Source organism: Paenibacillus sp. J31P13 (assembly GCF_056269295.1).
On sequence record NZ_JBWDNR010000004.1, the window covers coordinates 173014 to 230047 of the forward strand.

Sequence of the window (57034 nt, forward strand, 5' to 3'; positions counted from 1 at the left end):
AATGCATCCAAAATTTCAGCAGCAAGGCTGAGGTCACTATCTTCCAACGTAGCATTACAAACTGGAATAAAACCACCAACCTTGTAACCGTCCACTTCAATCTGAGAAAATGAAATGTTAAGCTCATTCAATGACGCGCAAGCTTCCGTCCAGATTGCCTCTGGAATCGAACCGGAAATCGTTTGACGCGCTGTTCCTTTCAAAGGCCGCAATTGAATTCTTTTAATCAGCTTGCTGAAGCGGTGAAGGTTGTCGCGAATTAGTTCTAGCATAACATCCGGGATTGTCAGTTCCGAGCCTGATACTGATCTTGTTTGAGCGGCGCGGCCCAATTCGCGAACCTGACCGAGGAAATCCTTTACCTCATTACGTGCCACCAGCGCGGAGCGCTGTTCAAAACTCATGCTTCTGAAAAATCCGTTCATTCTAACTTCGCCTCCTAATTGTTGTTGACTTCTTGTGTCCGTTGCTGGCAATGGTGTAGGTACGGATGTAGGAACATTTGTCGGGCTATTGCTATTCAATTGTTCCAATTCCTCTTCAAGCGCTGTAATCTCGCCTTCAATTATTTCTATCTTTCCTTCCAGCTCTGCCTTTTCAGCGTCGAGGGCTCCAATGCTTTCCTCAACAACGGCTATCTCTTCATCCGTGTTAGCCTCTTCAATCGCAGTTTCCAGCTCAGTTGACCTCGTTTGAAAACTTCTTTCCTGATCCACAAGTTCAGCAAGCGCCGACTTCCTTTGTTGAATCTTTTTCCCTAGCATGATTTGTCTTAATGCCATTATTTTTTCAACCTCGCTTTCAATTGGTGTTTTCGTTGTTGGAGCTGCCTCTCACGATGCTGTTTAATTTCATCATGTCGTGCTTGTACGCCAGTAGCCTCATAGGCCGGGAATGTGCAAATCGATACCTCATATAGATCAATCTTACGAATAATCCATTTCACACTGCCATCGTCACGCCATTCCGTACTCTCTTCTAGGATATTAAAGCCAAAGCTGCACTGATCAACATCACCCCGCTTCACGCGTTCGTAGATATTAACCGCATCAGAGTCGTTAGGATTAATTTCCACCCTGCCCCATAAACCATGGCTATCAACCTTCAGTTCCAGTGTGCCTGACTTGTTACGACCAAGGACGAGCGTAGATTCGTGATTGATTAGCCCGCGTATATCATTGCTCATGGTCTCTCCGAAAGCCTCAGGGGCGATCTCTTCAAAGGCTCCCGGCCAAAGCTCTGTTTGTTTGTTAAATACGGCAAAATAGCCTTCAATATACATATCCTGACCTTCTTGCTCTGACCTTGTCTTTAATGCAAGGTTGAGGCTTCGCGTCTGTTTGTTCTTTCTACTCAGTTTCATCACCTCCCCCATTTAGTTTCTTTTGATCGCCTATCATGCCAGCTGGGATATAATTTTCAAGGATGACACGCTCTGATAGTCCTTTTAATGGTGACAAGCCGATCCAGTCCCGCACCTCATTACCTATCATGATGCCTCGTACGTACATATTAGCTGCAACATCAGAAAGCTCCTTAAGGTCATAGGCGTATAGGCTGCGAGGATTCATCTTCCAATATAAATCAGGAGCGTAAAGCGTCTTCCTCGTCAGCTCTTGCTCACATACCTTTGCATATGACATTAAGGTTGTTGTGACAAAATTGTTAAACTCATCTTTATTGAAATCGCCAACACCAACAAAAAAAGGCGGCACTCCGATGAGGCTCGCCACAGTTCTTTTATCCAGTTGAACAGCTTCATTTATTGCAAGATCATTAAGGGATAAAGGTTTGATTTGATCAACCTTTATAAACTCAGCCGGTACAATCCAAGGCTTTCCTCCACTAGTTTCCGAAATGTACTTATTCAGAATAATGTCCCTACCTTCGGGACTGGACATTTCATCAGTCATAGCATCAACAGATACGATGACTGATGGCTTCCACTTATCTGACATAAAGCTGTTTTTTGTTTTTGAAGCTTGCTTTAGATTACTGATAATATCCTTTAGTACAACACGATATCCTGTCCCGACCCAAGGTCGATCTGGATCTGGATTAATTGTGAAATGAAGTACCTCATCATGATTGTACATCTTGCCTTGATATAGAATTTGATAAGCATCAACGGTATCGACAAAACTCACAAACGATGGCTTTAAAGGAATTAATTCCTCAATTATTCCATCCTTCACTTTTGGGTACACTACACTATTTCCGCCACCGTCTAATAACAACGTGTATATAATATTGTAGACCCAAGCCTTACGCGTCATGAGGCTATATGGATTCACATCTAATTTACGCGAAAGAGCATTGCGTATCCGAACATCACCCTCATCTGTGTTTTGCATAAGATGGATGGTCATGCTGCTAATTAAGTCTGCGATCTTATGAACGGCCATCTTGACCTCTGGATTGTCTGACAGCCTTGTATAGCCTGGAACGCAAAGTGTTTCATTCGCAGCATCAGAAAGTAAAAATCCTATGGATGATGATCTTGTTTCTGGTTCTGCACGGGTATAGCTCTTGCCTCTGCTTTTCTTCCTACTCACGACTATTCCCCCCTTTAAGCCAATCGTTTGCATTCGTCTTCGTTTCCATGTTTTCCAGCATGCGGACAGCACCAAAAACAGATGCGTCAAAAATGTCGATCCGCTGCTCGTCTGTCACTTTCTCGTATTGAATCATATCATCCGTCTTCTCAATTGCCCTTACATTCTGCAAACAATACTCATAGGCTTCTGAATGCAAGTAATAAAATTTACCTTCCTTCGCCTTACTTTCAATGCGTCTAAACCCTTGATTCTTTTTATAAAAATACTGAGGCTGGTCAATAATTTTAAATCCGGCTCGTTTCATGCCGATAACATATTCCGTTCCAAATTTACGGTCATGACCTACCTGTTTAATCTTAAAGCCCATATTCCGCATCTTGATATACCAATTAATAATGTCGGCATAGTTAACAACTGGACTATTGCACATGGTTAACCATCCGTCATCCTTCCAGCCAAACAAAGGAATACCGTCATCCTCTGCTTTACTAGCAGCCGCCACAATTGGAAACCATGCGTGTGTAATAACTATATCAACGCCCTGATACTCGCCATATAATGCTGCCGCTGTAAGATCATGTAGTTTGGATAAGTCAGTGCCTCCATACCAATCAATAGGCAATCTAGCTAATTCTTCAATCGTCCAATTATATTTACGATCTGATGCTTTAAACTCATCCAAATTGAAATAAGCGAGCAATGCTGCGGTATAAACATTCAGAGATTTTGCTAAGAAGTCTTTACGCTGCTGTGGATCATTGTGAGCCTCCTCGGCTTCTTTCATGATATCTAATGGTCGGATACTTACCCCGTAATTAGGATTAGCCTTTTCATGTTCATTGGCAGAGGTATAGGCAACTTCGCCTTTTTCGTCCTGATCGGCTTTACAAATGAACACAAAATAATGTTCCGCTTTTACTGTTTTATTCAAAATCTTTTTACAATACTGAAACCGCTGATAACAAAAGCTAGACATGTTGTCACCAGCAGTGGTTATGCCTATCATTAGCTTATTTGCATAGGCTTTCATGGCTTCTTTGATAATGTTGTATTGTTTCGGCTTGGTATAGGCGTGAACCTCGTCGCAAATGGCATAGTTACAGTTCAATGAATCCTGAGCATCAGGGTTAGCAGCCAGCGCTTCAATATTAATTGAACCTTCGCCAAACTGACCTGAGATACTATGATTTTGGTTGTTGTCCAAGATTCGAAAGTTCTTCTCTTCTCCCATTTGACGCAAATTGTAGAGGATGAAGTTGAAACTCTGTAATGCCTGACGTAAGGCTGCCCCAACAATGTAAACTGTTGAACTAGAACGGATACTTAGCAATGCCAGTGCCCATGCGAGTGCTGCAGAAAATGGTGTTTTTCCATTCTTTCTTGGCACATAGAGAAAAGCTTCTTGAAACCTACGCAATATACTCCCCTTTAAATAAAAGCCAAGAAGGTTATAAATAATAAATTTCTGCCATGGCTCCAATAAAAAAGGAGAACCCCTGAGCGGCATTCCGTCTAGGCGTTCCCCTTTTTCATGTACAAAGGTGGATTCGATAATATCAATTACATACTCAGCATCGCTCGGATTGAAATCATATTCTCCCGATGTAAGATCATTTAGAAATCTGTTGGCTCCTTCAATCAGCTCTACACAGGCAATTTTACGACCTTCTACAATGCTAACAGCATACTCCATGACTACTTCATAATTTTTATGCTTCATCGTTTGCTGAGCATTGCGGCAATTTTTGATTTCTCTGTTTTTTCAGCAGTAACGGTTTCTAAAGATTTTGGATTTAGACATAACCGATCCGAGTAAGCAAGAATGTCCTTTCGCAATGTTTCTAGTGTAGCAACGATAGGCGACTTCTTTGCTCCACCCTGTGCTGTTTCTGATTCCACCTGATAGCCGCTATCCGCAAATACCTCAGTCAAGCGATTATACTGAGAGACTAGCTCTGAGTAAATTTCAATCAACCGATCATACTGCTTTTTATAAATACGAAGTGCTTTCATATCCCTCACTGTTGCTCTTACAATTGAATCTTTGTCTATGTGTTTTGCCTCATTTGGCACAACACCACCTCCCCCAAAAAAATGTTTGTGAGATCCGCACTAGTGGAAAAGGCTCCCCCCTACGGTCCCTTGAGCTTTTAAATTCTAAAAAAATTTAAGGGGGGGATGTTCTGTCTCTCAACCTTTTTCCTTTTTCGGTTAATTTTCCATTTATTCTGTCATGCATTTCATCGTGACATGAATTGCAAAGAGACACCAGGTTCCAACTCGCTAACGCAAGTTCCGGGTGTCTCTCAAGTGGATTAATATGGTGTACCGTCTTTGCTGGCGCGGACTTTCCGTATCTCTTACATTCTTTGCATCCGTACTCATCTCGCCGTAAGATCTTCTCACGCTTGTGCTTCCAACGAGTTGATTTATAGAACGGTAGCGTCATTTGCGTCACCTCATATCTAATGTATAAATATTCATATGTTTTACCTTACTGGAAATTGTACTAAGAACCCTTATTCCACGTACTCCGAAACACTGTTTTTCTTATATTATTTCCTACAACATTTCCCGAAAACCTGCATAAAATGCATAGCACTCCAGTTCCTCATATCTTAATAGAGAGCATAACTCGTTTCTCTGCTGTTTTCCTTGATCTGATAAGGGTTTGTTACGTTTTCTGAAAACCAGTTACATACTCGTTAAATATGAATAACTCATAAGCCAAAGCGTCTCATTGCATTGTTCATCATAGCCTGATCCATTCCGATATACCTCATCGTTATAGCCTTGTCCGAATGATTTAGCATTGTTTGAACAAGGGTGATGTCCTTTGTTTTCTGATACATATGATAGCCGAAAGTTTTCCTTAAGGTGTGTGTCCCAATATCTATCAAACCAAATTCTCTCGCTGCAGCACGCATGATCTTGTAAGCCATGTCACGTTTTATAGGCTTATTCTTCCCACCCTGCCTGGATTGGAAAAGATATTCATCATCACTCATTTTTGCTGTATACTTTTTAATCTCTCGTTTGAGTGAAGGATTGATTTCTATAATTCTCTTTTTACCTGTTTTCATTTCCACAATAACAAGTAAATCATTCTTCACATCTCGCACTTCAACTACTCGCACCTTTAAAATGTCTTGAATACGAAGTCCGGTATTGATTCCAAAAACAAACATCATATAATTTCGATAGCTTTGATTCATTAAATATTGTTTGATCTGATCGATTGTTTCCTGATCGTAGATCGGTTGAACAAAGTTCATACCACCACCTCACTCATATTCCCAATCGTTTGGGATTTTAGGCAAAATAAAAAGCACCCGAAGGTGCTCAGAAGATCCTCTGATTCATACAGTTAAGACCATGGACCGATCAAGCTGGCTAGTACTATCCCAATTCCTGCACCTAATAAAAAACCATTTTGCCCTTTTCTATATTTCTTTTTAGCTATTAAACCAATAACTAGACCAGGCAGAATCACCCAAAATAATACAGGCTCAAATATGTTTTCCCAAATTCCTGTAAATGGTCCATTCATTCTGTATACACCCCCCTCAACAATTTTTCGACAAATACTTCCATTATCCTGCTGAATATGCTAATATCAGGTCATATCCGAAAGCATCGGTCGAAGAGTCGCGGGAAAGAATCCTTGCGGCTTTTTTTGTATTCAAATAACCAAATACTTAAGTAATCTGTTTATCAGTAATCTCCTTTGGACATCTAACTCTACTGCACACTTGAACCGTATCCTGCCATCTCCCCCATATGCATCCGCGACATTTAAGCGGCTGGACGATCGGCGGCGATTTCTTCTTAGCTCCCATTCAATCACGCTCCTTTTAGAAAATAAAAAAAGCTGCCCACATGGACAGCAAATAATCTTATCCGTTCTTCAACTGATCGGAATGATCCGATAAACTGAACAAGGGACAATCGTCTCCTTGTATAGGGCATTTAACCCCACCTCATCATCACACGCTTGGCGACTAGCGCCTAAGGTTTTAACAACCCACCGCGTGACCGAGTCCTACAATTGATAAAGGTACAGTAGGATCACCCGAGCGTTTCCGCTCTTCTTATGATCTAACTGTACCTTTATGCTGGGTTAACGTGCTGACGCATTACTTCGTGAAAAAGACTTAATACAGACAGTTTTACAAATCGCCCCACAATTTAAGTGTATTTGCTACTGAAGCAATACCCTCATTAATTTTTCTATCAATGGACCTCTCAGTAATTAAAAAGAATTTAACTATAACGGCTTTACGCGGGAATCCTCTAATGAACCTATAATGAATGATCGAGCGAATTTCATCATCTGAAATTAAGTTCACGGCTCTTTCAACGTTATTTAATAAACCTTTATATTTATTTATTTCAATATTTATTTCGTCTTGATTTGCTTCATATGCATCGAGGTCTCTCAACGTCTTAACATAATCTTTCAGGATTATTCTTACCTTCAACAAATCGATATCTGTAGCCTCAGGAAATAACCTCAATTGACCTTCATACCGATTCCAGTCTGCCATTGCCAACATTCCCCTCATCCTCTCTGTTATAATAGAAGATGAGATTTGCTTAAATCCTTCGGAGTCCGTTCCCCAACAGCTACCGAAGGATTTTTTTTATTTTCCTGTAGATTGCTTCGATACCCAATTAAAACCTATCCCTCCTCTAGTCAATGGGCTTTCTATAAGATAAGAGTTGCCCTTCTTCACATAATCTCCTGGTACTACTAACAACAATCCATAAACTGTGTCGATAACTGATTCTTGCGCTATCGGTGACTTTGGACAAACCATAAGCTTAATGCGTTCTATTCTTTTTCCCGACTCAATAACAGGCGTTAGGGCATTATTTATCATTTGCAACGCTTTAGGACTTAGATGAGCCTGAGCCGACATAGACAATCACCTCTAAATATTCATTGAAACGCATCGCATCTCGTTACAATTTCTTTAATCATATGACCATTACCCTTTTGAATTTGTCCGTCCTCTATCCGGCGAACGGTGTATCGCCAGCTTGAAGCGATTAATTCCTTATTGGTAATAGTTCCTTCCACAAGCTTACGACCATCACGGATATAACCGCCTAAAAGTGTGTTTTCTACTAACTTCGGTACTCTGACGATATCCCCAACAGCTGCAGCGTCACGCATGTAACAAATATCTGCGCTCCGTTTGATGACCTCTTTTTTAAGCAAACCCTTCTGCTTGTTTGGCATTTTTGAAGCGTAGTAAGCATAATCCGATAATCGTATTGATCGTAAGGCTGAATCGAACTTCCCTCCATTGTCGGTAAATTCAAATGCAAGGATCTCGATGAGTGCTAATCGATTCTTCCATTTGAATTTATTGGCGTTCGGCACTTCTTCATGTTCTGAATCTTCCTCCAAAATCAGAGTCGGCCGCGCCAGGCTTTCAGTTTGTTGATAAAAGAAAAAGATAAACATGATTAAAGCTGAGCTATCATTTTATTAATCATTGCCGATGCTGCACCTTTGCACTTTGCTTGTTCTTCATCAGGCATGGTTGCCAGAGAAGCAAACAACTCTTGAAAACTCTTACCAAGTGCTTCAAAACGTATCTTAAATTCAGCATTTGTTTGCTTACTTACTTTAGATCTCAATTCCGCAAGCTCTTTCTCTATAGCTTCGGGAACTTTTTCAATTTCAACAGGTGTCGAAACCACTTCTATAGGCTTCTTTTTAAGTTCTTCCTCTAGCTTTTTAATGGCTTTAAGCTTGTCCGCTAGTTCACTTTCAGATTTGGATAGTGCTTCCTGCAATCGAACTGCTTCATCATTATTACCAGCTGCGTTAGCTTCTTCTATCTGCTTTTTGTAGTTTTCTGCAAGTTCAAAATGATTAGCGTTCTGACGTTCCATTTCAGCTAGACTTCTCGAAAGTTTTTCGCGTTCTAAGCGTTCTTGGTCTGCTAAAGCTCTGCTTTCTTTAAGTTTTTTCTCTAGTTCTTTCTTATCCTTAATCATTTTTTGTAATTCGCGCGAAGACACATCCTCGACTTTATTCTCTTCAACAAATTTTTCTCTTTCCTCTGCAGGAATTGAAATTAATAATTGCGCATGAGTTAGCGGCAAATTACCAAGCGCTTTGGAATTTGTATTGCCATATTCCTTATAGACGTTCATGAGATTATTAGCTTTAGATTGGCTATAATCAACATGATCATTAAGCCAATTCGTCCATTCTCCATGCTGCAAAAGCCCTTTAGCTTCCGTTAATCGTCTTCCAACATCGATGCTAGATTGTAAAACGAATTCATATGCCTGAGCTTCAATCGTCTTGATTTCAACAGCAATATCGTGAACCGTTCTAATAGCTAACTGCGTCATACTGCTACCTCCTGCCGAGCGTTCGGCTGTTCGTTTTGGGATTTCATACTAAGTTTTGACCGTTTCTTTTTAAGCCTCGCATTAGTAAACGATTTAACAAACGCTTCAACTTCCTGCGATGCTTGGCAATTTTTAAACCCTCTACATTGGACGATTTTACCCTCTTGGATCTCCATGGTGTAATAAGGTTTTTCAGGTTCATCGGATCTCCGCAGAACTAACAAGTCTTTCTTGCCTTCGGCATAGCTTGATGAGTATGAGCCTACACAGTGACTCAAAGCTTTGCCCTCTTGAAACAACTCTTCACTGGACGTTGCTGCTCTTATAAAGAGACCTTCTTTTTCATAGTGGTATTTCGCAAGTTCTTTCATTCGCTTGGCTATCATTTTATTTAGATTCTGATTCCGCTTAATCTTTATCTTTGCCAACGTTTTCTGATGAGCAGCATGAAGATTATTTGGAAATAAAATATTTTCTTGCTCTAAATCCATGCCCAGTTCTTGGCACTCTTTAATATAATCTCTCCAGTCATACAACACGTTACTAGCGTTTCCATAGTACTTATCCTTACCTTCTCTATCAAGTTGCTTAAGGAAATATCGAATGATAGTTTCGAAAGAAGCGTAAGATGTAAGCTTATTAATGTCACTCAGTCGATACTGTTCTGAAAAATCATTTACTAAATGGGCTTGTAGAAAATTAAGATTAATCCCGCGTTTCTTATAAAAATGATAACTGTAAAGTGATCTTACTCCGCCTCTGAATGGCTGCTTGACCCACTCTTTAGCTTCTGCCTTGCTTAATCGCAATACTTTCTCGATTGTTCTTCCTCGCCAATTAATAACCCCTAAGGTTTGTCCTCCTACAAGCTTAGTCGTTACTATAGCTTGCATCCCTAACTTTGTGAGGTACTCAACACTCGGGTAATTCGCATAAAGCTCGAAAAATTTAAGCATGTCCGGACTCTCATCGCCAAAATAGGATTCCCATGTGCTGTAACGGAAAGGCGTGTTGCTAACCGCATCTTTTATATTGTCACTTGAGACCGAACAGACCTTATATTTCATGTCTGTATAGAAAACAGATAGAATGTTCTTTCTTTTAATCCAATGACCACCAAACGTTAATTTATACATTTCTGCATTGCCCATTTCAAAAAGATACATATAGCTACAGTTGTAATAAGTTTTAACGTTTTTAAAGTCCTTATCGTAATCTCGTCCAACCAGTATGCCTCTAGCAATAATGGCATTCGGGTTGATTATTGATTTTTCATAGTGAATGAAAAATGCTTCATCTTGCATTCGTGACCGACCACGTCCGCTGGCTTTAACTAGGCACATTGACAGGCAATATTTGCAACTTTCAGAGGTCCCTTCTTTCAATTGCCCATTAGTAACAAATTGCTTATTACAATGCGTGCAGTAGGCTGACTGGATGCCTGATATTCGATAAGTGAACAAGTATCTACTTCTCTTTAAAGCTACATTTTCTGCATAATCGACGATTTCACGACTTATTTTCAACGGGAAATGCGCCTTGAATTCTTCGAAACCTGGATCATTATTTTGAGGCATCATGAACACCTCTCTCACAAATAATCGTCAAGGCTAACACTGAAATTGCTGCTTGACGCTGGCTCTTGAGCTAGGACTACGGGTAGCGTGATTTCTGCTTTCCCGCCTATACCGAAATACTTCAATACGCTTGAAAAAGCTTCTTGCGGGGTTAACATCGCCATTCCGTTTGATTGTTTTTTTCTCGCTTCGGACGCCATTGTTGTTAAACTTTTTTGAATCGTTTTGCCTTCTGCGAGAATGTTGCCAGCAGCTTCTGGATGACTGGCCAAATGTGCGAGAAGGAAAAGGCCGATATAATTCACATAATCATTGCTCTTATTTCCGTCGATCTCTGCCTGCAGCTTTGCTTTTGCCTGTACTAACATTGCTTTACCTCCTAGAATTGAATTAGTCCATGCATTCAAACTTTTTAATCACACAGCCCTCGTCGATAATAGAACCACGCTTTACTCGTACTGACTTTTCTCCCCATTGATAACCTATAAGCTTTCTTAGTTGATCACCAGTGAGAGTGTTAATAAGCAACAAAGCAATTTCCTTGGGTTTACGCTTGAAGAATTCAGCAATTTGATGCACCGTATAGCCTTCTTTCCAAAGGCGTAAGAACTCATCAATCTCTTGCTGATCCCAAATATGATTAAGTTCCTCGCAAACAATTACTCTGTTTCTTCTAGCTGCTTCCTGTCTCATTATTTAGGCACTAACTCCTTTCTGAGCATTTTTGAAATAAATTCAGTGTATTCCTGCTCAGTCGGTGGCGGTTTACTGCTGGACTTATGCATGAGATCGCATAGTTCACGCATTTCACCATCTGTCATTTGGGTCTGCTTCGTACCTTCTGGCACAATGTCGATCATTGTCTTTCCTGAGCGACCGGATTGCCCTCGAACAGTTTTGGCTATAACAGGCTTATCAACTGTCCAAGGCTCATCTATACCTGTTGTTTTATAACGCTGTAAAATAGCAGATACATAAGGTATAGTCCTTTTCCCAGCAATCACAGCTGCTTTCATAGCTTCGCAAACCCATCTTTCACCATAGCCATCTATCAAATCACCTAATCTTTCCGCTATGGTTGCACTTATCGTTCCAAATCCTTCTGATTCGAATAGCCGGAACGGATTCGGTACATCAGCAGTAGCAGTAGTATTATTTAATTCTTCTTGTACTGTACTGTTAGGTATGGTTAGGTTAGGTATGGTTAGGTTAGGTACGGTACGGTTAGGTACGGTAGCCCCATGACCATTTATGCCGTCACTTTCTGCACCTTGTGACGGGTGCGTGACAGGCGTGTGACCATTCTTTTCGTCTACACGTTTTGCGCGTGACTTCCTCTTCCGTTCTTTGTTTTGTTCACGCCTGTCCATTAGACGTCCTGCGTAATCGAACCAATCATGGATGACGGTAAGTTCCTCAGTTTGATCGATAAACTCTGCTGTGAATAAAGCGTCTAGAAGCTTATCTGCTTTTTCAGCAGGCCAATCAACTGCATCTGCAATATCTTCCGGATCAAAAGATGTGATGTCTCCATCCTGTGCAAAATCCATAGCCCACCACCAAAACATATGTAAGTGACCGATGGCAGCTGGTAGAGTTACACCAAGCTTACGAGCCAGCTTCTTTGTTTTAGGATGCCTTGCTAACTCCTGATGGCTTTCTATCCACGCCAATGCTGATCCCTCCTCTCTCATCTGCTGGAAGCTCTTGTATGTGTTTAAGCCGGAATGACTTTGGTAGTGCCAGTTAAGCGATGTACAATATGCAACTGACCTGGCTCGGATTTAAATACAAGCCAATTAACTGGAACAAGCTTTACGTATGCAATTGCTTGCTTTTGTCGCCGTGTAGGCCGTTTACCATTTTTCATGACCACTTCACTCCTTTCATTGTGGTTTTCCGAAAACAATCAATGATTTCGGAAACCTCGGATTCAAACATTGGGATTGACCTTCCATCAGAATTGCGTTTTAGGCGAATAAATGCACGATCGGCTCCCCATACTTCAATTACTTCACCTTTGTCGCCATTCAAAGTACGTACAATATCGCCCTTACCGACGTTCATCAGTAAACCCTCCCTAGTGATGCCTACTTACCCTGCATCGTCGGAAGCCCCAAGCAAACGCTTAGGATGCCCGACGATAAAGGCAATCGCCTATATCGTTCTAGTCTTACAATCTCTTAGACTGTTTCTCTTGGTTGTGCTATAATAGACACAACGAGATTCCTTAGCTGGGTTCTCAACGATGTCCGTCCTAGCCGACGGGCATTTTCTTTTTCATAAGCCTCAAATCGAATTAACATTTCCAAATATGCTTCCATGTCCGACACTTTGTTTTGATCCACCTTATCGGGATTGCTCCGTATGAACCTCAAATTATGCTTAGCTGCTTGTCCAACTGCGCGAGCTTCCGCCACCAATCGTTCTCTCGACATAAATAAATCCTCCCTTTTAAGCTGCTCCTGAAATTTGCATCACTGTTTGTAAAATTGAGACTGGATCAACACCATATAAGAAAGCTATCCCTGCCTCAGCTTGGTTTGTAAGTCTTGTCCAATCCCTAAACGTATGTATGTCCCATGTCTTCTGATCTTTTTCAAGCTTGCTTATACATGACTGTGTGCGATTTAAGAGTCTAGCCAGCTTTACTTGGCTAATTCCCGCTTGCTCTCGGCAAATCTTCATAAATGTTCCTGCTGTCATTCATTATTCACCCCCATATATTCCGATATAGAATATATTCCAAATTAGAATTTCAGGGTGGCGTTGCTGCCTTACAATACAGTTATACCGATCAACTGTGCTGATCACTTACCATTGCCAACGTTCCCCCACCTTGCCCGACATCAGTATTCAGGATGTCGGGTACTTTTTAAGTCATTTGTCATTTTTCTACCACCTTGTGGATTTGACCAGTATGTATGAAGGCCATTAACTCCACAGCTCTGTTTACTAAATGAGGGTGTTCTTTCGGATCACATGGCACACGTTGATCTTTGTGGTGCGGATCATACATGTAATGAGCAACGATTTTTAATGGTGGTCTTTCTTTCTTGTTTTGGTTACCCAATTAGAATTTTCCTTTCTATAAGTTATTTTCGAAGCTAATTAATTGCCATATTGGCAAATAAATGAGATGAAAAAAGGCTCTCCAAATCCACTTCAAGTTTCTTTGCAATTAACGGAATTTGATCCGGCTTGAATTTACACCTACCTGTTTCGGCATAAAAGTAGCCCGTCGCAGTCTTATAACCTAAAAATATTGCCATTTCTTCAAGCGAAATCTTTTTTTCTTTTCTGAGCTTCTTGATTTTGCTTAGATCGAGTTTCACTTTTTCACCACCTCCATTTTGCCGAATTGGTAAACCTTATATTTAAATAGTACTTTACCAATTTGGATAAGTCAACAATTTTATTACCGATTTGGAAAATTAATTTTTCCACAATGGAAAAGATGATATATTGTTTATATTACCGTTTCGTTAAAAAGGAAGGTTTAATATGTCATTGGGTAAACGTCTCCGTGAATGTAGAGAAAAACTACATAAAACACAATTGGAAGTTGCTTCTGATTTAGAAATTGGAAATGTTCAACTTTCAAGATACGAAGCTGATTCCAGAAAACCCGATCCCGACCTTTTAAGTAGGTTTGCTGAATATTACAAAACTACTACTGATTTTTTACTTGAAAGAACTAATAATTCCGATCCAAATTTAATTTCACAAGCAGTTAACACTACGGATCAAATCAACAAAAAACAGAGCGTTGATTATGAAACAAATGTAGGACGAGCTTTCTTCGGAGGTGCAGAAAAATATACCGAGGAAGAATTAGATATAGCTAGAGCAGCTGCCGAGGCTGCTATAAAGGCTTACAGAAAGACTCAAGAAAAAAAAGAAAAATAAAAAAATAGCCCATTTTACTTAGGGCTATTATTTTTACCCATAAAACAGAACATACGTTTGCATCGGAGGGGTTTTCTTGCACATATTTAATTTGAATTTATATAAACCATCTGATTTAGAAATTTGGATAAGCGATAAATACAAAACAAACGGTATTCATTCAGCTGGAGACTTAACAATCGAGAACGTGGCTGCAATATTCGAAATTGAAGTACGATTTTATGATGGTCCAACATTTGCACAGTGGGAGGAAGGCGGGTACTCCTTTATGTTTTTTAACAAGTATCTCTCTGAGGAAGAACGTAGAACGATGTTTTTTCATGAGTTGTGCCATCCCCTGCGACACGTCGGGATACAAGACCAAAGTAAGATGCCACAACTCTTTCAAAGGCTTCAGGAAGCCCAAGCAAGTCAATTTCAGTTGTTCGCTGCTATGCCTGTATATATGTTGGCTACTCATACACCTACCAATGACTGGTCAACTTATCTTAGGGTCTTATCAGAAGCGTTTGTTTTGCCAACCAATTTTATTGAAAAAAGAGTTAAACAAATCATGGGTAGGATTGAAAAGGAACGAAGTGATAGAAATTTCAAAGCAAGAACAGCCCCTTCCCCTACTAAGTATGCTTACAAGGATGAAACGAATCGAATCCTTAATCAATTACAAAGACAAGTCTTTGCTAAGAAAGGGGTAAGATCGGTATGAGTCGGATTTCAGTAATTTATGAACATGACGAATTTGACGGTACTTTGCTTCCAGTGTGGATGGCATACCCTGCATCTTTTCTCGATTGGACAGGAACGATCCTTGTTGATATTGAAGCTCCTTTTGAACAATTAAAATATTATGACCTTGATAACGAAAGTATTAACTTGTCTATTCCTCCTCATGTTTATGTATTGAGATCAGATTATCCAGGAAGCTTTGGCATTCATCTCCCCACTTTGGAGAGTTACATTAATTCGAGTATTCCGGACGGTTTAGGATTTGATAAAAATTTAATAAAACAATTCATGTTGCGAATTTCAGACATTGAGGATACATTGCAATGCGAAGTGAAATCTGTCCTGCATTGGATTTGAAGGGATGAATATAAATGAACATAGCTGCTTATATACGTGTAAGTACCGAGGAACAAGCAGAAAAAGGAAACTCTCTTTTAGAGCAGCGCGAAAGACTAATTGCTTATTGTATAGCAATGGGATGGCCAGAACCATTATTTTATGAGGATGATGGGTTCAGTGCAAAAGATTTACGGCGACCAGCATTAACAAAATTGCTGCATGATGTAAAGTCTAGAAAATTTAATCGGCTTATAACTACAAAACTTGATCGGCTCAGTCGTAAACTATTAGATGTACTAACAACAATCGAATTTCTTGATCGTTATGATTGTCCATTCGTGTCATCTACCGAGAGCTTCGATACATCTACATCTGCAGGTCGGTTAACGCTTCAATTGCTTGGATCATTCGCAGAGTTTGAACGCGAGCGAATTAAGGAACGCGTCAAAGACAATATGCTATCCCTAGCTAAGCAAGTTGGCAAGGTCATAACACGCCCCTGCTACGGCTATGACGTCATTGACGGAGTATTAGTACCAAACATTGAAGAATCAATAAACGTTCGTCTAATGGCAAACTGGGCACTCGCTGGCGAGGGTGGAAGGTCAATCGTTAAACGCTTAAACGCTATGGGTGTAAAAACTAAAGAAAATAATGATTGGCATGATCGTACATTGCGAAATTTGCTCCGACGCGAAACGTTGATAGGTAGGTCAGTATATAATAAGACCTATAAAAAAGGAACTAAGGTAATCATGCGACCAGAGAATGAATGGATACGTATATTCGAGAATCATGAACCAATATTGGATGAGGAGATTTTTTTTAAGATTTCCGAACTGTTTGAAGGACGTAAAACCATAGGCAGGTTTATTAACGAAGATAGATATTTGCTCTCTGGACTTGTTGAATGCGCTCATTGCAAATCTAAAATGAACGGTAAGATAAACAAAAGCTTTTCTAAGAGATTAAATCAAGAAAATATTCGATATCAATATTTATGTGATGGTTATTTAAAAAAAGGCATTTGCTATCATCATTATGTACCTAGAGACGAAATTGAGAATAGTGTGATTGCTTCCATAGATACCCTAGCTACATCATCCTCGCCTAGAAATCTTAAAATAGTCGTAGCAAAAAAAGAAAATCATTCCACTCTCGAACGTGAATCGGTTATCTCGCGGCTCAACAAGCTTGATAAGCGTATGCAGAAACAATTGGAGGCATATGAGGATGATTTAATCTCAGGACATGATTTGAAGCTCGCTAGGGCTCGTATCGACGAGGAAAGAGAAAAACTTCAAGAATTGCTTGATGAGCTTGATGCTGGACAAGCTGAGAAAGTGCAGGAGCGTGTGCAGCAGAATGCAATGAGGTTGCTTAGTGATATTTCAGGGGAAGATCGATTGAAAAGCAAGCACGCGATCCGTCAGTTGATACAAAAGATTGTTATTCATGATGGTGAGAAAGTGGAAATTATATGGTTGCCAGTTTCAATATAAAAGGGTTGAAATTCCTCAGGTAAAGAGGACTTTCAACCCTTATTGTTCATATTCGCTTGTTTCTTTCCTACTTTCCAAAAGTGCAGCTATATTGATCGTAGGTAAAATAATCGGATCAATATTTGCTTTTAGGGAGATGTCAGAAACGGCACTTCTAAGGTAAGGGAATAAAATTGTAAGAGTATTTCGTTCACATAATGATCTAATCTCTTCAGGTAATTCCCACTCTTCTTCATGATGTTCCCATTGAATTTCAAAAATCCCCACTAAAGTAACACCTAATTCAAGACCAGAATCATCACTTATATTACACTGAATTTCGATCTTTACTTCATCAAATCCTTTATATTCAATGCTGTGACCAAACTCTAACCCTTTTTCTTCAACATCACTTGATGCTTTTGTATATTTAAAATTAATATTAGTAATATAATAATCAATTAACTGAATAGCTGCTCTCATTCTAAGCCACCTCTGAACTGTTAGAAGGGAAGTCTAAATACTTGTTCTCTAATAACTTAATCATGCGTTTATGAGTAGGTTTTGTGCTTTTCAACATTTGTGTAATAGTTTTATCAATTTCCATTCGGTTTAGAATGTCTTGGTCATTGATCAAAACGATCTGTTCTAGTTCAATTTTTTCCTCTTTACCATGATCTTTAGTGATAAAGAAACCTGGAGTTTGACTATTGACCTCATAATCAATTCCCATCTCTTCAGCAAGTTTGAGAATATCGTTTAAGTTCAAGTCTAACATGTTATTCACCTCATAATCTTTATTTAAACCAAAAGGGTACATTTCAATCAAATACGTCTTAGTTTTTCCCCTTTTTTTACGATTAATGCTTTATCAGTTATTGCCTTTTCATTACGAACACATACCTGTACACCAAGTAAACCCAGATTCATCTTTGTAAGTCCATCATTATCATCATATTTCGATTTGACAGGAAAAGTGCGTTGTATAACAGTATACTTTTCAGGAAGCAAATTCATGATAAAATGTCTTAACTTTTCTGGACTAACGCTATTGAATTTAACATTCCCAACTTCTTTTTTGATTTGGGCAAGAAACTCATTAAAAGCTTCCATGCCTCCTCTGCTATCAAGATTCAGGAAATTTTTCTCATCAATAGTAATTGTTGTTTGTATAACATGGTAAGCACGTGTATCTCTGCAGTATTTAAATCTAGAAACAGCCCAAGTGTATGCTTGTTCCCGATCCTCACGAAAAAAATAAATACCATTTCCTAACCAATGATCATCTCTTCTTTCAGGAGGCTTGCGAAAACCACCATCTATAATTAACTTAGAAAAGATATCGTTAGTACCGTGATGGAGATGTAATTGAAGAACTGATTGAGCATTATCCATTATTTTTCACCTTATTGGGCATTAGAGTCATTTGAGAACATGCACTGTAGAAAGTAGTGTGTTAACTACTTTCTACAGTGCATGAGGAAAATCCTTCTTTTTTTAATAACTCTTTAATAAATAAATTTCATCTCTCACTGTATCGTCCCTAGACCGACGATACCAGCTTTTAATGCCATCTATTAGACACCCCTATTTTCCCGAAAGTAAACAACTCCCGATATTATACCTTAGAAGCACCTACATTGAAAGTATTATGCATGAACAGCAAATTGTTGGACGAAATTCCAATGAAGAAGCTGACTATGTATAGATGCTATTTCCTATGCTTCCTAAGCAGGCAAACACTAACTTTTAGTTCGTTTAGTTTCAATTTTTGAATATAACTATCATTAATAATTATTTTATAATCCGTTAATTTCATAAATCGAAACTAATGATACATTCTATTAATTCACAAATTCAATTTATGGATAATAATTTCAAAACATGAAACTAACTAGCCGTTTTAAACAATTACTTTGAATTTAGAGTCAAAAACTGAAACTAACTAATTCGAACAATGAGTTTCATCTCCCTTTTGCCTGTTTTGGGTGGCTTTTGGGGTGGCTTTTGGGGTGGCTTTTGGGGTGGCTTTTGGGGTGGCTTTTGGGTTCGCTCTTAGGTCGGTTCTTGGGTTGGTTCTTGAGTTGGAATTTCAGTTTCATTCTTGGGGATGCTCTTACGTCCATTCACTCTTGGGTTTACTCTTGGGCTTACTTTTGGGACCGCTCTTGGGTTCGCTCTTGGGTTCGTTCTCTGGTTCGCTCTCGGGTTCGCTCTTAGGTTCGTTCTCTGGTTCGTTCTCGGGTTCGTTCTCGGGTTCGTTCTTCAGTTGGTTCTTCGGTTCGTTCTCTGGTTCACTCTTGGGTTCTTTCTCGAGTTCGTTCGTTCTTGAGTTGGACTTTTGGTCTCATTTTTGGGTCCGATCTTAAGTTCGTTCGTTCATGAGCTGGATCTATTGGTTAAATCTTCGACTTACTTCCTATGTTTACTTACTGGTGTCACTTACTGGTGTTAGTTACTGGAGTTACTCGCTCAGTATGTTTGCATCAGCTTCCTCCCAGTATCCCACCTTACAAAAGCTAATTACCCCATAATTTGAATACTTGCCTTGTTCTTCCACTGAGTCTTCTTCCATGGGGTCTTCTTCAACTCGCTCTTCACCCTTCTCTTCCATGAGTAGAACAATAATTATGATCAATTGGAGAATGGTCAGCACAGCAGTGGAAATACTATTGAAGTACAGCATCGTTTGCAAAAGAGCATCTCATTCAACTAAATACCGCTCATTCGGCGGAACTCAGCTCAGCACAGGAGGCAATCATATGGAAAATCAAACGCATAAGGGTAATTACAAAGGAACAACAAACATGAAAGCTAAAAATCAAGATATGGCTTTCGTCAATGACACGATTGAAGACACGAAATCCACGTCGAACTTCACTTCTAAAAAGAAAAAATCGGACTAGTTCATGTATGTTAAAGATCGTCAGTCGTATTAACTAAAAGTAGAAGAGCTGCGGCTGCGTATAAATGTGCGGAACAGACTTAATCCACCTGCACTATTCAGTTGTAGCACTTCATCTGTATCACTTAATCAGTATCACTCCATCTACATCACACCTACAAAAGAAGACCACCCTGCAATTGCAGGATGGTCTCCTTTTAAATTCAAAAACAGCGGCTACGCCGAAGCTCTCTTGCCTTTTACGAGCGTACCTATTTTTTGCAAAATGTACATACCGAACCATGTCGATAAAATGATAAATAACGGCATCACCGTAAAGTTATATCGATATTCCGGTACGAACATAAGCCTTATCAGCGTCATTATTAAGATGACAACTGCAAGCATCGTAGCCGGTTGCCGCCAGCGCCAGAGGAGCGCCAGGAACGGAATGATACTGCCATAAATAATCGCAATATGCAAATATGCCACATTAGGATATGCATGATAAATAGGGGAATGCCCCGAACCAAAGAACATATGCGTATATGTATATTTGAGCTTACCTACGGTATACCATTTCACATACTTCCAGGTTTGCTGTGTGAAGCCTGCTTTAATGCGTGCCCAGGCATACTCATTTTGGGACATGCCATTTTGCTCTACAATTTTATCTGTATAATCTTTATTAGGGAATGTACCAGCCTTGAAAGGATTGGATTGTGATGCAGTCACTACAAATTCATTCAATGATACAATATTTCGAATCCACCATGGCATCATCGTTGCTGATACACACAGACCCGTAATAACACCCAATAAAGCTACTTTTTTGAAAATAGCGAGTTTGGATTGATTTGGAGCTGATCTTTGACGATCACTGCTTTTCTTATACCACTGTTGCAATAGAAATACACCATAAAGTGGTACAAACAGCGGCAAAAATTCCGCTCTGACTAAAACAGTAATTCCTAAAAGCAAGCCGGCGTAAGCTGCATCTCGCTTTCTTTGCGTTTTGAATGCGTACAATTGCATAGAAAGATAAGCCATTAATAAGAACAAAGCCAACGTTTCTGTTAGAATTGCTCCATTTGACCAAATAAAAGGATGATAAATCGCACTGATAAAGTACGCAATAATAGCTACCCATTTACTTCTCGTTGCTTGCAAAGCAATCATATAAATTAGGATTAGTGTAGCTAAGCTAATGAGAACCTGTACCCAGCGTATAAGTGGAAAAGGCTCGACTCCGATTTGATCCGCTACCAAATACAGCCCTGTCATAAACAGAGGGTAACCAGGCGTTACTCTGGCATTGGGTACTTCTTCTTTGTATGCATAGATTCCTTCATCAAGAAGACGGTGTACCATTTCATTATAATAAATCGTATCGTGAGATACCGTATGCTTAACTGAAGTTAAGAAATCAGCCCTAAGCCAACTTGCAAGTATAAAAATGAGGACGACTGCAATCGTCCAAGTTTTATTTTTCTTTACCCATTCTACCACGTTCCAAATCCTCCTCATTTTTTACAAGCATGCAGCCGAGCTAACAACTATTTCCAAGCAAGTACGATAACGCCAACTAAAATAATAGCTGCGCCAACCCACCGTTGCATCGGTACCGTTTCATGGAAAATAAGCACGGCTGCAACCAATGCAATGACATAAGCCATACTCTGCAAGGGATAAGCTAAGCTTAGCGGAAGCTTCTTAAGCACATATAGCCATAAGACGGTTGCAATTCCGTACAACACAAGCCCAGACCAAATATGGGGTGACCATAAAAGCGAAACCCAAGAATCTCCTTTAGCTGTATCAAGCTTGTTCATTCCTGCTTTCCATAACAGCTGACCTGAAACAAGCAACAAGATATTAAATAATAATACGATATAAGGCATTAGGAATTAGACCTCTTCCGTTCTTGTTCATGCAATTCATGATGTAATATGCCAAGCTCTTGCGTAAGGCGAATGACCTTTTCTGACAATTTGGATACAATAACCGTAAGATGCAGGATAAGCATGATACAGAATAAAATACCGACTAAAAATAGAAGTGCTGGCGCATATGCGATACCGATAGCATGTGCCAGAGAGTCGATTATTTGAACTCGTACTGACAAGATAAGCATTACGACACCAAATAATAGCCAAAGCATGGAATACTGCTCGCGCAGCAATCTCCGATTGATAAGCATAATAAGAACGAATAGAAAAACGACACTTGTGATAATCCACAAGGCTTGCATGGTGTATCCTCCTTCAGGTTTGCGAAGAAAAAATCCCTTCGAAAGCGGCAGCTTCGTTTTGAAAATCAAAACATTTCGTACGATTAGGCTTCAACAGGCTTAGTTGCTTTGAGACTGCGAATGAATAATGCCAGTGTAACCTTAATCATATAATACACAGAACGCATCGCATTTATTGATGATTTCCCACCTGTACGTGCTTCCATAATAACAGCAACTTCACTTGTCCGTAATCCGCTGCGATGAATCAATACGATGGAATCCACTTCTGGATAGTCTGTCGCATAATCACTTTGAAATACTGCAATTGCACGTTTGTTCGCAGCGCGGAATCCAGATGTTACATCCAGCACACGCTTGTGCGTCATAGCCGTTACAATTGTAGATAAAATTTTAATGCCGGCTCTTCTTGAAGCCGATGACAGGAATCCGGTTTGTTCAATAAATCTAGAACCGATCGCAAGATCTGCTTTACCGCTTAGGACAGGCTCTAAAATAAGATGAAGCTGTTCTGCTTTATGTTGGCCATCTCCGTCAACTTGCACAGCAACATCATAGCCATAACGATGAGCATAGCGATACCCCGTTTGCATAGCACCGCCAATTCCCAGGTTAGTGGGAAGCGTGATGACTGAAGCTCCGCTGGCTTCTGCCACTTCTCTTGTACGATCCTTAGAACCATCATTTATAACCAAAATATGAGCAGACGGACAATGCGTCTTAACATCATGTATAACATGGCTTATGCTGTGCTCTTCGTTATAAGCTGGAATAATAATTAATATTTTAGCAGACGTAACATCTTTCCGCAGGGACTCACCTGATGCTGTATCGTCCTTTTTTGTAATGACTGCGTTCACTCCATCACCACTCCATAAATCATAATTTGTACAACTTGCTGTGTACTTTTATATCAATTCTACTAACTCCACTAGTATAAAGCAACAGAAAAGGTTCGTATTAGCGCTTAAGATTTCCTTAACTTTCGCTTAAATAGCCTCTTTTTATGCAAAACAATTACTTCCTTTTATACCAATAATATTTACTAGATAGAAGATTATTCAGAAAAAAAATATCGCCTGGGTTCAGCTTTAAACTGATTCCAGACGATATTTAGACGTATTTCATTATAAGAAAGTTTCTTATTGTTGACCAGAGATTTTTGATTTCAAAGCATCTTTGCTTTGTACGCCAACCATTTTATCAACCGGTTGACCATCTTTGAACAAGATGAGTGTTGGGATACTCATAACGCCAAATTGCGAAGCAAGCTCAGGCTGCTCGTCAACGTTGATTTTCGCGATTACCGCTTGGCCCTCAAGTTCAGTTGACAACTCCTCAATGATTGGAAGCTGCATTTTGCAAGGTCCGCACCAAGGTGCCCAGAAATCTACAAGAGAAACGCCGTTTTTAATGCTTTCGTTAAAGTTTTCTTTAGTCAAAGCTACTGCCATTTCAATCATCCTCTCTAATCCATGTTTATGATTAAGGAAATACCCGTATCACCGTGCATTGAAACATTTGCTAGCTACAGGCGTGAATTTGATTAAGAACATCCTCAATCGTTATCGCGCTAAAATGACTTTCGAGCTGCTTCTCCGCTGTACAAAAAATACCGAACATTACTTGATTCATATTCGATCCTACGACACAATCCATTTCTGGATTGCCGGAGCACCAGCTTGGAATAAGCGAGCCTTGCGCCATCACACGATAAATATCAGCGAGTGTAACCGCGCCTGGTTCAATCGTCAGCCTGTAGCCGCCTCCTGAGCCTTCACGCGTATCAACATATCCACCACGACGTAAACCGCTCATCACTTTCCGAACGCGTGCAGAATGTGTGCCTACATTCTCAGCAATCATATCGCTGCTCGCCATTCTTTCCGGTAAATAAGCCAAGTATACGAGACTGTGTACCGCAATTGTAAATTCACTGTTCACTGTGAACGGGCCTCCCTGCTTTGTACTGTAATCTTAAACGTTACAGTTACTTTTGTCAATAGCCAGGTTGTCAAAACCCGTATTTCACCTATATAGCATGTGCAGGCACCCAGCTCTTATTCTCAGCTAAATGTTGGGGCAAAAGAAGCTGCATTTTAGGCTCTATTGGGAACCATTCAAAACCGCATCTGGTTGAATAACTATTTTTTATGAACACAGTCATCTTGAAGCGCTTTCCCTGAATAGATATGAAAGGTGATCTCGCTTTCGAAGAGATCTGCTTCGCAAAACGAAGCAATGCATTCGGAGTGGGTTTGCTTCGCAAAACGAGGTGGTGGCATACGAAGCGAGTTTTGCTTCGCAAAACTAAGCACAAGCTTTCGAAGCGAGTTTTGCTTCGCAAAACTTTAAGGAGGTGACGTAAAATGGCATGGTTTTGGAGCAGTTGGGTTTCACTTCGAACAGAAGGCGGCTCTAGATCAGAAATTATTGATCGTCTACAAGCACATTTAAAAGCTAACGGACTGAAAAGCAAAATTACGACAGAAGGCAATTCCTTAAAACGAATTCATGTTTTAAAGAAAGACGTTGACCAAGCAAAGGCGCTTCTGACCGCTTTTGACGAGGATCACTAATGCTGGCTCAAACGTTCAAAGAAAATCTTAGCTGGCAACGGCAGCCATATAGCAGCCGTTGCCTTTGTTATTTTTCGCTGACTAGTGACCACCGCTGACAACCTTTAAGCCAATGACTCCAATAATAATCAACGACAAAAAAAACATTTTACCCCAATTCCGTGATTCTCCGAATATGATCATGCCCAGCACAACGCTGCCAACTGATCCAATACCCGTCCAGATACCGTACGCCGTACTTATCGGAATGGTTAGAAGCGCCTTAGATAAGAAGAAAAAGCTGACAAAACCGGCAGCCACTGCCCCCACTGTGCCCTTCCACTTTTTAAACCCATCTGACATTTTCATAAATGTAACGCCTGCTACTTCACCGAAGCCAGATATAATTAAAAAAACCCAAGCCATATTAGGAACCTACTTTCTCATGGTCAGATTTACCTGCGATGTCTGCAGTCATATTCGATTGGACCTCCGCAGTCTTCTCCTTGGAGACGAGCTTCAAGCCAACAATCCCCACTACTAATACTGAGATGAAAAACAATCTCCAAAAATCAGCCGGCTCATTGAGCCAAATCATCCCTGCGATAACCGTACCTGCTGTTCCCATTCCAGTAAACATGGCATAAGCTACGCCGATTTCAATGCTGCGCATCGCCTTTGCAAATAACATAAAGCTTATAATAAGCAGCACAATTGTAATTAAACTAGGAACCAATACAGTGAAGCCCTCAGAATATTTAAGTCCAAGTGTCCAACCAACCTCCAAGAAGCCAGCAAGCACCAAAAAAATCCACGGCATAATAATTCAATCCTCTCTCGCTGTCATCGTCCAGATCTGCCATAAGGACAGCCAATTCAGTTGTTTTCTCTTATTGAAGAGTTTCTCTTCATATAAATTATTTTCTACAAGCAATCCATCCACGACTACAAAGAAAGTTGCAATCATTCTCTCCTCATCCTGCTCACCAAATACACCTGATGATACACCTTTGCGCCATACCTGTGCTATGCCTTCTGCCAGCTCAACCTCATATTCCAAAAAGTCTTTTCGCAGTTGATCCCTCAGATGACGCGGCGGAACTAAAATGGTTCGCTTCAAAAAAGCCTGACCTGTAGACATATGACTAAGATTTGTGAAAAAATCAAATAATCGATAGACCTGATGCTCAATTTTTTCATTTCTCATTTCCTGAAGGAGCTCTCTGTATTGTCCTCTTTCCTCCGAGATCACATCCTCAATCAGTTGCAGGAATATTTGCTCCTTAGATTCAAAGTGGGCATATAGAGATGGTGTCTTAATACCAACCTCTTTCGCTATTTGTGATAAGGACGCGCCTTCATAGCCTGATTCCGTAAACATCGTTAAAGCAGCCATCTTAATTCGGTCTGCTGTAGAAGGTACTGTTCCCATCATATTTCACCTCCATGATGATTGGTCCAACGTTACCTAACGATCGTTAGTTAATCATCGAATTGTAATATCTTTTTTTTAAAAAGTCAATAAAAAAAGCCGCCCTCAAGGCGACTGCCTTAAAGACTGCTTCTTTTCCATTCCTATTTATTTCGAACTCAGCCTCTTCTTCAGCATCAAGCTCGCATTAATGATCATTCCTAAAGCAATGCCCAATACCAGTACAATAACATTCAAAATAAAATAATAAACGAGCAGAAGCTCGAAGTTTTGATAATCATTGGACATGGGCAGCACTTTATTCAGCAAGAAGCCAAGCAGAACAACAAATGGTATCCAGAAAAGTGGAATAAAGGTTGGAAAATACCAATGCCGATTCCGAAACAGCCTCACAATGGGGATCGCGTATCCAATAATTAGAATCATGCAAATCATATAACTCCATTTAACGATCTCACTGTTAAAATAGGCAGAATACATTAAGACATTCGCAATAATGGCGAATATCACGCTTAGCAAAAGCACTGATCGCATAGACCGTTTGATCAACAGCTGCTCATCCGATGCTTTCTCCATTATTCGCCTACGATTTCCTTGACGGCCCCAATAAATGCGTCCATTTCTTCATCCGTTCCAATACTGACCCGCAAATATTCGTCTATGCGAGGTTGATCAAAATAGCGGACCAGTACGCCCTTTTCACGAAGCTGCTGAAAAATCAATTTTGCTGAAATGGATGGATGTGAAATAAATACGAAATTCGCCTTGGAATCGGTCACCCTGAAGCCTAATGAAATCAGTTGATCGCTAACTCGCTCTCTAGTTGCCACAACCATTGCAGTCGATTGCTTGAAATAAGCATCATCTTGGATTGAAGCTACAGCGCCCTTAAGGGCAAGACGATCGAGTGTATAAGAGTTGAATGAGTTTTTGATACGGTTAAGACCATCAATCAGTTCCTCGCTTCCAAAAGCAAACCCCACTCTCAAGCCAGCTAATGAGCGTGATTTGGAGAGCGTCTGTATAACCAATAAATTAGGATAGCTTTCAACGAGCTGAACTGCTGATTCTCCACCGAAATCAATATACGCCTCATCAATAATGACAACTACGTCCGGATTATTTTCTAAAAGTGTCCGGATTTCTTGAAGGGATATCAATTGTGCCGTCGGAGCATTGGGATTAGGAATAATGATGCCTCCGTTTGGCGATTGGAACTCATTAATTTGAACATTAAACCCTTCATCCAACGGAACAAGCTCTGTCTTCAGGCCGTATAGCTTCGCGTATACCTTATAGAAGCTATACGTAATATCAGGAAATAATATTTTTTTAGCCGGATCAAAAAATGCTGCAAAAGCGAAGGCCAAAATCTCATCAGATCCGTTGCCTACAAATACTTGCTTTGCTGGGACGCCATAATAGTCGGCAGCAGCTTGTATAAGATCCTCGCAGGTAGGATCAGGATATAGACGCAAATCAGCATTTGCCGCTTCCTTTATCGCTTCCACAACTTTAGGAGAAGGTGGGTATGGATTTTCATTCGTATTCAGCTTAATATACGTTTTGTCTTTGGGCTGTTCACCCGGCACATACGGCACCAGGGAAGCTGCAAGCGGGCTCCAAAATTTACTCATTCGATGATCTTCCTTTCTTCAATCGCCTTTTAATAGCCATTCATTTTTTTGAACGACGGAAAACAATTCTGGTTATTACTAGTCCAAGTAAGGCACCAAACGTATTAAGAATAATATCATCAATGTCAAAGCTGCCCACTCTCGTTAGCATTTGCGTTAGCTCGACAGCTGTTATAAGCAAAATAGTTGTGAAAATTAGTTTCAGTATCCTTCTAAATGAAGTATGAAGCATAGGCAGGAAGAAACCGATTGGCATAAATAAGACGATATTGCCGAATAGGTTTTTGAACCAAATGTCAGAGTTGAAATGATGCCTTGAAAAAAGATACCCTTTGATCGTTTGGAAAGGAATGATGTTATACATGTATCCTTCTCCCCAATAACGCGGGCGCAGAAATAAGAGACCACCCATAATGATGATATACACCAGCATCATAGCTATTAGGAATAAATGGACAGGCAGGCTTTTGAAATAAGCATGTTTAAACATAAATAAAAACAGCACCTCTTTTTCACAAAACGATTACGGACGACTCGGTACGGCATAGGTTTTGAAGCTGCTTGGTCCGGTAATTTCCAGCCCATTGAGCTGGTGACCCGTTGCGCAGCCGCCGTCGATTCCAATTTTCCCTTGCCCAAACCAGATGCTCGGATTTCCTTGAATGTCTATCGTTTTGGTATGACCGAAGATGATCGTCTTTTTTACGGTAGTAGGTGTGCTGAGAAAAGGTTCTTTGATATAGAGAAAGTCTCTCTTTGGCTGCTCGCGCCAGTTTAAGTAGGTCGGATTAATTCCAGCATGCACGTAAATAAAATGCTCGTCTTCATGAAAATAAGGCAGCTCGTCCAAAAAAGTCATATGATGCATATAATGTTTATGAATATTGGCCTTAGCTCGCTCGATTATGCCCTCTAGCGCTCCTTGGCGAACACCGGCATAGCTCTCTGCTGTCTGTCTGCCGCCATGTCCTGAGAACTTAATCAACGCTTGCTCGCTTCGCTCCAGCATGACATCAACAAGCCGTTCATCATGATTGCCTTGAAGTGCTATGGCGCCATCCTTTTGAACGAGGCTTATGACTTGTTCCAGCACTTCCTTGCTCTTCGGACCGCGATCAACAAAATCACCGAGCAGCATAAGCTGGTCTTCACTCGGCCGATAGTTCATCAAGGAGAGCAGATCATTGAATGGTGTGTAGCAGCCATGAATATCACTTATTACTAGTGTACGCTTCATATATGTCTACCTGCAATGACTAGGTCTCTTTGAATGCCGTCAAGCTCCGCTACTTTAGGCAAATGACCCCATACTTCAAAGCCAAACTTCTTCAGAAGCGCTAGACTTGGCTCGTTATGACCAAAAACAAAGCCGAGTAACGTGGTTACACCTAGACGCGGGCAATCATTAATCGCTTTCTCCAGCAATACCTTTCCGATTCCTCGCGAACGATATTCCTCTGCAATGTATATACTGATTTCCGCTGTCGCGTTATACGCTGGTCTGCCGTAAAAGGATTGAAAACTAAACCATGCTGCAATCTCCCCATTTACTCGCAATACCCATAGCGGCCGATGATTGGGTGAATGATCGTGGAACCAATCAGCCTTGCTCTCAACTGTAGCCGGCTCTAAATCAGCAGTCACCATTCTGCTTGGAACTGTTGAATTATAAATCTCAACAATGCGAGCTAGATCACTTAGCTCTGCATCAACAATTTCATACTGCTGATTGATCAAGTTCGCCACCTCATACTCGTACAATTTTTACAAATTATATCACTTCTATTATAAATGGAGCCAATAAATATTGTATCATTCAACCTGCAAATAGAAAAAAAGCCCGCCGAGCTTTAAAGGCTCGGCAGGCTTTTGCGTCTATGGTTATGCTTTCGACGGATCGAAAGAGCTTTTCAATGAAACGATACGATTGAACGCCAGCTTCTCTGCAGTCGTATCCTTCGGATCAACATTGAAGTATCCATGACGGAAAAATTGGAACTTATCGCCGCCTGTCGCATCCTTCATATTAGGCTCGACAAAGCCTTGAAGCACCTCCAGTGAATTCGGATTGATGCATTCTAGGAACGGCTTGCCTTCCTCTTCTGCTTCACTCGTAATCAGTGGCTCGAATAAACGGAATTCTGCAGCAACGGCTTGTGATGCCTCTACCCAGTGCAGAGTACCCTTCACTTTGCGCGCATTAAACCCTGATCCGCTCTTCGTCTCAGGATCATAGGTACAATGAAGCTCGATCACATTTCCGTCCGCGTCCTTAATGACATCCTCACACTTAATAAAGTAAGCATGTTTCAGACGCACCTCATTGCCAGGGAAGAGACGGAAATATTTATTTGGCGGGTTCTCCATAAAATCATCTTGTTCAATATAAATTTCACGTGAAAATGGAATTTGACGTATGCCCATTTCTTCGTTTTCTGCATTATTTTCAGCATCCAAAAGCTCGGTTTGACCTTCTGGATAGTTTGTAATGACAACTTTGAGGGGACGAAGAACAGCCATCGTACGAAGCGCCTTCAGTTTCAAATCCTCTCTAATAAAATGCTCTAGATTCCGTTCGTCGACGAGACTGTTGCTCTTTGAAACGCCAATCTCGCGGCAGAATGTACGTATCGCTTCAGGCGTGTAGCCTTTGCGGCGCAAACCGCTGATCGTAGGCATACGAGGATCATCCCAACCGTCAACAACTGCTTCGTCAACTAGCTGCTTTAGCTTCCGCTTGCTCATAACCGTGTTTGTTACGTTCAAACGTGCGAATTCGTATTGACGAGGCGTAGCTTCCATCTCGCATTCTGCAATTGCCCAGTCATATAGAGGACGGTGATCCTCAAACTCTAGCGTACAGATGGAATGTGTAACGCCCTCAATCGCATCACTGATCGGATGAGCATAATCGTACATCGGATAGATGCACCAAGCATCTCCTGTACGGTGATGATGCGTATGTGAGATGCGATACAAAACAGGATCGCGCAGCGTAATGTTTGGCGACGCCATATCGATTTTGGCACGAAGCACCTTTTCACCGTCTTTGAATTCCCCTGCCCGCATACGCGCAAATAAATCAAGGTTCTCCTCTACACTGCGGCTGCGGTATGGGCTTTCTTTGCCTGGCTCGGTCAAGGTGCCGCGATATTCGCGCATTTGCTCGGCTGTCAGGTCACAGACATAAGCTTTGCCTTTTTTTATAAGCAGTACAGCTCGATTATAAAGCTCTTCGAAATAGTCTGACGCAAAGCGCAGGTCGTCCCATTCAAAGCCGAGCCAACGTACGTCCTCTTGAATAGATTCTACGTATTCTGTGTCTTCCTTAAGAGGGTTCGTATCATCAAAACGAAGATTTGTTTTCCCTTTGAATTCATCTGCCAATTCAAAGTTTAAGCAAATCGATTTGGCATGCCCAATATGCAAATAACCGTTCGGTTCAGGCGGAAAGCGAGTTATAACTTCCTGCACATTCCCGCTCTTCAAATCTTCGGTAACAATGCTTTTAATAAAATTCGAGGATGAGGACTTGTTTTCTACTGTGTTCTCCACTCGCGACCAACCTTTCCACTGAAAATATTTATCCTATTATAATACACAATATTGCCTAAAAATATAAGACAGGGATTCTCTCTACATTTTGATGATTCCCGCTGAGTAGAGAAATACAAGAAGGACAAGGATCGGTGCGATAAAACGCAGCATAAACAGCCAAACTTGAAGCCACCAAGAGGTTAAGCCTGATTCCTTAGCAGCGCCTTTCCAAGCGTATCCCACAAATATAGTGACAACTAATCCGCCTACAGGAAGTACGATGTTAGAGCATACAAAGTCCATCCAGTCAAAAAACGATTTGCCCCCGAAGGTTAGCCAAGGCACTTTATTCCCTAAAGACAGTGCTGACGGTAATCCTATAAGGAAGCATAAGCTTCCAACAACAGTTACCGCTACTTTGCGACTCCAATTAAACGCCTCACGGACAAACGCGACTGGCACTTCGAGGAGCGATACCGTTGAAGTAAGTGCCGCAAATGCAAGTAATACGAAAAACAAACCTCCGAAAAATGAACCCAGCGGCATGGCTGAAAATGCAGCCGGCAAGGCAACAAATACAAGACCAGGGCCTTGCGCAGCTTCCAAGCCAAATACAAATGTTGTTGGGAATATAATCAGTCCTGCCAAAAACGCATAAATCAAATCGCCTCCGCCTACTGCAAGAGTGGCTAGACCAAGTGATTGTCTTTTATCGACATAGGCTCCATAAGTAAGCATGGTTCCCATCCCGAGAGATAGCGAGAAGAATGCATGCCCGAGAGCCACGAGTGCAGATTCCGCTGTTAGCTTGCTAAAGTCAGGCATCAAGAAAAAGGACACACCTTCCCCTGCGCCATCAAGCGACAATGCGCGTATAGCAAGAACAACAAGCAAGATCACGAGACCAGGGATAAGAACCTTATTGAACTTCTCTATACCTGCTGATACACCGCGCATGATTATAATGGTCGTTAACAGAATAACAAGGAACTGCCAGAACACAGGCATCCAGCTATTATTGAAGTTGGTGAATGTCGTCGCAAAATCATTATTCGCGAATAATTTGCCTGTAAAAGACAGCATCGCATAATGCATCGTCCAGCCAGCTACGATTGCATAAAAGGACAAGATGACAAAAGCGCCTAGAATCGTAATAAAACCGAAGCCGCCCCAAACCTTTTTCCCGCTAAGTCGGATAAGTGAGGTCGATGCATTTCCTCGTCCGCCTCTACCCACCGCTAATTCAGCAAGCAGCACTGGCAGTCCCACAATTATGAGACATATAACAAATAGCAAGAAAAAGGCTGCACCCCCATACTGACCTGTAATATATGGAAACTTCCACATATTACCTAGGCCAACTGCGCTGCCGATCGCCGCTAAAATAAACCCAGATGAAGAAAAGCGCTCTTTTACTCCCTTTCCTCCGCTTTTCAATACTGATCCTTCGTCTTTCTTCATGCACGGTTCACCTCATAATTATTGTGTTTACATCCCTGATGCCTCTTCTATGAAAGGTAGTATGACCATTCTAGAAAATATATCTGCATTCGTACATGTTAAACTTACAATCCCTTCAAATATGTGGATAACAGTAAATGTAAACTAATCCGTTAACATGTATTTTTATTCCAATGTATATACCCTGATAACGGTTGGATTAATCTTCCTACGTTAAAGTGGTCTTTCCATAGTTGTGGGGGAGTAGAGCTAATTTCTAGTTCTATTTGGGCGGGATTAGTTTATTTTCTTGATTTAGAGCTAGTTTTTAGCTCTATTTGCGCGGTTATGGCGCTATTGAGCTGAATCCCAGCGAATATATCGACTTTAGAGCTAATTTCTAGCTCTATTTCTGCTGAATTGGCTTGTTTTCTTGATTTAGAGCTAGTTTTTAGCTCTATTTGCTCGGTTATGGTGCTATCGAGCTGAATCCCAGCGAATATATCGACTTTAGAGCTAATTTCTAGCTCTATTTCTGCTGAATCGGCTTGTTTTCTTGATTTAGAGCTAGTTTTTAGCTCTATTGGAGTTGGGTTGGGTTGGGTTGGGTTGGGTTGGGTTGGGTTGGGTTGGGTTGGGTTGGGTTGGGTTGGGTTGGGTTGGGTTGGGTTGGGTTGGGTTGGGGAAGTAAGAACACTCAGCATGCTAATTCAAAGCATTTTAACTAATTCTGCCCCCATATAATTAGCTATTCACTTATTTAGGACAATGCGAAAAACTATCGGATAAGAGTGCCCTAAAGTTAATTCAGAGGTTAATTTTGGAGTTACTTTAGGAGGTACTTTAGCAGTTAATCCTTGAATGTTCACTTCAAACAACATATCTCATAGCACACTTCAACCTTCAACAATCCAAAACCCAGAAAAACCTATGAGTGCTCTTTATTTCCTCAGTAGTGAATACTATTACTTTTGCATATTTTGAATCCAAAATTTCGAAATAAACTACTTTATTAATAGATGCTGTTTAATAAATAATCCCTAATCTAAATAAGGGAAAATAGAGGAAACGACCTCTATCCACAACGCAAAATACGATAGACCTAAATTATATATTTTCACACTTTTTAAAATATAAAATTCTTAACTAACCACATTAACAGCTTGTTCATTATCCATAAAAAAATGGACAGAACGGCTATTCCGTTTCTGTCCATTTTCAACCTCCACTTACGAACTCATTTGAGAGTTGATCAGTGAATACTAGGCTTGCAAAAAGAGGGAGAGAGGCGTTTGAATTCAGCCTATCAAAGGCAACACCCAAGCAAGCTAACTGCCCAACTAGGAGACACTTTGAAGTAGCTGTAGCAGTAGAATAGATAGGCTAATTGTATGATGTTAAAGCACCTTCGCAATAGGAGAAATATGCAATAAGAGTGTTGATTCGTTACTTTGGCAGTAGAAGGGAAAAACTAATAGGGAGCTTTCCACTTCGGTAGTAGATGCATATAGAAGCGACATGCTGTCATATTGTGATTCAGTTGTTTTGGCAGCAAAATTATAATGCAAATAATAAGCTAATTTATTGCTTATTGATGCTAGCCACCGGTTATACATTGACCACACATGGTTCTACACCCAGCCAAACTAAAAAAGCTTGTCCCACCGAAGTACACATCAATCACTCACTTTACATACCGCCCTTAACCAGAAAGGTGCCGAACTCTTCAGAATAACCGAGTGAATTCAACAGCCTTCTCCATTCCACGTCAGCACAAAGAGCCTCTAAGTGTCAGCAACTCTCATATTTCCCCTCAAATCGTGTCAAATAGCCAGTAAATGGGCTTTTTGTCGCCGAAATCCCGCGTCTATTTCATTTTAAGGTGAGGGAGCACTAAAGCAAGCGCTCGATATCGGCCTTCATATTCAATGGTTCGTCCGTCGATTCGAAGCGGCTTACTACCTTCCCTTCGCGATCAACCAAAAACTTAGTGAAATTCCATTTTATAGAATCACCTTCCAGGAAATGAGGCAGCTTGGCCTCAAGGAAGGAATTCAGCATTTTACCGCTAGCCTCGTTCGTATCAAAACCTGCAAAAGGTACCTCTTTCGTTAAGTAGCTGAAAAGCGGATGAGCATCCTCATCTCTTACATTTGTTTTCGAGAACAACGGGAATGTAACACCATAGTTCAACTGGCAAAAGCTCTGTACATCAGAATTAGCTCCTGGCTCTTGCTCACCAAATTGATTGCTTGGAAACCCAAGAATTTCGAGACCCTGCTCTTTGTATTCCTCGTATAGTTTTTGCAAATCTGCGTATTGAGGTGTAAATCCGCATTTGCTAGCTGTGTTGACGATAATCAATACCTTACCTTTATATTGCTCCATGCTTACTTGTTCACCTTTAATGGTTTCTACATCATACGTATAAATACTCATTGATGATTGCCTCCTACGTCTCGAGTAAATTTTGATAAATTAAATTGCACGCAATACATAAGTAAAGAATATCATAACCAGCAAAAAGGTGTCAAATATCCTTTGTTCAACCCCCTTTCGCTGCTACATACAATAAAAGACGACTTCCCTTACGAGACTTATCGCCTCAAGGAAGTCGTCTATATAAAATTAATAAAATCACGCTTCTAAACTCCTCAACCTTAAATAATCACTGACCATAGCGAGTCGCCAAGGAATGATCATCCCGAAAGCAAGAAGATAAAAGATCGCGCCTGTTTGTGGAATAGACATATACTGCTCTACAATGCCATGCAAGAACAATCGAAGGGCAAACAAACTTATCATAATAAAAATAAAGGCTTTGGAACGCTTAACATAAATGTCTGAATTTACCCGCTCCAATCGCGTCGTTACGACCAATGGAAACGAGAAGATCAGCATACCCATTCCAAAGGCAGAAAGCCCCCACATCCACGGAATATGCATCATAGGAAAGGCAAACATGAGGAAGCCTGTTGCCATCCCAATTGGAGGAATTATTATTTTGCGCAAGGAGGTCGGTTGTTTTCCTGCACGCATCCGAAGCACAATAAGTGATAAGCCGGCTATTACCGAAACGACAACAGAGGCTGTTTGAATGAACGGTGTAGACAATTCCACCGTCTTCTACCCCCTTATTTTAGAAATACATTTATTTCTTTCATCGTACTGCAAAATTATACCTACTGCAAATAGGCAATTACAGGAATGATGCCTTCTATTCCAGCATTTTATTTCGATATGCTTTCGGTGAGACACCCTCAGCTTTTTTGAAAACCTTGCTAAAGTATTTCTCGTCATGAAATCCGACCATTTCAGCGATTTTTGCAATGCGCAAATTAGGATTAATCATAAGCTGCTTCGCCTTATCAATACGAATACTCGTAATATAATCGGAAATATTAATGCCATACTCCTGCTTAAACTTGCGAGATATATATTCACGACTGACAAAGAACCGCTTGGCGATATCCTGAAGAGAAAGCTCCGTCTCATAATGCTGCTCAATAAAGCTGGCGATATCACTCATTTTCGCCTTTTCCTGCACCTGTCGCTGAATCATAGCTTGAGAAAATTTCCGCAGCAGATTATAGGACCATTCACGCCAGTCCTGCAGCGATATTCCACTTGCATTTACATAGGGTGCATCTTGGACTAGCTCATCTTCATTCAATAGGTTACCGTTTTGAGAGGCTTGGCGACCAGGTGCTTCACGTAACAGCCTAACACAAAATAACAGCGTATCCTTCTTGTACTCTTCCAGCATATGCGGTGATATGAATCCAGATATGCGTGCTGCTTCAAGCCACTTATTAGATGCGATTGAAAGCAGCTCCCCATTTCCGCTGAGAAGCGCGACCTTCCACTCCTCTTCCAATTCAGAAAACATCATTGTTGGACCTATTTTCATTTCCTCGATGGAATGTATATAAACATGGGTCGCAAACGCATTTCTGCGCCATAAAGCCATTAACGCTTCTTCATACTGTCTTGGCATATCATTGGGAAATGCTCCACCCTCGCTCATTCCCATATGCATGCGCCGCTGTAGCGTTACAAACAACCCTTCATTAATGTCTTGTAAAATAGCAGGCAGCTGTTCCCCTTCATCCCACACCGCTATAATAATTTCCATTGGTGCGCCCCAATGCCGAAAAGCAACACCTTTCTGATTCGGCAGAAGAAATTCATTACATATGTTAATTATCGCAAAATGCAGCAGATCACTATCCCAAGCAAATCGCTCCATAAGCTGCCTATCGCTCGTATCCACTTGCAGCAAGGCAAGCCTTGCTGCTTTCGTTCCAATCGGTACAAGCCCTTCTGCCATCAATCTCCGAAGACTCCCATGTGCTGCAGCAGGCTCATCAATTAATCCCGTCAGCAGCTTCTCACCATACACCGGCTTGAATTCGTTCAGCTGTATGCTTTGTTGATAACGATCACTGCGTTCCCGTTCTTGCAGCTGCCATTGTGAGGCAGCTTTTGCGACCGCAGCATTAATGGCATCCGGCTCGATAGGCTTAAGCAAATAGTCAATCCCGCCATGTCTCACTGCCTCACGCACAAAATCATAATCGTCACGACCGCTAACTACAATAAACTTGACCGTTCCAGCGAACTCATTCAGCGCCCCCATTAGATCTACGCCGCTTCCCTCTGGCATCATCATATCCATAATGACAATAGCTGGCTTGTTCTTTCGCATTCGTTCTAAAGCATCATAGCCGCCATCGGACTCTTCAATTTCAGTAATACCATGTCTATCCCAATCCACAAGCAGCCTAACCGCTTTGCGAACGCGCGCTTCATCATCAACGATTAATACCTTCATCCTTTTTCCTTTCCGTCTCGACCGTCTCTGTAATTTTCTTCATCACCAGTGTTACACGCACGCCTCGTGGTAAAATATTTTCAATCTCGAGCTTCGCGCCATCGCCATAAATCATGAGCATCCGAGAGTGGACGTTATGAAGTCCTATTCTTGTTTCCGCACGATCCTGCTCTTGCTTCATAGAGTCATTTACATCGGACTTATTACCGTTTGCAGAAACAGCTGTCTTCAGCAATATATCCGCGGACAAGCCGATTCCTTGCCATTCCTTTGAATGCGACAAATGAGCGAGCTCTTGATGAAGCTGAGCTAATCGTTTCTCAGGTATTCCGATTCCGTTATTTTCAAGCACAACTTCATACCAGTCATCCTCACGCCAGCTCGCAGATAAAAGAAGTTGTCCATTCCCCGCTGATTTGTCCATCCCATGCTTAAAATAATTTTCTATGACAGGCTGTAAAATCATCTTAGGCATTTCTGCATCCAGCAAGCTCTCATTTATGTTCACATGATACTCAAAACAATTCTCATAGCGTTCCTTCTGAAGCTCCATATACGCATTCAAATGAGCAAGTTCATCGCGAAGTGTGATCATTTTTGTATCATTATCCATACTGTAACGCATCAGTCGAGCTAATGCTGATAATAAGGCATAAATACGCGGCACACCTAACTCAAGTGCCAATGTACCAATGATTTGAATCGTATTATTTAGAAAGTGTGGATTTATTTGTGCCTGCAGCGCTCGAAGTTGATTCGTTTTATTCGCCAGCTCCAGCTTATACTCTCGCAATATTAGATTATTAATTGTATCCATCATACTGCTAAATCGATTGACAATTAAACCTATCTCATCATTTCCTGCCGGCTTAATCGGTATATTCAAGTTGCCTGCTTGTACTTGATTCATGTAATGAACCAACTTCTTGATTGGAGCTGTTATTTTAAATGAAACAATAATCGTTGCTGTTACGATAACAATAAGAGACAGCGCTAGAATAAGCAGATTTATATTAACTGCTTGTTTGGCTTCTCTAATGAGGTAAGTTGTCGGTATTCGCTTAATAATGGTCCATCCCGCTATCGTTGTATGAACGCGTTCATACACATATAAAGCTCCATTTTTCTCAAAATGTCCGCTTTCGCTGCTGTCCTTCGCTAGCTCTTCCTCATACCAAGAAGCTTGAAGTTTCTTACCAAATAGCTGCTTGTCATCCCCATATACGACATAACCGTCATCATCCACAACGTATAAATTTTCTTCCTTTGGATCATAAAGCTGACCAACAATATCATTAAGGATAGATTGCTTAACATCGATAGACAAATAACCAAGCGTATCACTCGATGGAATCCGCTCAATACGACGATGAAGGGTAAACACCCACTCACTCGGTTGCTGAGGCTGTAAGGAGCTGTTGCCGTAAGTATGACTCATATGTGTGGATTGAAGCGATGTACTTCCTTCTTTCCCGACATACTTCTCCACATCAGAAAAAACATCCACGTCATTCATTCTCCTTGCTCCTGCCGCATTAGTCACAATCATCGCTTTTCTGCCCAGGCTTGCGAATAAGTAAACTTGATGCACGTTCGGGACTGATGATTTGATATATGACATCGAAGCAAAAACACGGCTGTCCGTTTGGAATTCGGGCAATCCCGATTGAAGCTCCCTATACATTTCAGCATCATTATATACGTTGAGCGAGCTGCGATTAATTTCATCCAGCACGGCAGTCAAGTTTCGTTGTCCTTGATAAAGCAGATTTTGTGTATCCTCCAGCGCTCTCTCCTTCATGGATTGAGATGTATAAAGATAGAAAACGACCATCGTGGTTACAATAGGTACAATTGTCGCAATCAACATAAAAATGATTAGCTTGGTGCGTATGCTTCTCCACTTCAATGAAGCCTTCCTCCGATCCCGATCAATATTTTGCACCTGACCGGTCACATCCGTCGGTGTTTAACATGTTGTCTGAATTGCATAATTAAAACATACAATAGTTTTCCTGTGAAAAGAAAGGGGAGTTCTTCTATGGGCAACAAGAGAATGTCCAGATGGTGGCCGCAATTAGTATTCGTAGGGCCAGTTACCATCTTTTTTCTACTAATTATGGTCATCCCGTTTCTTCTAGGCATGTACTACTCATTCACTGATTGGAACGGTGTCTCTGGAACAGTGAGTTGGGTCGGCTTTGATAATTTCAATCAAATCTTCACGAACGATCCGGATTTTTGGCGATCATTCTGGTTCACTATTCGCTTTACGGTTGTTGGTGTCATACTAACCAACTTGGTCGGGTTTTTCCTGGCTTACCTGCTTACGAAGAAGCTCAAAACGCGTAACATGCTGCGGACGATCTTCTTCATGCCGAACGTAATCGGCGGTTTGCTGCTCGGATTCATCTGGCAATTTATTTTCGTAAAAGGATTTTCCACTGTCGGTGATTTGACAGGCTGGTCCTTCTTTAATCTTCCTTGGCTTGGTGATGAAACGACCGGCTTCTGGGGTATCGTCATGGTATTCGTATGGCAATCCGCAGGTTATCTGATGGTTGTATACGTAGCTTCACTCTCAAATGTTTCTAAAGATGTGCTGGAAGCTGCTGAAATTGATGGTGCTACACGGATGCAAGTGCTTCGCAGCATTATTGTTCCACTTATCATGCCTGCTGTAACAGTTTGCTTATTCCTTGCCATCTCATGGTCGTTCAAAATGTTTGACTTGAACCTTTCCCTTACAAAAGGCGGACCATTCAAATCAACAGAATCTGTAGCCCTTAACATTTATGCAGAAGCTTTCCAAAATAACCGTTATGGCTTAGGAACAGCTAAATCACTACTATTCTTCTTCGTGGTTGCTATTATTACCATGATTCAAGTTCGTGTCACTAAAAGCAAGGAGGTTGAAGCTTAATGGAAACCAAAAAATATACCGGAAAGCTATTCATAACCGAAATCGTTATGATACTGATCGGCTTATTGTTTCTAGCTCCCTTCTACTTCCTGCTTGTTAACTCGGTCAAGCCCTTCGGCGAGATCATGTCCAACTCGGCTAGTTGGCCGGAAGTGTTCAAATGGGAAAACTACTCCCGCGCTTGGGAATTGACTAGATTCCCTGAAGCTTTTAAGAACTCTATGATCATTACCGTAGTAACGGTAGTCGTCACTGCACTCATTAGTGCAATGGGCTCTTATCGAATGGTGAGATCCAATACACGCTTCAATCGCATTTTGTTCATGCTTTTCGTAGCTGCAATGGTAATTCCTTTCCAATCGATCATGATACCGCTGCTTCAAGTCGTTAACTGGCTTGGTGTTAATAATAGCATGTATGGTCTGATCATGTGTTATTTGGGGCTCGGCGCTCCGCTTTCCTTGTTCCTTTTCCACGGTTTCATTAAATCGATTCCGCTGGAAATTGAAGAAGCAGCAACTGTTGATGGTTGTAACCCGGTCACTGTTTTCTTCCGTATCGTGCTTCCTCTATTGAAGCCGATGCTCATGACCGTTATTATATTGAACTGTTTGTGGGTCTGGAATGATTACTTGCTTCCTTCCCTTATCTTGCAAAAGCCAGAAATGCGGACTATTCCGCTCGCAACCTTCGCTTTCTTCGGTCAATACACGAAGCAGTGGGATCTTGCGCTTCCAGCGCTCGTTCTTGGTATTACACCAATCGTAGCATTCTTCTTACTGCTGCAGCGTTACATTGTTGAGGGAGTAGCGGCGGGTTCTGTTAAAGGCTAATGCTTTTATAAAAACTGGTCGTATCCATATAAAAAAATCTATCTAGGGGGAACTAGAATTATGAACAAAAAGTGGTCCATGCTATCGCTAAGTATCGTTCTTGCTATGAGTATCGTATTGTCTGCCTGCGGCAGCAATAACAACGCGGGCAACGAGCCGGCTAAAGGCAAAACGAAAACCGTTACTATTTTTCAATTTAAAACAGAAATTGTTGAAGGTCTAAACGAGTTGGCAGTTGAGTTCAATAAAGAGTACCCAGACATTAAACTAGACATTCAAACTGTAGGCGGCGGTGCTGACTACGGCGCTTCACTAAAAACAAAATTCGCAGCGGGCGATGCTCCTGATATTTTCTCCAACGGCGGTTACGCTGAAATGGAAATGTGGCTGGACAAGCTAGAAGACCTGTCTGATCAAGCTTGGGTTAAGGATCTTGTTCCTCTAGCTGCTGAGCCAATGACAAAAGACGGTAAAGTATACGGTATGGCCATGAACCTTGAAGGCTTCGGCTACATTTACAACAAAGATTTGTTTGCTAAAGCAGGCATTACTGAGCTTCCAAAAACATACTCCCAGCTTGAAGCAGCTGCTAAAAAGCTAAAAGAAGCAAACATCACACCTTTTGCTAATGCTTATCAAGAGTGGTGGTTGATTGGTAACCAAGGTATTAACCCTGCATTCGCACAACAACCTGATGTTGATGCATTTATCAAAGGTTTGAATGACGGTACAGCTACAATCAAAGACAATGAGAAGTTTGCTGAATGGGCTAAGCTTATGAAACTTACTGTTGATTATGGTAACAAAAACCCGCTTACAACCGACTACAACACGCAAGTATCGCTGTTTGCTAACGGTGAAGCAGCTATGATGCAAGAAGGTAACTGGGCACAAGTACAAATTGACAGCATTAACCCTGACATGAACATCGGCGTTCTGCCTATGCCGCTTGGCGAAGATGCAGCAGCTAATGACAAAATTAACGTTGGTATCCCGGCTAACCTTGTTATCAACAAAGATTCCGATGTAAAAGAAGAAGCTAAGATCTTCCTGAACTGGCTTGTAACTTCTGATATCGGTAAAGAATATATCGTTAAAAAATTCAAATTCATTCCTGCACTTTCAACAATCACAGCAACACCTGAAGATATGGGCGCAATTGGTACAGAAGTCTACAACTACGTACAAGCAGACAAAGTGCTAGGCCTTCAATCTTCGAAATATCCTGATGGCGTTACACAAGAATTCGCAAGCGTTATTCAACAATACATCGCAGGCAAAATCGATGCGACTGCTTGGCAGTCCGGCATGCAAGCTGCTTGGGACAAATTGAAAAAACAATAATGCAACGACGAAAAAGCGTCTTATCTCTCCTTCGCTGGATGAGGTAAGACGCTTTTTTATTTACGTTAAAGTAATTACTCGGAGCCAGTATCTTGCCATACGTTAAACTTATTTCCGTCAGGGTCCTTGAATTTAAATTGTAAACCGCAGCCATCATGATCAACCAATGGCTCCACATTGACTCCTCTTTCACGCAAATGATTATGAAGTTCTATAATATCTTCAACCTCAAATGTTAACGAAAACATTTCATAGTTGTCTCCATCCCATTGCTTAGTCATAAAGTTAGCTGTTTTCTTATCAAGTGATTCAAGCAGAAACAGCCATTGCCCATTTCCTAAGCTAAGAATAGCTCCATCTGGCTCACGTCTTCTTGCTGTTAGTCCAAAGGTTTCCTCATACCATTTAACTGCCAACTCCAAATTGGAAACAGGCAGATAATTACTGAGAACCCTTTTCAGAAGAGGCTTGCCCATGCTTTTCTGCTGCTCTGCTGTATTCAACTGTTTTTCCATTTCGCTCACTTCCGCCTTTCCACTTTTTTATTCGATTACGATATATAGATGATTTCATATAATCAAAGCCCCAAAGCCGTCACAAGTGACATATATACTAAATTTCGCAGTCTTCTCATTAACTTATTCTTCCAAACATTAATCATTCCCTGCATATAGAAAATATCATTTTTCCCATCAAAAAAAGAGCAATACGCGCGGTCACATAGGACTACGAATATTGCTCTTAGATCTATTTTATTTTATGCAGCACCAGGAGGGATATCAATAATAGTTGAAGTATGAAAACCGTATTTAAACCTGAGGCATGTATTTGCGGATATCGACATCGAGCGCTTCGGAGAGCTTCATTCCGAGTGTACGGTCCGCGCGGAAGAAGTTGCAGATCGCACGAAGTCTGATCTCGTCATTGGTCTGCTCCAGCTCACCGACAATATTAGTGGTCAAGTTAGCTTGTTCCTCTGACGAAAGTGAACGGTAGCGTTCGCCAGCTTGCGTGAAGTCATCTGTTTTATCGATTTTTTGACGACCTGCTGAGCCTTGCAGCGGAGCAAATGAGTCTGCGAACTCTGGTGCCTCTGTAAGCTCCTGAGACAGGCTGTTCGGCTCGTAGTTCACTGGAGATGGATCTGCCTTCATTGTCATTGCACCATCCCGCTGATGATTGCGTACGGGCGCATACGGGCAGTTGACAGGAATGTGTAGGTAGTTGGCGCCAAGGCGGTAACGCTGAGAATCAGGGTAGGCAAACAATCTGCCCTGCAGCAGCTTATCCTCCGACGGCTCGATGCCTCGAACGAGAGCGCTAGGTGAAAAAGCAGATTGCTCTACCTCTGCGAAATAGTTTTCAGGATTACGGTTTAACGTCATCGTACCAACCTTCACAAGTGGATACATGTCCTCTGGCCATACCTTAGTTGGATCAAGCGGATCGAACGCATAGCGCTCTACATGATCCCTCGGCATAAGCTGTACATGAAGCGCCCACTCTGGGAAATTGCCCTGTTCAATGGCAGTATGCAAATCACGAGTTGCATGATTGAAATCTTTGCCCTGCATCTCGCTTGCTTCAGCAGCAGTAAAGTTGCGTACGCCTTGCTGTGATTTCCAGTGGTATTTCACATAGGTTGGCTTGCCGCTTTCATTAATCCATTTGAAGGCATGTACGCCAAAGCCATCCATTTCACGGTAACTCGCAGGTGTTCCTGCATCTGAGAACAACCACGTAAGCATATGAGTAGATTCAGGAGTAAGCGTCATGAAATCCCAATAACGGGCAGGGTCTTGCAGATTGGTGGCTGGTGATGGCTTTAGAGAGTGAACCATATCCGGAAACTTCATTGCATCGCGGATAAAGAACACCGGCAAGTGATTACCCACAATATCATAATTGCCTTCTTGCGTATAAAATTTAACTGCAAAGCCGCGCGGATCACGAGCTGTCTCCGGTGAACCGCTTGCGTTAATTACGGTTGAGAATCTTACGAAGACAGGTGTCTCTGTTCCTGCTTCTCCCATGAAGTGAGCCATTGTATGCTCCTTCATGCTGTTCTCTGTCTTAAATACGCCATGAGCGCCAGCACCGCGAGCATGTACAACACGCTCAGGCATACGCTCTCTATTGAAATGAGCCAGCTTCTCCAGCAGATGATAATCTTCTAATAGAACAGGTCCACGTTGTCCTGCTGTGCGTGAGCTTTGATTATTGGCAACAGGTGAACCCAAGTTAGTCGTTAAATAGTTTTCCATAACAGCACCTCATTTATTGTTTTATATATTTAGACTTGATCTAAATCCATAAAACAATCATAAAGGATGAGCAAAAGACTGTCATGAACAGTTGATGAAAGAAAGATGAATATTTTATGAAAGGGTCCCTAGATCATAGGCATCAGCAAGCCGGTAGCCCGCTCCGCGCACCGTTACAATATATTTAGGTGCTACTGCGCTGTCCTTCAACTTTTTACGAAGGCTTTTGATATGAGCGTCAATCAGATTGCTTCCGCCATAAAATTGCAAGCCCCAGACTGTATCCAGCAAGGATTCACGAGACAGCACAGAACCATCCGATGAAATAAAATGCAAAAGCAAGTCATATTCCGTCTTCGTTAGATCAATTCGCTTCCCATCACGATCAACGGTCATTTTTTTCATATCTATTCGAATATCTTTAAAATTTCGTATATCTTCATTTATCGTATGGGCAGCAATCGCTGGCTTATTCGTAAGCATGCTGTTAATCCGTTCAAGTGCATCCTCTGATTTTGCCGGCCATACCAATAGCTCAGCAGCTCCAAGTGCAGCAACATCTCGCGCATCATAAGAATGCTGGTCTAGCAGAACAAGAACAGGTACACCTTGCGCCTCAGCAGATCGAAGCAATTCGGTACCAGCCTGGAGCGTGTTACCACCTGATGTATGGAGGACTGGAATCGCATCATATACAAGCAGCTCAGGCTGCAAGCTCTGGAGCATGCTTTTATTGAAATCATGCAAGGAAAATACATCAAAACACTCTGCAGATAACGCGACTAGCAAGCTTTTCACACGCTCTGGCAAGGGGCTGATGATCATAACACGCTGCGTAAGCGAGCAAAGTGCACCGGTTTGATTCAAGCTTTTATTTAGGCTTTCTTTAGCGTTTTGTTTTAAACCGTCATTTGAAATGCCCAGTTCTCCATTCCACTGCCCGGTATTCATCTCTATATGATTCATAGCATTTCCTATAGTCATTTCATCGCGCATTTTTCACATACCCCCTCTAGTACAACCTTCGCATGCTCAATCGTATACTTCGTCTCTGCCGCTGCCTTCTCAAGCCATTCCACAGGGAGCTCAACAAGCACCTCGTCCACGCTGCCGCACTTCGTGCATACAATATGCTGATGCTCATCCGTACGCGCATCGTAGCGGCTTACAGCTTCTCCGAGCTTTAGCTCCGTTATAAGCCCTGCATCCGTTAGATAACGAAGCGAGTTATAGACTGTACCATAAGCAAAGTTATGTCCCTTCTCACGCAATCGCTCAATAACATCAGCTGCCGTTGGGTGATCATGAGCAGCTTGTACGACCTCCAAGATGGATTTACGCTGTATAGTTAAGTTGATTTTGTTTGTCATTATGATCATTCCTTATATACTGACTTTAGACTAAGTATAAATTGAAGCTTCAGAATGGTCAACCGAGCAATCGATCGCCTGCCTGGCTTTATTCTTCATATAATAGTCTTTTCCATTCATTCTTTTAGCAAAAAAACATAAATAAAAAATTTGTCGAATTAATAATCTGAATATTTACAAAATTCACACAATAGGTTATACTAAGGCTATCTTAACCGAGAGGGGATAGTCCATTGAAGTAAGTTAGCGATGCATGTCTCATCAAGTCGGGAAGGAGTTCCGAATAAACAATTTGGACATGCGGGGACCATAATCGTAAGGATGACGTCGACGCTTTGACATTCTTTTAGGAAGGAACTTGATCGGTAAATCGTCTCTTAGCAGCATTGAGGTACTTATTTGAAAGCATGAGTGGATTTGAAACAAATCGAAAGGAATTTGATCGAGGTCAGTAAGGTTCAGGTCCGAAGTCGAAGTGGTTTGAATCAAATCGAAAGGATAAGAAGAAATAGTGGAAGAAGCAGATCGGAGAGTTAGAATAAATTGAATAGTTGTAAACCCAGCACATGAAGGGCTTCTGGTTATCTTAGATAAGCAGAAGCCCTTCTTACGTCTGTCTATAGGATGGGACTCAATAAACGTGAAATGGATTCTTTGAAACGATTGAAAAGTGGACGAGCAGCGTAGATCTCAGGTGTTAGTTCTGTACTGTCCGCTGTATCCATCTCAAAAATATGCTGCAGCTTTGCAGCTGTATCCGTATCATAAATGAATGCATTCATCTCAAAATTCAATTTAAAGCTGCGAATATCAAGATTGGCTGTTCCCACTGAAGCAACTTTACCGTCAATGACGAGCGTTTTGGCGTGCAGGAACCCTCTTTCGTATAAATAGATTTTGACCCCGCCATCAAGAAGCTCTCCCAAATATGAATGCGTCGCCCAGTAAACAAAGAAATGATCCGGCATACTGGGAAGCATAATCCGAACATCAACCCCAGATAGAGAAGCGATCTTAAGCGCAGTCATCAGACTGCCATCCGGTATAAAATAAGGCGTCTGCATCGAAATGGTTTCTTTGGCTGCATAAATCATTTTTATATACGAGTTTTTGATTTGCTGGTATTCCGTATCCGGACCGCTTGCTACAAGCTGCATCCCGATGTTGCCGATATCATTGCTCATAATAGGAAAATATTTTTCATTGAGCGGAATTTTACCCGAGGCTGCAAGGTTCCAATCCATCAAGAACTGCGCTTGCATTTGCAGAACGGCAGAGCCCTGCACCTTCAGATGCGTATCTCTCCACTCTCCAAAATGCTTATCCAGTCCCAAATACTCATCGCCAATATTAAACCCGCCGATATAACCGACTTGTCCATCAATAATAACAAGCTTGCGATGGTTCCGATAATTGATCTTTAAATTCAAGTAAGGAATTCGCGATGGGAAAAAGGCAGCTTCCTGACCTCCTGCCTCCCGAAGAAGCTTAAAATACCGACTCGGCAATCTGGAGCTGCCAATATGATCGTAAAGAAACTTCACCTCTACGCCTTGGGCTGCCTTCTCCGCCAGAGCTTTCACCAGACGTCTGCCTAGAACGTCATCACGCACGATGTAATATACCAAATGAATATGATGCTGAGCGGCCTCAATATCAGCTATTAATGAATCGAATTTCTCATTGCCGTCAACAAATATTTCCACCTTATTATTACTCGTAAAAACTGCATAGCTCGTTTTTAAGTTCATATAGATCATGTCCTGATAGTTCTGCATAGAATGATCATTAAAAACCAGCTCTCGATCCTTCAGCTGGCGCATTTGCCGCTCGATCGTATGCTCAATAATTCTCTGACTATCTCCTAGCAGCTTGTAGAGCTTCCTTCTTCGGACCTTCTGACCCAATATTAAATAAAGGATAAATCCAAAAACGGGAATGAAGAAGAGGATCATCAACCAAGCCCACGTCGTGCTGGCATTCCTTCTTTCAAGAAAAATGACGGTAATCGCCAAAAAAATGTTTAACAACGTAATTACTGCGTAAGCGTTTTGCAAAATTACCATTGTATTACAGCACCTCAGTCATATGTAAAAGTTAATGAGATCATACTCTATGCACAGTGTATGTTCAAGCTGGAAAATATGCTACAATTTCAAACATACAAGCATTTCGCAATAAATGAAAGCTAAACATTTGTTCTGTTTCATGTATAAATACTTTATGAAATCGAAGATGATAGGAGTATTATCATCCAAACAACTCGCTGAAGTAATACTGGAGGTAAACCATGGACATCAGAAAACTCCGACTAGATGAGAAATCACTTGGCACCTTAAGTGAAGAACGAGATGAATATGAGCGTGATTACGCACGGCTTATTCAATCCCCCGCCTTCCGCAGACTTCAGGGGAAATCACAAGTATTTGGCGCAGGGTCGGGCGACTACTATCGAACAAGACTTACCCATTCACTAGAAGTCTCTCAAATTGCGCGTGAGGTCGCTCGCAAGCTGGGTAAACAATATGAGTTTTTAGCGCGTAAAGAGCATCCCGGCCTTATCCTTGATCCTGCTGTAGTAGAAATTGCTGCACTGGCGCATGATTTGGGACACCCCCCGTTTGGACATAAAGGCGAGGAAGTACTTAATCATATGCTTACCGAGGAATATGGCATTCCCTATGAGGGAAATGCGCAAAACTTTCGCATTTTAATGTTTTTGGAGAAGCGAGCGGGAAGCGGCAGCGGTCTTGACCTAACATCAGCTGTATTGCTTGCTGTTAATAAATATCCGTTTGGACTTCAAGAGCCTGGGCGCCTTAAAGGCGTTTATGGTACCGAATGGAGTGAAATTGAGCATATACGTCGGTCTTGGGATATGCCGATCGGTTGTTCCACTCTGGAAGCACAGCTAATGGATTTATGTGACGATATCGCTTATTCCACTCATGATATAGAAGATGGCATACGTGCTGGAAAAATTCAAATGAATGCAACCTTCTTTGAGGATAGCAGACTTATCGATCATTTGGTGCAAGAAATTGTTGATGACAAAGGAAATACTGGAATCGGATGGGATAAGGTAGACATTCCCGCGATGGTGAAGCGTGTGCTTGCTTCTTATTTGGCGCAATGGGAAGCTTTATATGTGAGCTGCGATCGTGAATCTTCTCGCACACGGCGGGAAATGAAGGCTAGGTGGGTAAGCCTGTTCGCAGGCAAGGTTGGTATTATTGATGATGCTGCACGAGGATGGAAGAAAGTAACCTTCGTCCAAAATGGGCATCAGGATATCGAATTGCTGCGTACGATGGAAATTTTGAAGAAGCTGGCTTGGGTTACGCTCATTAAGGATTTCCGAGTACAACGACTGCAAATGCGCAGTGAAATTATGATTCGCAGACTATGGGATAGCTTCAAAGTACAGGACTCCGGCCGTCTCATTATTCCGCCGGATTGGATTGAGAATTATGAGCAGCACAAGAGCAAATGGAGCTGGCCGCGTTTCGTAGCTGATTATATATCCGGCATGACGGATGCCTATGCCGAGAAGGTATATGCTGAGCTCTATGCCAGCAAATCAGGCTCTATCTACGAAATGGATTAAGAATACTCGCCATAGGTGGAGAACGGCTCCCCTATCATACTTACAAGAAAATGGTGGTGCAGGAGTAAATCCTGCTCCACCATTTTATATTAGCGGCATTATTTTTTTGTAACGATTGTGCTGACAGCACTTGCGGAAAGATCCGTAATGTAATCGAAGAAGCGAACAGGATCAACATCATAAACGAGACTAACTGGACGACCGTCTTCGCTCTCCACTGTACGTCCTTGACTAGGACCGTCCTTGATTACGCTGCTTTGTACCGTTTTGATCTGAACGAGATCAGGATTGCCCACGACAGCCGTTGTGAGAACATCCCACAAGTAGTAAGTTGAATTTGTTTCCATATATACGAGCGGAGGACAAGCAGCATAGCATTGTCCAACGAAATCAAGACCATCATGCTTCCGCAGGGAAGCCCAACGATTACGAACTTCAGTAGTAAGTGGAACCTTATTCGTGCTCTCAAGTGCTACGAGAAGAATCGGTATGCTGCTCGCCCACACGCGGTGAACGGCTTCTGGATCCCAGAATGCGTTCCATTCTGCCGTACCATCATGCTCCGGCTCTTGGACATTGCCGCGTTCATTAAACGTACCGCCCATCCAAACAAGCTTTTCGATTTTCTCCTCAACGTCCGGCGCTTCATCCAATACTCTTGCAAGATCAGTAAGCGGGCCCGTAAATAGAAGAGTTACCTTCTCATCCGAGTTACGAAGAAGCTCAATCATATGTTTATGTGCAGGAACATCAGCAACCTTCGTTGCAATCGTTCCAGCCTCATTAAGTATAGGAAGTGCATCGACAAAGAAAGTATGCATACGCCATTCAGCTGGGAATGGGTTAACTCCGCGTGAATTCGATCTTGCAACCTCTATCGCACCTGTTTTCTCAGGATTGCCGAAACGATCAATAATTTTACGGCTGGCTTTTTCTCCAGGCTCTAAGTATCCATCCGCTGGGATAACACCAACACCTACCAATTCAACATCCTTCATTTGCAGCAACAGAAACAATGAAACGAGGTCATCTACGCCTGCGTCATGATTAAAATAAAGCTTTACTCCCATCTGTATCCATCCTTTCTAATGCCTTCTAAGTATAAAACGATATATCGTTTGTCCATCCTAATGGTGAAGGAGGTGAATTGTCAATGGCTAAGGATGTGCTTTGTGAAGTGAATTCATGCAAGTTCTGGGCAGCGGGAAATAACTGCGCTGCTTCATCTATTTACGTTGTAAGTAACCGCGGCAAACAAGCTAGTCACTCCGAAGAAACAGATTGCAAAACGTTTGAAGCAAAGATCTAACGTATTGCTCCACCAATAGATGGCTGCGCAAGCTCCTCTGTATGAATAAGAAGGCTTGCGCTGCTCCTATTGCCCTTTATTTTGCAACAGGAACGGCATCAAAGTACTCTTCTAGCGTCTCTCCGCTTTCAGCAAGCTCAGCAGCGATTTCCTTGCCAACATAACGAATATGCCATGGCTCATACTGATAGCCCGTAATGTCTTCCTTGCCTTTCAAGAAGCGAATAATAAAGCCATACTCATGTGCATGCTTCTCCAACCACTTTGACTCCTTCGTATCACCAAAGCAATCTGCCGCCGCACACTTACCGTCGCTGCCGGAGACATCAATAGATAAGCCAGTTTCATGCTCGCTTGTTCCAGGGAATGCACTGTAGGTTAAAGCTTTCTCCTTGCCGTCTCTCTTGACATAACGCTCAAATAGGGTCTTTTGCGTGCTATGTGAACGGTAAGCAGAAACGCCAGCTAATAGGATATTGTCATCCTCTGCTCCTTTAAACAGCTCTTCCAGTGCAGCAGCCGCTTCTTTGCGCATTTTCCTTTTGTCTATTTTCTCCGAAAATACAAATCGAACGTCTGGATAAACTAAATCAGAAGGACTATAGTTTTCCGGCAGTTTATTTTGCTTATTAACGAGCACTTCAATACTTTCGGGTTGAGCGATTACATTTATTCCGTCCTCGGTTTTCCCAGCTTGTCCATTACCAGGAGATTCTTCAGGCTTATCCGTAGGTGTGGACGGTGAAGGTGAAGACGTCTCCGGATCATCCGTTTCATTAGGCTTCTCTGCCCCAGATCCTAGCTCTCCCTGTACTTCTCCGCCATTTTCTATCGTTTCCGACCCGCCAGCCGCTCCTTTTGGCGGAATCGTCGTTGAATCCCCCTTATTCAGCAAAGTGTAACCAATGACCATAATCGCGCATAGTGTAACAAAAAACAAAAACCTTCTTCTTCTCTTCTTCATGTGATGCCTCCAGCTGTTAGAATTACATATAATTTGTTTAATTATGAATATATATAATCATAGTCTTCTTTTCTCTTATTAATAGACTACTAAAACCTAGGCAATGTTTCAATGAAGCAGATAGTCTTTTTCACTGGGGCAGCTGCATAAGAATAAACCTTCATTAATACGTATTTTTTAACATGGGCATGAAGGAGTGATTTGCCTTTTGACATTCGACCCCAATTAGGAGCATAATGGATAAGAATTTACAGTACGATATCATTAAATTAAAGCGGGATGGCTGAACTCTAGGAGACGGCCTGTTTTTGCTGTGAAAGGTAGGCGAATTATATGTCATTTCTTACACCCAAACGATTGCTTGGCACTCGTCCCATCCTATTCTTCTCGTTCATTATGCTTCTTAAGAGCTATCTTGCTTGGATGGTCATTTTCGAAGACGGATTCTCATGGACCACTATTTTAAAAGAAATACCGTTCGTCCTTATCGTTTATTGTTTAATAGAATGGTTCTCGTCCAAGCGAAAGCTAACATATTATTTAATAGCGAACTTACTAATGACACTCATTTTGTTTGCCGTCATTATGTACTATAAGTATTACGGCGTTATCGTTACTTATCTCGCGCTTCAACAGGTGAATCAAGTTACTGCGGTCAAAAACAGTGTATTCTCGCTGATGGACCCTTATTATCTCTTAATTTTCATCGACATTATTATTATGGCAGTTATTTTATTCCGTCCAAAAAAAGCAGTTAACTGGAAACAAGCAAGCGCGCGCAAAGAAAGCAAGCGTCTAGTTATTGCCCTATTTACTATTTCTGTTGGTCTTTGCTTGTTTAATATTTTGCCAAACCGTGCAAGTATGAATGAGATTGTTAAAGCAGAGCAAATGGGTATTCTTAATTACGAGGCGTATATGATTTTCTCTAATAAAGAGATAGATTTCGTTGATTCGAACCATATTACACAAGAGAAAATATCAGAAACCAAAAAAATACAACAGCCGGTCGCACCCCTGCTTTATAAAACGGCTGAAGGCAAAAACGTCATTATTATTCAAATGGAATCATTCCAAAACTTCTTGGTTAATTTAAAGATAGACGGTAAAGAAATCACACCTAATATCAATAAGCTAGTCAATGAAAACTACTATTTCAAGCATTTCTATCAGCAGGTTGGTCAGGGCAATACCTCTGATGCTGAGTTTGTCGTCAATACTTCCTTCTACATCCCGCCGCGTGGTGCGGCAACAATGACCTATGCAGACAAAGAGCTTCCAAGCTTGCCGAAGCTGCTCAAATCACATGGCTATGACACAACAACGTTCCATACGAACGTCGTTGAGTTCTGGAATCGTGGCGAGCTTTACAAGGCGCTTGGCTTTGACCGTTATTATGACCAAAAGTTTTTTGGTGATGAGGATACCGTATTCTTCGGTGCATCGGATGAAATGCTTTACAAGAAGACAGCTGCCGAAATGGAGCGTATGAGTCAAGACGGAAAGCCGTTCTACTCTCACGTTATTTCTATGACATCCCATCATCCATTTACAATTCCAGAATCCAAATACAAAATGGAGCTGCCTGAGCGTTATCAAAAAACATTTGTCGGCGATTATATCCGTGCTCAAAATTATGCCGATTATGCGCTAGGCTTATTCATTGAAGATTTGAAGGAACGCGGCATTTGGGATGATAGCTTGATTGTGCTGTATGGTGATCACCTAGGCTTGCCAATCTATTCACTAGACCGTGATGACAAAGAACTGATGGCTGAAATTTACGGCAGAGAATATGGCTATACCGATATGATCAACATTCCGCTTGTTATCGCATCAACGGGTATAACTGAACCTAAAGTGTTTGATCAGCTTGGCGGTCAAGTAGATGTGCTTCCAACGATTGCGAATCTGCTTGGTGTCTCCTTGGATAATCAGATCCACTTTGGTCAAGACTTACTGAATCAAACGTATAATGTGCTTCCGCAGCGTTATTATCTGCCAACGGGTTCATTCTTAAGCAGCAAAGAGCTGTTCATGTCCGGAAGCGGCTTTGAAGATGGCAAACATTATTCATTAGCCGGTGACGGCAGCTCTGAGCAGGAAGCAACAGAAGATGAATTCCAGCGTGCGCTGGAGCTTCTGAATCTATCTGACAGTTATGTAAGCCAGCTTCCTAGCTGGAAAAAGAAATAATAGCTACGCCTCAACTGCAACAACAAAATATTGCAGTATAAAAATAAGAAAAGGGTTATCCGATGCTAGCTATAGCCGCATGGATAACCCTTTTTAACATCTTCTCATCCTACATGCTTTTTACAGACTCCAGCACTTCCTTCACGTGACCGTCCACGCTAACGCTGCGCCATTCCTTAACGAGTGTCCCTTGCTCATCAAGCAGGAACGTCGACCGTTGAATGCCCATAAACTCCTTCTCATTCCAGCTTAACAGCTTCCATACGCCGAATAGCTCGGATACCGTATTCTCGGTATCTGACAAAAGCAAGAAAGGCAATTCATGCTTATCAACAAATTGCTCATGCGAGCTAAGGTCGTCAGGGCTAATACCGATAACCTCAGTATTATGAGTACCGAACTCTCCGTTAAAGTCACGGAAATCACAGGACTCCGTCGTGCAGCCGGGAGTCATATCCTTTGGATAAAAATAGATAACGAGCTTTTTCCCTGCAAAATCGGATAGCTGAATTTCTTTTCCGTTCGAAGCTTGAAGCTTAAAGTTTGGTACTTTATCTCCTACTTGCAATGGATCTTGTCCCATGGTTCATGCTCCTTTAAACGATTTAATAGGTACAAGAATCATTCTATACCTTATTGGTCTCGTAATACAAAGTCGTCCCTGTCACAAACGATTCAATATTCTCTTTTCCACCATTCATACCGTATGCAAGCATAAGCTTGGTTATAGCTGCTTCCATAGACATATTTTCAATAACAGTAGCTCCTGCTTCTATGAGACGAAGGGAAGAGGAATACAAGGCAAATGATCGATCTCTTATCGGACAAATATAGAAATCGATGCCTTCTAATTGACAACGTGAAATAAATTGCAAAAGGGAATGAGGTCCCTCTTCAGTCGCATTTGCCGTACCTGAATGATGCAGATCATGCAGCACAGCCTTCGGCTTCTTATCTGTAAATGAATAATAGGAATAGTTCAATCCTGGATACGGCTTGATATATACGATGCTGTCATCTATGACTAAAGTCTCTGGCTCCCACTTATACAAAGCTTGATGCCCTTGCATTAGCTGCTGCGGTTTAGGATTGCGCTTAGAAGCGTTCCACTCGAAGTGACGATCCAACATCATTCCATAAGATTCCCCATAAGGGCTTCCAAATTGATCGGTAAAGGATACAGCCTGTGTAATTCTCGTTCCCAAATAAACGAGCGGCTGGCGCTGATCATTCTCATAAACGACAAACACACCTGGCAATCGAGCATCTGCTATGAAATCAATAGCGTTAGCAAAATTCCGGCTGCCATTGCTCCGCTCATCGTCAAGCGCATAATTGCTTGCTGTCAAAACAAGCGGCACGCTCGTATTCGCGAATAAATAACTAATCATAGCTGCGCTATAGGCCAGTGTATCTGATCCATGGGTCACAATTATACCCATATAGGCGGACAAGTCGATTCTGCGAATTGCGGATGCCAGAGCATGCCAATCGCTTGGTGTTATATTTTCGCTAAGTAAATTAAGGGGCTGTATCGCGTGCAGCGTGACATCGTCCCTTACTGCTGGACAGTTATTATAACTATCTATCAATGAGAAGGAACCCGACTGATTAACATCGATGCTTCCTCCTTGCCTCTTGCTTCCAATCGTTCCCCCCGTAAATATGACTAACAGTTTATTCATTTTGCTCCTGCCCTTCTTGCTTGATCACAACTTTGCGTTGCTGATCCTATGTTCTTCTTTACAGCTTACCCTCGTCGTATCCATTGATACGCGAAATGTTCGCCTACCCTCTTCTATGCAAAAAAAAGGTGCAGCCAAGTAAATCCCAGCCCACACCTTATCTTAATACAAGTGAGGCCCTCTGCTCCACCCAAAAATCATTAAATTGTTCCAGCAGCTCTTCTGCAGTCATTTTTCCCACTATGTAGTCTCGGCCTAACTGAGTGGCCATTTTGAAGTACGTATTAAATTTTGGATAGTTATAAGCGGGCTTAACCCCTTTAAATTTATCTGGATTGTTCTGCATTAACGTATAGGGCATATAAGGGCCTATCGAATAAATATCTTGATCATCCGCGCTGCTGTAAATAGAAATAGCTCCAGTAGCCTGTGCAAAAAATTCATTGTTAGACTCCGAAGAAAGATAGGTAATGAGTGCCCAGGCCTCGTCCTTATGCTGGGATTGCTGGGCAATACCCCATCCCGTTGCACCGACATTTGAATGAGAGACACCATCCAATCCTGTAGGCAAAGGCGCCGTTGCCCATGTTCCTCCCTTCAGCTTCTCTGAAAATATGCCAATGACATCGGAATCTTGAATGAGCATTGCTGTTTGACCATTTAAAAAAGCGTTAACTTGATCATGAAAGCCCCAATCGATCGAATCCGGAGGAGAAATCTCCAATCCAATTTTACGATACAAATTCAAAGCGTCCACTGCTTTCGGATCTGAAAAAATTGTATCGCCATCTATGAGAAACATAGAATCTTGTGGATTTACGTTTACACCATTATAATCCTGGATGATTCGAGTCAGATTAATAGCTGCACCCGAGCCTCCCCGAAATGCATACCCATACTGACCTATTTCGGGCTTCGTCAGCTGTTTGCCAACGAAATAGATATCCTCCCATGTCTCGGGAACTTGAAGCGCTTTCGCATCGAACCAATCCTTGCGGTAA

The 57034-nt window shown here is 41.6% G+C and carries 68 protein-coding genes (2 of these 68 running past the window's edge); 12 read left to right on the forward strand and 56 right to left on the reverse strand.

Translation table 11 applies throughout. From position 1 onward, the window contains the following. The 21 genes from AC0YOD_RS15070 to AC0YOD_RS15170 form a co-directional block, all read right to left on the reverse strand. Window positions 1-782: the start of a phage major capsid protein gene (locus AC0YOD_RS15070; protein WP_475800142.1), read on the reverse strand. The gene continues 904 nt to the left of window position 1, outside the view; only the first 782 of its 1686 coding nucleotides appear in the window; its start codon is at window positions 780-782; its stop codon lies off the left edge, out of view. Further along, the gene (locus AC0YOD_RS15075; RefSeq protein WP_475800143.1) at window positions 782-1363 is read right to left on the reverse strand and encodes an HK97 family phage prohead protease; all 582 of its coding nucleotides are present in this window, start codon (window positions 1361-1363) and stop codon (window positions 782-784) included. Before AC0YOD_RS15075 ends, AC0YOD_RS15070 begins: the two co-directional genes overlap by 1 nt. Beyond that, on the reverse strand, window positions 1350-2555 hold the full coding sequence (locus AC0YOD_RS15080; protein WP_475800144.1) for a phage portal protein: 1206 nt from the start codon (window positions 2553-2555) through the stop codon (window positions 1350-1352). Before AC0YOD_RS15080 ends, AC0YOD_RS15075 begins: the two co-directional genes overlap by 14 nt. Continuing rightward, the gene (locus AC0YOD_RS15085) at window positions 2548-4278 is read right to left on the reverse strand and encodes a terminase large subunit (protein WP_475800145.1); all 1731 of its coding nucleotides are present in this window, start codon (window positions 4276-4278) and stop codon (window positions 2548-2550) included. Before AC0YOD_RS15085 ends, AC0YOD_RS15080 begins: the two co-directional genes overlap by 8 nt. Next, the gene (locus AC0YOD_RS15090; protein ID WP_475800146.1) at window positions 4275-4631 is read right to left on the reverse strand and encodes a P27 family phage terminase small subunit; all 357 of its coding nucleotides are present in this window, start codon (window positions 4629-4631) and stop codon (window positions 4275-4277) included. Before AC0YOD_RS15090 ends, AC0YOD_RS15085 begins: the two co-directional genes overlap by 4 nt. Window positions 4632-4725: 94 nt before the next feature. Next, the gene (locus AC0YOD_RS15095) at window positions 4726-5007 is read right to left on the reverse strand and encodes an HNH endonuclease (RefSeq protein ID WP_475800541.1); all 282 of its coding nucleotides are present in this window, start codon (window positions 5005-5007) and stop codon (window positions 4726-4728) included. Window positions 5008-5278: 271 nt separating this feature from the next. Next, window positions 5279-5833 carry a site-specific integrase gene (locus AC0YOD_RS15100; RefSeq protein ID WP_475800147.1) on the reverse strand — a complete coding sequence of 185 codons (555 nt, stop codon included), beginning with the start codon at window positions 5831-5833 and terminating at the stop codon, window positions 5279-5281. A gap of 92 nt (window positions 5834-5925) precedes the next feature. Continuing rightward, a complete protein-coding gene (locus AC0YOD_RS15105; RefSeq protein WP_475800148.1) occupies window positions 5926-6108 on the reverse strand; it encodes a hypothetical protein in 183 nt (60 codons plus the stop codon). Window positions 6109-6727: 619 nt separating this feature from the next. Then, complete coding sequence (locus AC0YOD_RS15110; protein WP_475800149.1) at window positions 6728-7114, reverse strand: hypothetical protein; 387 nt, start codon at window positions 7112-7114, stop codon at window positions 6728-6730. 87 nt (window positions 7115-7201) lie between these two features. Beyond that, window positions 7202-7480: a hypothetical protein gene (locus tag AC0YOD_RS15115; RefSeq protein WP_475800150.1), complete on the reverse strand. Its 279-nt coding sequence runs from the start codon at window positions 7478-7480 to the stop codon at window positions 7202-7204. Between the two features lie 20 nt (window positions 7481-7500). After that, window positions 7501-7974, reverse strand: coding sequence for a hypothetical protein (locus AC0YOD_RS15120; RefSeq protein ID WP_475800151.1), 474 nt, complete (start codon window positions 7972-7974; stop codon window positions 7501-7503). 59 nt (window positions 7975-8033) lie between these two features. Continuing rightward, window positions 8034-8933 carry a DUF3102 domain-containing protein gene (locus tag AC0YOD_RS15125; protein WP_475800152.1) on the reverse strand — a complete coding sequence of 300 codons (900 nt, stop codon included), beginning with the start codon at window positions 8931-8933 and terminating at the stop codon, window positions 8034-8036. Next, window positions 8930-10510, reverse strand: coding sequence for a PcfJ domain-containing protein (locus AC0YOD_RS15130; RefSeq protein ID WP_475800153.1), 1581 nt, complete (start codon window positions 10508-10510; stop codon window positions 8930-8932). Before AC0YOD_RS15130 ends, AC0YOD_RS15125 begins: the two co-directional genes overlap by 4 nt. A 14-nt stretch (window positions 10511-10524) precedes the next feature. Further along, entirely contained in the window at window positions 10525-10878 is a 354-nt protein-coding gene (locus AC0YOD_RS15135) for a hypothetical protein (protein ID WP_475800154.1), read from the reverse strand. Between the two features lie 22 nt (window positions 10879-10900). Further along, entirely contained in the window at window positions 10901-11203 is a 303-nt protein-coding gene (locus tag AC0YOD_RS15140) for a hypothetical protein (protein WP_475800155.1), read from the reverse strand. Then, entirely contained in the window at window positions 11203-12183 is a 981-nt protein-coding gene (locus tag AC0YOD_RS15145) for a DnaD domain-containing protein (RefSeq protein WP_475800156.1), read from the reverse strand. Before AC0YOD_RS15145 ends, AC0YOD_RS15140 begins: the two co-directional genes overlap by 1 nt. Before the next feature lie 44 nt (window positions 12184-12227). Next, window positions 12228-12380, reverse strand: a complete 153-nt coding sequence (locus AC0YOD_RS15150; RefSeq protein WP_475800157.1) for a DUF6906 family protein — start codon at window positions 12378-12380, stop codon at window positions 12228-12230. Further along, complete coding sequence (locus tag AC0YOD_RS15155; protein ID WP_475800158.1) at window positions 12377-12577, reverse strand: hypothetical protein; 201 nt, start codon at window positions 12575-12577, stop codon at window positions 12377-12379. The genes AC0YOD_RS15150 and AC0YOD_RS15155 overlap by 4 nt, the downstream gene beginning before the upstream one ends. A 116-nt stretch (window positions 12578-12693) precedes the next feature. After that, on the reverse strand, window positions 12694-12948 hold the full coding sequence (locus AC0YOD_RS15160) for a hypothetical protein (protein WP_475800159.1): 255 nt from the start codon (window positions 12946-12948) through the stop codon (window positions 12694-12696). A 16-nt stretch (window positions 12949-12964) separates the two neighbouring features. Beyond that, window positions 12965-13216 carry a helix-turn-helix domain-containing protein gene (locus AC0YOD_RS15165; protein WP_475800160.1) on the reverse strand — a complete coding sequence of 84 codons (252 nt, stop codon included), beginning with the start codon at window positions 13214-13216 and terminating at the stop codon, window positions 12965-12967. Between the two features lie 401 nt (window positions 13217-13617). Continuing rightward, complete coding sequence (locus AC0YOD_RS15170) at window positions 13618-13845, reverse strand: XRE family transcriptional regulator (protein ID WP_475800161.1); 228 nt, start codon at window positions 13843-13845, stop codon at window positions 13618-13620. 169 nt (window positions 13846-14014) lie between these two features. Here AC0YOD_RS15170 and AC0YOD_RS15175 point away from each other — a divergent pair, with 169 nt between their 5' ends. The 4 genes from AC0YOD_RS15175 to AC0YOD_RS15190 all read left to right on the forward strand — a co-directional run bounded on the left by AC0YOD_RS15175 (window position 14015) and on the right by AC0YOD_RS15190 (window position 16986). After that, window positions 14015-14419: a helix-turn-helix domain-containing protein gene (locus AC0YOD_RS15175; protein WP_475800162.1), complete on the forward strand. Its 405-nt coding sequence runs from the start codon at window positions 14015-14017 to the stop codon at window positions 14417-14419. A gap of 76 nt (window positions 14420-14495) precedes the next feature. Beyond that, window positions 14496-15125 carry an ImmA/IrrE family metallo-endopeptidase gene (locus AC0YOD_RS15180; RefSeq protein ID WP_475800163.1) on the forward strand — a complete coding sequence of 210 codons (630 nt, stop codon included), beginning with the start codon at window positions 14496-14498 and terminating at the stop codon, window positions 15123-15125. Then, entirely contained in the window at window positions 15122-15502 is a 381-nt protein-coding gene (locus AC0YOD_RS15185) for a hypothetical protein (protein WP_475800164.1), read from the forward strand. The genes AC0YOD_RS15180 and AC0YOD_RS15185 overlap by 4 nt, the downstream gene beginning before the upstream one ends. Window positions 15503-15516: 14 nt before the next feature. Beyond that, complete coding sequence (locus tag AC0YOD_RS15190) at window positions 15517-16986, forward strand: recombinase family protein (RefSeq protein WP_475800165.1); 1470 nt, start codon at window positions 15517-15519, stop codon at window positions 16984-16986. A 39-nt stretch (window positions 16987-17025) separates the two neighbouring features. On the opposite strand, the gene AC0YOD_RS15195 is transcribed toward AC0YOD_RS15190, so the two are convergent. The 4 genes from AC0YOD_RS15195 to AC0YOD_RS15210 form a co-directional block, all read right to left on the reverse strand. Further along, window positions 17026-17448 carry a protein-export chaperone SecB gene (locus AC0YOD_RS15195; RefSeq protein WP_475800166.1) on the reverse strand — a complete coding sequence of 141 codons (423 nt, stop codon included), beginning with the start codon at window positions 17446-17448 and terminating at the stop codon, window positions 17026-17028. Window position 17449: 1 nt separating this feature from the next. Then, window positions 17450-17794: a hypothetical protein gene (locus tag AC0YOD_RS15200; protein WP_475800167.1), complete on the reverse strand. Its 345-nt coding sequence runs from the start codon at window positions 17792-17794 to the stop codon at window positions 17450-17452. Next, window positions 17791-18360: a hypothetical protein gene (locus AC0YOD_RS15205; RefSeq protein ID WP_475800168.1), complete on the reverse strand. Its 570-nt coding sequence runs from the start codon at window positions 18358-18360 to the stop codon at window positions 17791-17793. The genes AC0YOD_RS15200 and AC0YOD_RS15205 overlap by 4 nt, the downstream gene beginning before the upstream one ends. 1069 nt (window positions 18361-19429) lie before the next feature. Then, complete coding sequence (locus tag AC0YOD_RS15210) at window positions 19430-19660, reverse strand: hypothetical protein (protein WP_475800169.1); 231 nt, start codon at window positions 19658-19660, stop codon at window positions 19430-19432. 67 nt (window positions 19661-19727) lie between these two features. Between AC0YOD_RS15210 and AC0YOD_RS15215 the strand changes: the two genes are divergently transcribed. Continuing rightward, on the forward strand, window positions 19728-19871 hold the full coding sequence (locus AC0YOD_RS15215) for a hypothetical protein (protein ID WP_475800170.1): 144 nt from the start codon (window positions 19728-19730) through the stop codon (window positions 19869-19871). A gap of 215 nt (window positions 19872-20086) precedes the next feature. Here the strand turns inward: AC0YOD_RS15215 and AC0YOD_RS15220 are convergent, their stop codons facing one another. The 6 genes from AC0YOD_RS15220 to AC0YOD_RS15245 all read right to left on the reverse strand — a co-directional run bounded on the left by AC0YOD_RS15220 (window position 20087) and on the right by AC0YOD_RS15245 (window position 24044). Next, on the reverse strand, window positions 20087-21358 hold the full coding sequence (locus AC0YOD_RS15220) for a phospholipid carrier-dependent glycosyltransferase (protein WP_475800171.1): 1272 nt from the start codon (window positions 21356-21358) through the stop codon (window positions 20087-20089). Window positions 21359-21405: 47 nt separating this feature from the next. Next, window positions 21406-21750, reverse strand: coding sequence for an EamA family transporter (locus tag AC0YOD_RS15225; RefSeq protein WP_475800172.1), 345 nt, complete (start codon window positions 21748-21750; stop codon window positions 21406-21408). Beyond that, window positions 21750-22100 carry a DUF2304 domain-containing protein gene (locus AC0YOD_RS15230; protein WP_475800173.1) on the reverse strand — a complete coding sequence of 117 codons (351 nt, stop codon included), beginning with the start codon at window positions 22098-22100 and terminating at the stop codon, window positions 21750-21752. Before AC0YOD_RS15230 ends, AC0YOD_RS15225 begins: the two co-directional genes overlap by 1 nt. 83 nt (window positions 22101-22183) lie before the next feature. After that, window positions 22184-22960, reverse strand: a complete 777-nt coding sequence (locus AC0YOD_RS15235) for a glycosyltransferase family 2 protein (RefSeq protein WP_475800174.1) — start codon at window positions 22958-22960, stop codon at window positions 22184-22186. A gap of 282 nt (window positions 22961-23242) precedes the next feature. Next, entirely contained in the window at window positions 23243-23554 is a 312-nt protein-coding gene (gene trxA / locus AC0YOD_RS15240) for a thioredoxin (RefSeq protein ID WP_475800175.1), read from the reverse strand. Window positions 23555-23624: 70 nt separating this feature from the next. After that, window positions 23625-24044, reverse strand: a complete 420-nt coding sequence (locus tag AC0YOD_RS15245; protein ID WP_475800176.1) for an RrF2 family transcriptional regulator — start codon at window positions 24042-24044, stop codon at window positions 23625-23627. 425 nt (window positions 24045-24469) lie between these two features. On the opposite strand from AC0YOD_RS15245, the gene AC0YOD_RS15250 reads away from it, so the two are divergent. Next, entirely contained in the window at window positions 24470-24679 is a 210-nt protein-coding gene (locus AC0YOD_RS15250) for a hypothetical protein (protein WP_475800177.1), read from the forward strand. 81 nt (window positions 24680-24760) lie between these two features. Here AC0YOD_RS15250 and AC0YOD_RS15255 read toward each other — a convergent pair whose 3' ends face one another. From AC0YOD_RS15255 to AC0YOD_RS15325, 15 genes are all read right to left on the reverse strand, one after another. Next, the gene (locus AC0YOD_RS15255) at window positions 24761-25084 is read right to left on the reverse strand and encodes a DMT family transporter (RefSeq protein WP_475800178.1); all 324 of its coding nucleotides are present in this window, start codon (window positions 25082-25084) and stop codon (window positions 24761-24763) included. A 1-nt stretch (window position 25085) separates the two neighbouring features. After that, window positions 25086-25478, reverse strand: a complete 393-nt coding sequence (locus AC0YOD_RS15260) for a DMT family transporter (protein WP_475800179.1) — start codon at window positions 25476-25478, stop codon at window positions 25086-25088. A 6-nt stretch (window positions 25479-25484) separates the two neighbouring features. Then, window positions 25485-26093, reverse strand: a complete 609-nt coding sequence (locus AC0YOD_RS15265; protein WP_475800180.1) for a TetR/AcrR family transcriptional regulator — start codon at window positions 26091-26093, stop codon at window positions 25485-25487. 144 nt (window positions 26094-26237) lie between these two features. Continuing rightward, a complete protein-coding gene (locus AC0YOD_RS15270; RefSeq protein ID WP_475800181.1) occupies window positions 26238-26666 on the reverse strand; it encodes a hypothetical protein in 429 nt (142 codons plus the stop codon). Then, window positions 26666-27727, reverse strand: a complete 1062-nt coding sequence (gene hisC / locus AC0YOD_RS15275; RefSeq protein WP_475800182.1) for a histidinol-phosphate transaminase — start codon at window positions 27725-27727, stop codon at window positions 26666-26668. Before hisC ends, AC0YOD_RS15270 begins: the two co-directional genes overlap by 1 nt. A gap of 40 nt (window positions 27728-27767) precedes the next feature. Continuing rightward, window positions 27768-28217 (reverse strand): VanZ family protein, encoded by a 450-nt coding sequence (locus tag AC0YOD_RS15280; protein WP_475800183.1) that lies wholly within the window; start codon window positions 28215-28217, stop codon window positions 27768-27770. 33 nt (window positions 28218-28250) lie between these two features. Next, window positions 28251-28964 carry a metallophosphoesterase gene (locus tag AC0YOD_RS15285; protein WP_475800184.1) on the reverse strand — a complete coding sequence of 238 codons (714 nt, stop codon included), beginning with the start codon at window positions 28962-28964 and terminating at the stop codon, window positions 28251-28253. Further along, the gene (locus AC0YOD_RS15290; RefSeq protein WP_475800542.1) at window positions 28961-29461 is read right to left on the reverse strand and encodes an N-acetyltransferase family protein; all 501 of its coding nucleotides are present in this window, start codon (window positions 29459-29461) and stop codon (window positions 28961-28963) included. Before AC0YOD_RS15290 ends, AC0YOD_RS15285 begins: the two co-directional genes overlap by 4 nt. A gap of 147 nt (window positions 29462-29608) precedes the next feature. Beyond that, window positions 29609-31282, reverse strand: coding sequence for a glutamine--tRNA ligase/YqeY domain fusion protein (locus AC0YOD_RS15295; protein ID WP_475800185.1), 1674 nt, complete (start codon window positions 31280-31282; stop codon window positions 29609-29611). An 81-nt stretch (window positions 31283-31363) separates the two neighbouring features. After that, window positions 31364-32725: a sodium-dependent transporter gene (locus AC0YOD_RS15300; protein ID WP_475800186.1), complete on the reverse strand. Its 1362-nt coding sequence runs from the start codon at window positions 32723-32725 to the stop codon at window positions 31364-31366. A 281-nt stretch (window positions 32726-33006) separates the two neighbouring features. Next, window positions 33007-33408, reverse strand: a complete 402-nt coding sequence (locus tag AC0YOD_RS15305) for a hypothetical protein (RefSeq protein WP_475800187.1) — start codon at window positions 33406-33408, stop codon at window positions 33007-33009. Window positions 33409-34597: 1189 nt separating this feature from the next. Next, window positions 34598-35143: a glutathione peroxidase gene (locus AC0YOD_RS15310; RefSeq protein ID WP_475800188.1), complete on the reverse strand. Its 546-nt coding sequence runs from the start codon at window positions 35141-35143 to the stop codon at window positions 34598-34600. Between the two features lie 198 nt (window positions 35144-35341). Next, window positions 35342-35824: a CcdC family protein gene (locus tag AC0YOD_RS15315; RefSeq protein WP_475800189.1), complete on the reverse strand. Its 483-nt coding sequence runs from the start codon at window positions 35822-35824 to the stop codon at window positions 35342-35344. A 97-nt stretch (window positions 35825-35921) separates the two neighbouring features. Continuing rightward, the gene (locus AC0YOD_RS15320; protein WP_475800190.1) at window positions 35922-37538 is read right to left on the reverse strand and encodes a helix-turn-helix domain-containing protein; all 1617 of its coding nucleotides are present in this window, start codon (window positions 37536-37538) and stop codon (window positions 35922-35924) included. Continuing rightward, entirely contained in the window at window positions 37519-39447 is a 1929-nt protein-coding gene (locus AC0YOD_RS15325) for a cache domain-containing sensor histidine kinase (RefSeq protein WP_475800191.1), read from the reverse strand. Before AC0YOD_RS15325 ends, AC0YOD_RS15320 begins: the two co-directional genes overlap by 20 nt. 132 nt (window positions 39448-39579) lie before the next feature. On the opposite strand from AC0YOD_RS15325, the gene AC0YOD_RS15330 reads away from it, so the two are divergent. The 3 genes from AC0YOD_RS15330 to AC0YOD_RS15340 are packed head-to-tail and all read left to right on the forward strand — an operon-like array spanning window position 39580 to window position 42638. After that, window positions 39580-40461, forward strand: coding sequence for a carbohydrate ABC transporter permease (locus tag AC0YOD_RS15330; protein WP_475800192.1), 882 nt, complete (start codon window positions 39580-39582; stop codon window positions 40459-40461). Next, on the forward strand, window positions 40461-41294 hold the full coding sequence (locus AC0YOD_RS15335) for a carbohydrate ABC transporter permease (RefSeq protein WP_475800193.1): 834 nt from the start codon (window positions 40461-40463) through the stop codon (window positions 41292-41294). Before AC0YOD_RS15330 ends, AC0YOD_RS15335 begins: the two co-directional genes overlap by 1 nt. A gap of 60 nt (window positions 41295-41354) precedes the next feature. Next, a complete protein-coding gene (locus AC0YOD_RS15340; protein WP_475800194.1) occupies window positions 41355-42638 on the forward strand; it encodes an ABC transporter substrate-binding protein in 1284 nt (427 codons plus the stop codon). A 74-nt stretch (window positions 42639-42712) separates the two neighbouring features. On the opposite strand, the gene AC0YOD_RS15345 is transcribed toward AC0YOD_RS15340, so the two are convergent. The 5 genes from AC0YOD_RS15345 to cls form a co-directional block, all read right to left on the reverse strand. Beyond that, complete coding sequence (locus AC0YOD_RS15345) at window positions 42713-43153, reverse strand: VOC family protein (RefSeq protein ID WP_475800195.1); 441 nt, start codon at window positions 43151-43153, stop codon at window positions 42713-42715. 294 nt (window positions 43154-43447) lie between these two features. Continuing rightward, a complete protein-coding gene (locus AC0YOD_RS15350) occupies window positions 43448-44902 on the reverse strand; it encodes a catalase (RefSeq protein WP_475800196.1) in 1455 nt (484 codons plus the stop codon). A gap of 114 nt (window positions 44903-45016) precedes the next feature. Further along, the gene (locus AC0YOD_RS15355; protein ID WP_475800197.1) at window positions 45017-45898 is read right to left on the reverse strand and encodes a winged helix-turn-helix transcriptional regulator; all 882 of its coding nucleotides are present in this window, start codon (window positions 45896-45898) and stop codon (window positions 45017-45019) included. After that, complete coding sequence (locus AC0YOD_RS15360; protein ID WP_475800198.1) at window positions 45883-46272, reverse strand: Fur family transcriptional regulator; 390 nt, start codon at window positions 46270-46272, stop codon at window positions 45883-45885. Before AC0YOD_RS15360 ends, AC0YOD_RS15355 begins: the two co-directional genes overlap by 16 nt. 617 nt (window positions 46273-46889) lie before the next feature. Beyond that, entirely contained in the window at window positions 46890-48338 is a 1449-nt protein-coding gene (gene cls / locus AC0YOD_RS15365) for a cardiolipin synthase (RefSeq protein ID WP_475800199.1), read from the reverse strand. Window positions 48339-48562: 224 nt separating this feature from the next. On the opposite strand from cls, the gene AC0YOD_RS15370 reads away from it, so the two are divergent. Next, window positions 48563-49879 carry a deoxyguanosinetriphosphate triphosphohydrolase family protein gene (locus AC0YOD_RS15370; RefSeq protein ID WP_475800200.1) on the forward strand — a complete coding sequence of 439 codons (1317 nt, stop codon included), beginning with the start codon at window positions 48563-48565 and terminating at the stop codon, window positions 49877-49879. A gap of 98 nt (window positions 49880-49977) precedes the next feature. Here the strand turns inward: AC0YOD_RS15370 and AC0YOD_RS15375 are convergent, their stop codons facing one another. Continuing rightward, window positions 49978-50949: a nucleoside hydrolase gene (locus AC0YOD_RS15375; protein ID WP_475800201.1), complete on the reverse strand. Its 972-nt coding sequence runs from the start codon at window positions 50947-50949 to the stop codon at window positions 49978-49980. An 83-nt stretch (window positions 50950-51032) separates the two neighbouring features. On the opposite strand from AC0YOD_RS15375, the gene AC0YOD_RS15380 reads away from it, so the two are divergent. After that, a complete protein-coding gene (locus AC0YOD_RS15380; RefSeq protein WP_475800202.1) occupies window positions 51033-51188 on the forward strand; it encodes a DUF1540 domain-containing protein in 156 nt (51 codons plus the stop codon). Between the two features lie 76 nt (window positions 51189-51264). Here the strand turns inward: AC0YOD_RS15380 and AC0YOD_RS15385 are convergent, their stop codons facing one another. Further along, a complete protein-coding gene (locus AC0YOD_RS15385; RefSeq protein ID WP_475800203.1) occupies window positions 51265-52152 on the reverse strand; it encodes a M15 family metallopeptidase in 888 nt (295 codons plus the stop codon). A 333-nt stretch (window positions 52153-52485) separates the two neighbouring features. Here AC0YOD_RS15385 and AC0YOD_RS15390 point away from each other — a divergent pair, with 333 nt between their 5' ends. Further along, complete coding sequence (locus AC0YOD_RS15390) at window positions 52486-54348, forward strand: LTA synthase family protein (RefSeq protein WP_475800204.1); 1863 nt, start codon at window positions 52486-52488, stop codon at window positions 54346-54348. Window positions 54349-54457: 109 nt separating this feature from the next. On the opposite strand, the gene bcp is transcribed toward AC0YOD_RS15390, so the two are convergent. The 3 genes from bcp to AC0YOD_RS15405 form a co-directional block, all read right to left on the reverse strand. Next, on the reverse strand, window positions 54458-54931 hold the full coding sequence (gene bcp / locus AC0YOD_RS15395) for a thioredoxin-dependent thiol peroxidase (protein WP_475800205.1): 474 nt from the start codon (window positions 54929-54931) through the stop codon (window positions 54458-54460). Between the two features lie 43 nt (window positions 54932-54974). Then, window positions 54975-56033, reverse strand: a complete 1059-nt coding sequence (locus AC0YOD_RS15400; protein ID WP_475800206.1) for an asparaginase — start codon at window positions 56031-56033, stop codon at window positions 54975-54977. Window positions 56034-56190: 157 nt separating this feature from the next. Next, window positions 56191-57034: the 3' portion of an ABC transporter substrate-binding protein gene (locus tag AC0YOD_RS15405; RefSeq protein WP_475800207.1), read on the reverse strand. 488 nt of this gene lie beyond the right edge of the window; only the last 844 of its 1332 coding nucleotides appear in the window; its start codon lies beyond the right edge, outside the window; the stop codon is at window positions 56191-56193.

Excerpts from the sequence above, each read along its gene's own strand:
- AC0YOD_RS15075 (WP_475800143.1), bottom strand. The coding sequence starts at position 1,363 with ATGAAACTGAGTAGAAAGAACAAACAGACGCGAAGCCTCAACCTTGCA.
- AC0YOD_RS15085 (WP_475800145.1), bottom strand. The coding sequence starts at position 4,278 with ATGAAGCATAAAAATTATGAAGTAGTCATGGAGTATGCTGTTAGCATT.
- AC0YOD_RS15095 (WP_475800541.1), bottom strand. The coding sequence starts at position 5,007 with ATGACGCTACCGTTCTATAAATCAACTCGTTGGAAGCACAAGCGTGAG.
- AC0YOD_RS15100 (WP_475800147.1), bottom strand. The coding sequence starts at position 5,833 with ATGAACTTTGTTCAACCGATCTACGATCAGGAAACAATCGATCAGATC.
- AC0YOD_RS15105 (WP_475800148.1), bottom strand. The coding sequence starts at position 6,108 with ATGAATGGACCATTTACAGGAATTTGGGAAAACATATTTGAGCCTGTA.
- AC0YOD_RS15110 (WP_475800149.1), bottom strand. The coding sequence starts at position 7,114 with ATGTTGGCAATGGCAGACTGGAATCGGTATGAAGGTCAATTGAGGTTA.
- AC0YOD_RS15115 (WP_475800150.1), bottom strand. The coding sequence starts at position 7,480 with ATGTCGGCTCAGGCTCATCTAAGTCCTAAAGCGTTGCAAATGATAAAT.
- AC0YOD_RS15125 (WP_475800152.1), bottom strand. The coding sequence starts at position 8,933 with ATGACGCAGTTAGCTATTAGAACGGTTCACGATATTGCTGTTGAAATC.
- AC0YOD_RS15130 (WP_475800153.1), bottom strand. The coding sequence starts at position 10,510 with ATGCCTCAAAATAATGATCCAGGTTTCGAAGAATTCAAGGCGCATTTC.
- AC0YOD_RS15135 (WP_475800154.1), bottom strand. The coding sequence starts at position 10,878 with ATGTTAGTACAGGCAAAAGCAAAGCTGCAGGCAGAGATCGACGGAAAT.
- AC0YOD_RS15140 (WP_475800155.1), bottom strand. The coding sequence starts at position 11,203 with ATGAGACAGGAAGCAGCTAGAAGAAACAGAGTAATTGTTTGCGAGGAA.
- AC0YOD_RS15150 (WP_475800157.1), bottom strand. The coding sequence starts at position 12,380 with ATGAAAAATGGTAAACGGCCTACACGGCGACAAAAGCAAGCAATTGCA.
- AC0YOD_RS15155 (WP_475800158.1), bottom strand. The coding sequence starts at position 12,577 with ATGAACGTCGGTAAGGGCGATATTGTACGTACTTTGAATGGCGACAAA.
- AC0YOD_RS15160 (WP_475800159.1), bottom strand. The coding sequence starts at position 12,948 with ATGTCGAGAGAACGATTGGTGGCGGAAGCTCGCGCAGTTGGACAAGCA.
- AC0YOD_RS15165 (WP_475800160.1), bottom strand. The coding sequence starts at position 13,216 with ATGACAGCAGGAACATTTATGAAGATTTGCCGAGAGCAAGCGGGAATT.
- AC0YOD_RS15175 (WP_475800162.1), top strand. The coding sequence starts at position 14,015 with ATGTCATTGGGTAAACGTCTCCGTGAATGTAGAGAAAAACTACATAAA.
- AC0YOD_RS15185 (WP_475800164.1), top strand. The coding sequence starts at position 15,122 with ATGAGTCGGATTTCAGTAATTTATGAACATGACGAATTTGACGGTACT.
- AC0YOD_RS15190 (WP_475800165.1), top strand. The coding sequence starts at position 15,517 with ATGAACATAGCTGCTTATATACGTGTAAGTACCGAGGAACAAGCAGAA.
- AC0YOD_RS15195 (WP_475800166.1), bottom strand. The coding sequence starts at position 17,448 with ATGAGAGCAGCTATTCAGTTAATTGATTATTATATTACTAATATTAAT.
- AC0YOD_RS15205 (WP_475800168.1), bottom strand. The coding sequence starts at position 18,360 with ATGGATAATGCTCAATCAGTTCTTCAATTACATCTCCATCACGGTACT.
- AC0YOD_RS15215 (WP_475800170.1), top strand. The coding sequence starts at position 19,728 with ATGGAAAATCAAACGCATAAGGGTAATTACAAAGGAACAACAAACATG.
- AC0YOD_RS15225 (WP_475800172.1), bottom strand. The coding sequence starts at position 21,750 with ATGCCTTATATCGTATTATTATTTAATATCTTGTTGCTTGTTTCAGGT.
- AC0YOD_RS15230 (WP_475800173.1), bottom strand. The coding sequence starts at position 22,100 with ATGCAAGCCTTGTGGATTATCACAAGTGTCGTTTTTCTATTCGTTCTT.
- trxA (WP_475800175.1), bottom strand. The coding sequence starts at position 23,554 with ATGGCAGTAGCTTTGACTAAAGAAAACTTTAACGAAAGCATTAAAAAC.
- AC0YOD_RS15250 (WP_475800177.1), top strand. The coding sequence starts at position 24,470 with ATGGCATGGTTTTGGAGCAGTTGGGTTTCACTTCGAACAGAAGGCGGC.
- AC0YOD_RS15255 (WP_475800178.1), bottom strand. The coding sequence starts at position 25,084 with ATGGCTTGGGTTTTTTTAATTATATCTGGCTTCGGTGAAGTAGCAGGC.
- AC0YOD_RS15260 (WP_475800179.1), bottom strand. The coding sequence starts at position 25,478 with ATGCCGTGGATTTTTTTGGTGCTTGCTGGCTTCTTGGAGGTTGGTTGG.
- AC0YOD_RS15265 (WP_475800180.1), bottom strand. The coding sequence starts at position 26,093 with ATGATGGGAACAGTACCTTCTACAGCAGACCGAATTAAGATGGCTGCT.
- AC0YOD_RS15270 (WP_475800181.1), bottom strand. The coding sequence starts at position 26,666 with ATGGAGAAAGCATCGGATGAGCAGCTGTTGATCAAACGGTCTATGCGA.
- hisC (WP_475800182.1), bottom strand. The coding sequence starts at position 27,727 with ATGAGTAAATTTTGGAGCCCGCTTGCAGCTTCCCTGGTGCCGTATGTG.
- AC0YOD_RS15280 (WP_475800183.1), bottom strand. The coding sequence starts at position 28,217 with ATGTTTAAACATGCTTATTTCAAAAGCCTGCCTGTCCATTTATTCCTA.
- AC0YOD_RS15285 (WP_475800184.1), bottom strand. The coding sequence starts at position 28,964 with ATGAAGCGTACACTAGTAATAAGTGATATTCATGGCTGCTACACACCA.
- AC0YOD_RS15300 (WP_475800186.1), bottom strand. The coding sequence starts at position 32,725 with ATGAAGAAAGACGAAGGATCAGTATTGAAAAGCGGAGGAAAGGGAGTA.
- AC0YOD_RS15305 (WP_475800187.1), bottom strand. The coding sequence starts at position 33,408 with ATGCTGAGTGTTCTTACTTCCCCAACCCAACCCAACCCAACCCAACCC.
- AC0YOD_RS15310 (WP_475800188.1), bottom strand. The coding sequence starts at position 35,143 with ATGAGTATTTATACGTATGATGTAGAAACCATTAAAGGTGAACAAGTA.
- AC0YOD_RS15320 (WP_475800190.1), bottom strand. The coding sequence starts at position 37,538 with ATGAAGGTATTAATCGTTGATGATGAAGCGCGCGTTCGCAAAGCGGTT.
- AC0YOD_RS15330 (WP_475800192.1), top strand. The coding sequence starts at position 39,580 with ATGGGCAACAAGAGAATGTCCAGATGGTGGCCGCAATTAGTATTCGTA.
- AC0YOD_RS15335 (WP_475800193.1), top strand. The coding sequence starts at position 40,461 with ATGGAAACCAAAAAATATACCGGAAAGCTATTCATAACCGAAATCGTT.
- AC0YOD_RS15340 (WP_475800194.1), top strand. The coding sequence starts at position 41,355 with ATGAACAAAAAGTGGTCCATGCTATCGCTAAGTATCGTTCTTGCTATG.
- AC0YOD_RS15345 (WP_475800195.1), bottom strand. The coding sequence starts at position 43,153 with ATGGAAAAACAGTTGAATACAGCAGAGCAGCAGAAAAGCATGGGCAAG.
- AC0YOD_RS15350 (WP_475800196.1), bottom strand. The coding sequence starts at position 44,902 with ATGGAAAACTATTTAACGACTAACTTGGGTTCACCTGTTGCCAATAAT.
- AC0YOD_RS15355 (WP_475800197.1), bottom strand. The coding sequence starts at position 45,898 with ATGCGCGATGAAATGACTATAGGAAATGCTATGAATCATATAGAGATG.
- AC0YOD_RS15360 (WP_475800198.1), bottom strand. The coding sequence starts at position 46,272 with ATGACAAACAAAATCAACTTAACTATACAGCGTAAATCCATCTTGGAG.
- cls (WP_475800199.1), bottom strand. The coding sequence starts at position 48,338 with ATGGTAATTTTGCAAAACGCTTACGCAGTAATTACGTTGTTAAACATT.
- AC0YOD_RS15370 (WP_475800200.1), top strand. The coding sequence starts at position 48,563 with ATGGACATCAGAAAACTCCGACTAGATGAGAAATCACTTGGCACCTTA.
- AC0YOD_RS15375 (WP_475800201.1), bottom strand. The coding sequence starts at position 50,949 with ATGGGAGTAAAGCTTTATTTTAATCATGACGCAGGCGTAGATGACCTC.
- AC0YOD_RS15380 (WP_475800202.1), top strand. The coding sequence starts at position 51,033 with ATGGCTAAGGATGTGCTTTGTGAAGTGAATTCATGCAAGTTCTGGGCA.
- AC0YOD_RS15385 (WP_475800203.1), bottom strand. The coding sequence starts at position 52,152 with ATGAAGAAGAGAAGAAGAAGGTTTTTGTTTTTTGTTACACTATGCGCG.
- AC0YOD_RS15390 (WP_475800204.1), top strand. The coding sequence starts at position 52,486 with ATGTCATTTCTTACACCCAAACGATTGCTTGGCACTCGTCCCATCCTA.
- bcp (WP_475800205.1), bottom strand. The coding sequence starts at position 54,931 with ATGGGACAAGATCCATTGCAAGTAGGAGATAAAGTACCAAACTTTAAG.
- AC0YOD_RS15400 (WP_475800206.1), bottom strand. The coding sequence starts at position 56,033 with ATGAATAAACTGTTAGTCATATTTACGGGGGGAACGATTGGAAGCAAG.